The 57,671-nt window shown below is 61.6% G+C and carries 40 protein-coding genes and 1 pseudogene (1 of these 41 running past the window's edge); 29 read left to right on the top strand and 12 right to left on the bottom strand.

Features of this window, described 5'->3' with window-relative positions:
* Window positions 1-628: the 3' portion of a lactaldehyde reductase gene (fucO, locus tag I4W09_RS04625; RefSeq protein ID WP_195234670.1), read on the top strand. Its footprint begins 539 nt before the window's first position; only the last 628 of its 1,167 coding nucleotides appear in the window; the start codon falls outside the window, past its left edge; its stop codon occupies window positions 626-628.
* A 263-nt stretch (window positions 629-891) separates the two neighbouring features.
* Window positions 892-1,911 carry a M42 family metallopeptidase gene (locus I4W09_RS04620; RefSeq protein ID WP_196032355.1) on the top strand — a complete coding sequence of 340 codons (1,020 nt, stop codon included), beginning with the start codon at window positions 892-894 and terminating at the stop codon, window positions 1,909-1,911.
* A 136-nt stretch (window positions 1,912-2,047) separates the two neighbouring features.
* Here the strand turns inward: I4W09_RS04620 and mnmA are convergent.
* Together mnmA and cysK are read right to left on the bottom strand one after the other, a co-directional pair.
* Window positions 2,048-3,151: pseudogene (gene mnmA / locus I4W09_RS04615) on the bottom strand (tRNA 2-thiouridine(34) synthase MnmA); the annotation flags it as partial.
* A 178-nt stretch (window positions 3,152-3,329) separates the two neighbouring features.
* Window positions 3,330-4,268: a cysteine synthase A gene (cysK, locus tag I4W09_RS04610; protein ID WP_196032330.1), complete on the bottom strand. Its 939-nt coding sequence runs from the start codon at window positions 4,266-4,268 to the stop codon at window positions 3,330-3,332.
* 253 nt (window positions 4,269-4,521) lie between these two features.
* Between cysK and I4W09_RS04605 the strand changes: the two genes are divergently transcribed.
* Entirely contained in the window at window positions 4,522-4,950 is a 429-nt protein-coding gene (locus I4W09_RS04605) for an RrF2 family transcriptional regulator (RefSeq protein WP_022094857.1), read from the top strand.
* Between the two features lie 142 nt (window positions 4,951-5,092).
* Here the strand turns inward: I4W09_RS04605 and I4W09_RS04600 are convergent, their stop codons facing one another.
* Window positions 5,093-5,458, bottom strand: a complete 366-nt coding sequence (locus I4W09_RS04600) for a phage holin family protein (RefSeq protein ID WP_196032327.1) — start codon at window positions 5,456-5,458, stop codon at window positions 5,093-5,095.
* Between the two features lie 324 nt (window positions 5,459-5,782).
* Between I4W09_RS04600 and I4W09_RS04595 the strand changes: the two genes are divergently transcribed.
* The 12 genes from I4W09_RS04595 to I4W09_RS04540 all read left to right on the top strand — a co-directional run bounded on the left by I4W09_RS04595 (window position 5,783) and on the right by I4W09_RS04540 (window position 28,475).
* Window positions 5,783-6,082 carry a YerC/YecD family TrpR-related protein gene (locus I4W09_RS04595; protein ID WP_022094855.1) on the top strand — a complete coding sequence of 100 codons (300 nt, stop codon included), beginning with the start codon at window positions 5,783-5,785 and terminating at the stop codon, window positions 6,080-6,082.
* Between the two features lie 184 nt (window positions 6,083-6,266).
* Complete coding sequence (locus I4W09_RS04590) at window positions 6,267-9,365, top strand: PD-(D/E)XK nuclease family protein (protein WP_196032324.1); 3,099 nt, start codon at window positions 6,267-6,269, stop codon at window positions 9,363-9,365.
* A 3-nt stretch (window positions 9,366-9,368) separates the two neighbouring features.
* Window positions 9,369-13,001 carry a UvrD-helicase domain-containing protein gene (locus I4W09_RS04585; protein ID WP_196032321.1) on the top strand — a complete coding sequence of 1,211 codons (3,633 nt, stop codon included), beginning with the start codon at window positions 9,369-9,371 and terminating at the stop codon, window positions 12,999-13,001.
* 217 nt (window positions 13,002-13,218) lie between these two features.
* Complete coding sequence (gene dnaE, locus I4W09_RS04580; protein WP_117769525.1) at window positions 13,219-17,022, top strand: DNA polymerase III subunit alpha; 3,804 nt, start codon at window positions 13,219-13,221, stop codon at window positions 17,020-17,022.
* Between the two features lie 28 nt (window positions 17,023-17,050).
* Entirely contained in the window at window positions 17,051-20,515 is a 3,465-nt protein-coding gene (locus tag I4W09_RS04575) for a DEAD/DEAH box helicase (RefSeq protein ID WP_196032318.1), read from the top strand.
* Window positions 20,516-20,680: 165 nt separating this feature from the next.
* A complete protein-coding gene (locus I4W09_RS04570) occupies window positions 20,681-21,043 on the top strand; it encodes a desulfoferrodoxin family protein (protein WP_035137352.1) in 363 nt (120 codons plus the stop codon).
* Between the two features lie 117 nt (window positions 21,044-21,160).
* Window positions 21,161-23,146, top strand: coding sequence for an NAD(+) synthetase (locus I4W09_RS04565; protein ID WP_196032315.1), 1,986 nt, complete (start codon window positions 21,161-21,163; stop codon window positions 23,144-23,146).
* Between the two features lie 137 nt (window positions 23,147-23,283).
* Window positions 23,284-23,805 (top strand): crossover junction endodeoxyribonuclease RuvC, encoded by a 522-nt coding sequence (gene ruvC / locus I4W09_RS04560; RefSeq protein WP_196032312.1) that lies wholly within the window; start codon window positions 23,284-23,286, stop codon window positions 23,803-23,805.
* Entirely contained in the window at window positions 23,805-24,425 is a 621-nt protein-coding gene (gene ruvA / locus I4W09_RS04555; RefSeq protein ID WP_117735947.1) for a Holliday junction branch migration protein RuvA, read from the top strand. The genes ruvC and ruvA overlap by 1 nt, the downstream gene beginning before the upstream one ends.
* On the top strand, window positions 24,425-25,492 hold the full coding sequence (ruvB, locus tag I4W09_RS04550; protein WP_196032309.1) for a Holliday junction branch migration DNA helicase RuvB: 1,068 nt from the start codon (window positions 24,425-24,427) through the stop codon (window positions 25,490-25,492). Before ruvA ends, ruvB begins: the two co-directional genes overlap by 1 nt.
* A 145-nt stretch (window positions 25,493-25,637) precedes the next feature.
* Complete coding sequence (locus I4W09_RS04545) at window positions 25,638-27,305, top strand: formate--tetrahydrofolate ligase (protein ID WP_196032306.1); 1,668 nt, start codon at window positions 25,638-25,640, stop codon at window positions 27,303-27,305.
* 180 nt (window positions 27,306-27,485) lie between these two features.
* Window positions 27,486-28,475, top strand: a complete 990-nt coding sequence (locus tag I4W09_RS04540) for a hypothetical protein (protein WP_196032303.1) — start codon at window positions 27,486-27,488, stop codon at window positions 28,473-28,475.
* Between the two features lie 18 nt (window positions 28,476-28,493).
* On the opposite strand, the gene I4W09_RS04535 is transcribed toward I4W09_RS04540, so the two are convergent.
* Window positions 28,494-29,675 (bottom strand): cation diffusion facilitator family transporter, encoded by a 1,182-nt coding sequence (locus I4W09_RS04535; protein ID WP_196032300.1) that lies wholly within the window; start codon window positions 29,673-29,675, stop codon window positions 28,494-28,496.
* 218 nt (window positions 29,676-29,893) lie between these two features.
* On the opposite strand from I4W09_RS04535, the gene I4W09_RS04530 reads away from it, so the two are divergent.
* Window positions 29,894-31,231 carry a TFIIB-type zinc ribbon-containing protein gene (locus I4W09_RS04530; RefSeq protein WP_196032298.1) on the top strand — a complete coding sequence of 446 codons (1,338 nt, stop codon included), beginning with the start codon at window positions 29,894-29,896 and terminating at the stop codon, window positions 31,229-31,231.
* Window positions 31,232-31,459: 228 nt separating this feature from the next.
* Window positions 31,460-31,729 carry a hypothetical protein gene (locus I4W09_RS04525; protein ID WP_138112918.1) on the top strand — a complete coding sequence of 90 codons (270 nt, stop codon included), beginning with the start codon at window positions 31,460-31,462 and terminating at the stop codon, window positions 31,727-31,729.
* A gap of 94 nt (window positions 31,730-31,823) precedes the next feature.
* On the opposite strand, the gene I4W09_RS04520 is transcribed toward I4W09_RS04525, so the two are convergent.
* Both I4W09_RS04520 and I4W09_RS04515 read right to left on the bottom strand, forming a co-directional pair.
* Window positions 31,824-34,301, bottom strand: coding sequence for a phosphatidylinositol-specific phospholipase C (locus I4W09_RS04520; protein ID WP_196032295.1), 2,478 nt, complete (start codon window positions 34,299-34,301; stop codon window positions 31,824-31,826).
* Between the two features lie 305 nt (window positions 34,302-34,606).
* Window positions 34,607-35,200, bottom strand: coding sequence for a hypothetical protein (locus I4W09_RS04515; protein WP_196032292.1), 594 nt, complete (start codon window positions 35,198-35,200; stop codon window positions 34,607-34,609).
* A 467-nt stretch (window positions 35,201-35,667) separates the two neighbouring features.
* Between I4W09_RS04515 and I4W09_RS04510 the strand changes: the two genes are divergently transcribed.
* From I4W09_RS04510 to I4W09_RS04480, 7 genes are all read left to right on the top strand, one after another.
* A complete protein-coding gene (locus I4W09_RS04510; RefSeq protein ID WP_022095130.1) occupies window positions 35,668-36,300 on the top strand; it encodes a cyclodeaminase/cyclohydrolase family protein in 633 nt (210 codons plus the stop codon).
* A gap of 2 nt (window positions 36,301-36,302) precedes the next feature.
* Window positions 36,303-37,157 carry a bifunctional 5,10-methylenetetrahydrofolate dehydrogenase/5,10-methenyltetrahydrofolate cyclohydrolase gene (locus tag I4W09_RS04505; RefSeq protein ID WP_196032289.1) on the top strand — a complete coding sequence of 285 codons (855 nt, stop codon included), beginning with the start codon at window positions 36,303-36,305 and terminating at the stop codon, window positions 37,155-37,157.
* A gap of 354 nt (window positions 37,158-37,511) precedes the next feature.
* Window positions 37,512-39,035: a C69 family dipeptidase gene (locus tag I4W09_RS04500; protein ID WP_196032286.1), complete on the top strand. Its 1,524-nt coding sequence runs from the start codon at window positions 37,512-37,514 to the stop codon at window positions 39,033-39,035.
* Window positions 39,036-39,134: 99 nt separating this feature from the next.
* On the top strand, window positions 39,135-39,551 hold the full coding sequence (locus tag I4W09_RS04495; protein WP_117583986.1) for a hypothetical protein: 417 nt from the start codon (window positions 39,135-39,137) through the stop codon (window positions 39,549-39,551).
* A gap of 8 nt (window positions 39,552-39,559) precedes the next feature.
* A complete protein-coding gene (locus I4W09_RS04490; RefSeq protein ID WP_196032283.1) occupies window positions 39,560-41,323 on the top strand; it encodes an ABC1 kinase family protein in 1,764 nt (587 codons plus the stop codon).
* Window positions 41,324-41,754: 431 nt separating this feature from the next.
* A complete protein-coding gene (locus I4W09_RS04485) occupies window positions 41,755-44,829 on the top strand; it encodes an InlB B-repeat-containing protein (protein ID WP_196032280.1) in 3,075 nt (1,024 codons plus the stop codon).
* A gap of 9 nt (window positions 44,830-44,838) precedes the next feature.
* Window positions 44,839-45,741, top strand: a complete 903-nt coding sequence (locus tag I4W09_RS04480) for a DUF4430 domain-containing protein (protein WP_271756758.1) — start codon at window positions 44,839-44,841, stop codon at window positions 45,739-45,741.
* A 161-nt stretch (window positions 45,742-45,902) separates the two neighbouring features.
* Here the strand turns inward: I4W09_RS04480 and I4W09_RS04475 are convergent, their stop codons facing one another.
* The 3 genes from I4W09_RS04475 to I4W09_RS04465 all read right to left on the bottom strand — a co-directional run bounded on the left by I4W09_RS04475 (window position 45,903) and on the right by I4W09_RS04465 (window position 48,919).
* The gene (locus I4W09_RS04475; RefSeq protein WP_035137329.1) at window positions 45,903-46,310 is read right to left on the bottom strand and encodes a GtrA family protein; all 408 of its coding nucleotides are present in this window, start codon (window positions 46,308-46,310) and stop codon (window positions 45,903-45,905) included.
* 218 nt (window positions 46,311-46,528) lie between these two features.
* Window positions 46,529-46,924, bottom strand: a complete 396-nt coding sequence (locus I4W09_RS04470; protein ID WP_022095122.1) for a GtrA family protein — start codon at window positions 46,922-46,924, stop codon at window positions 46,529-46,531.
* A gap of 78 nt (window positions 46,925-47,002) precedes the next feature.
* Window positions 47,003-48,919 carry a fructose-1,6-bisphosphatase gene (locus I4W09_RS04465; RefSeq protein ID WP_055285767.1) on the bottom strand — a complete coding sequence of 639 codons (1,917 nt, stop codon included), beginning with the start codon at window positions 48,917-48,919 and terminating at the stop codon, window positions 47,003-47,005.
* Window positions 48,920-49,239: 320 nt separating this feature from the next.
* Here I4W09_RS04465 and I4W09_RS04460 point away from each other — a divergent pair, with 320 nt between their 5' ends.
* Window positions 49,240-50,130: a DegV family protein gene (locus I4W09_RS04460; RefSeq protein ID WP_196032277.1), complete on the top strand. Its 891-nt coding sequence runs from the start codon at window positions 49,240-49,242 to the stop codon at window positions 50,128-50,130.
* An 81-nt stretch (window positions 50,131-50,211) separates the two neighbouring features.
* Here I4W09_RS04460 and I4W09_RS04455 read toward each other — a convergent pair whose 3' ends face one another.
* Window positions 50,212-51,303, bottom strand: coding sequence for a beta/alpha barrel domain-containing protein (locus I4W09_RS04455; protein WP_148332085.1), 1,092 nt, complete (start codon window positions 51,301-51,303; stop codon window positions 50,212-50,214).
* A gap of 191 nt (window positions 51,304-51,494) precedes the next feature.
* On the opposite strand from I4W09_RS04455, the gene I4W09_RS04450 reads away from it, so the two are divergent.
* Window positions 51,495-51,665, top strand: coding sequence for a hypothetical protein (locus I4W09_RS04450; protein ID WP_196032274.1), 171 nt, complete (start codon window positions 51,495-51,497; stop codon window positions 51,663-51,665).
* A gap of 24 nt (window positions 51,666-51,689) precedes the next feature.
* On the opposite strand, the gene I4W09_RS04445 is transcribed toward I4W09_RS04450, so the two are convergent.
* Together I4W09_RS04445 and I4W09_RS04440 are read right to left on the bottom strand one after the other, a co-directional pair.
* On the bottom strand, window positions 51,690-52,793 hold the full coding sequence (locus I4W09_RS04445; protein WP_196032271.1) for an RsmB/NOP family class I SAM-dependent RNA methyltransferase: 1,104 nt from the start codon (window positions 52,791-52,793) through the stop codon (window positions 51,690-51,692).
* Between the two features lie 38 nt (window positions 52,794-52,831).
* Window positions 52,832-54,982 carry a class I tRNA ligase family protein gene (locus tag I4W09_RS04440; RefSeq protein WP_196032268.1) on the bottom strand — a complete coding sequence of 717 codons (2,151 nt, stop codon included), beginning with the start codon at window positions 54,980-54,982 and terminating at the stop codon, window positions 52,832-52,834.
* 132 nt (window positions 54,983-55,114) lie between these two features.
* Here I4W09_RS04440 and I4W09_RS04435 point away from each other — a divergent pair, with 132 nt between their 5' ends.
* The 3 genes from I4W09_RS04435 (at window position 55,115) to queA (ending at window position 57,549) form a co-directional block, all read left to right on the top strand.
* The gene (locus I4W09_RS04435) at window positions 55,115-55,681 is read left to right on the top strand and encodes a DUF3267 domain-containing protein (RefSeq protein ID WP_196032266.1); all 567 of its coding nucleotides are present in this window, start codon (window positions 55,115-55,117) and stop codon (window positions 55,679-55,681) included.
* A gap of 10 nt (window positions 55,682-55,691) precedes the next feature.
* On the top strand, window positions 55,692-56,267 hold the full coding sequence (locus tag I4W09_RS04430; RefSeq protein ID WP_196032263.1) for an epoxyqueuosine reductase QueH: 576 nt from the start codon (window positions 55,692-55,694) through the stop codon (window positions 56,265-56,267).
* A gap of 70 nt (window positions 56,268-56,337) precedes the next feature.
* The gene (gene queA / locus I4W09_RS04425) at window positions 56,338-57,549 is read left to right on the top strand and encodes a tRNA preQ1(34) S-adenosylmethionine ribosyltransferase-isomerase QueA (RefSeq protein WP_196032349.1); all 1,212 of its coding nucleotides are present in this window, start codon (window positions 56,338-56,340) and stop codon (window positions 57,547-57,549) included.
* Window positions 57,550-57,671: the final 122 nt, after the last annotated feature.

The raw sequence follows: 57,671 nt of genomic DNA, 5'->3' as shown, positions 1-57,671 counted from the left end.
GATGGCTTCCATGCCCGCCGGCCTGACCGCTTCCACTGGTATGGACGCTCTGACCCACGCCATCGAGGGCTACACCACCAAGGGTGCTTGGGAGCTCTCTGACATGTTCCACTTTGAGGCTATTAAGCTGATCAGCGAGAACCTGCGTGACTCCGTCGCCGAGGCCAAGTCCGGCCAGCCCGGCTCCGGCCGCGAGGGCATGGCCCTTGGCCAGTATGTCGCCGGCATGGGCTTCTCCAACGTTGGCCTGGGCATCGACCACGCAATGGCTCACACCCTGTCTGCTCACTACGACACCCCGCACGGCGTCGCTTGCGCCATGCTGCTGCCGATCGCCATGGAGTTCAACAAGCCGGTTTGCGCTGAGCGCCTGGCCAAGGTTGCCCTTGCCATGGGTGTTGACACCACGGGCATGAGCACCGACGAGGCTGCCGACGCCGCTATCGCCGCCGTCAAGCAGCTTTCCGCCGACGTGAATATCCCGCACGTCTGCGAGGCTATGAAGGCCGACGAGATCGAGGTTCTGGCCAAGGACGCCATGGCCGACGCCTGCTTCCCGGGTAACCCGCGCGAGGCAACGCTCGACGACGTCATCGAGCTCTTCAAGAAGATCTGCCCGGCTGCCTAACTTGGTTCGGCGGGCCCCGCCCGTTAGCCCCAGAATCGTCCTCGGACATGTCGGAGGCCCCGCTGCGCACTTCGTGCGGCGGGGCCTCCTTCTGTCCTGCGGAAAGATTCTGGGGCTAACGGGCAGGGGCCCGCCGGCTCGTTATCGTGGCGGGCGCTGCTCTGGGAAGCTCGACGGGTTGTCTCGCTAGGTAAATAACTGTGCGTGGTGGTATTGTTGCTGTGGGTTTAATTCGATATGAAAGGGTGACTTTGGTGTCCAAGATGGATTCTACGCTCTCCTATATTACTGACCAGCTGAAGGCGCTTACCTCGATTGCTTCGCCGACGGGCTATACCCGTGCGGCGACTGATTATCTGATGGAGACCCTGCGCGATATGGGGTTTGGGCCTGAGCGTTCTAATAAGGGTAACGTGCTCGTTGAACTTGGTGGCGAGGGTGAGCCGCTCGTACTGGCGAGCCATGTCGATACCCTGGGCGCCATGGTGCGCTCCATTAAGGACAATGGCCGCCTGCGTCCCACGACGCTTGGTGGGCATCAGTGGTCTACGGCCGATGGCGAGAACTGCACCGTTTATACGCGCGACGGCAATGTCTACACGGGCGTGGTCCTCAACACCGAGCCTTCGGCGCACGTGGCCGACGAGCCGGTCAAGACCATCGAGAAGAACATGGAGATCCTGCTCGACGAGAACGTCGACAGCAAGGACGACGTGCTTGAGCTGGGTATTCAGACCGGCGACATCATCGCTATGGATCCGCGTACCACGGTGACGGAGAGCGGCTACATTAAGAGCCGCTTCCTGGATGACAAGCTTTCGGCCGCCATTTTGCTGGGCTTGGCGCGTGCCGTCGCCGCTGGCGAGGTGACGCTTTCGCGTAAGGTTTCGCTGCTCTTTACCGTGTACGAGGAGGTCGGCCATGGCGGTGCCTTCGTGCCGGCCGACACGCGCGAGATGATCAGCGTTGACATGGGCTGCGTGGGCGACGACCTGGGCTGCACCGAGCGCATGGTGTCGATTTGCGCCAAGGATTCGGGTGGTCCGTACAACTACGACCTGGTGACCACGCTGTCCAATATCGCGCGCGAGCTTGAACTTGACTACGCCATCGACGTGTACCCGCACTACGGCTCGGACGTTGAGGCCACGCTCTCTGCCGGCTACGACATCCGTCACGGCCTGATCGGCCCCGGCGTGTATGCGAGCCACAACTACGAGCGCAGCCACATGGACGGCGTGCGCAACACCTACGAGCTCGTCCGCGCCTACGTACAGCGCTAGCGATGCAGCGGCCTCGGCTGATACGGCAGTACCGACCGAGGCCGTCCTCTCTAAGTTGCGGTGAAATAGGGACTGTTTGGCGGTTTTAAACGCTTAAACAGTCCCTATTTCACCGCAATTTATGAAGGGGATGGGGCTACTTAAGTGCGCCGGTCACCGTGCCGCCGCCGAGGACGATGTCGCCGTGGTAGACTACAACGGCCTGGCCGGGGGCGATGGCTCGCTGCGGCTCGTCAAAAGTCAGCAGCATTTGCCCGTCTTCGCCGCGCGTAAGGGTCGCTGCTTGGTCTTTCTGACGGTAACGGTACTTGACGCCCACGCGAATGCCGCCGGCATCGAGTTCTGCCTCCATGCGGTCGGCAGGGGCACTCCAGATCCAGTCGTTGGCCGTGAGCGCTGTGGCCGTTAGGTCCTCGGCCTCGCCCAGATGCACGGTGCTGCTGTCGGCGTCGACGCCCGTTACGTACACGGGATGCGCCATCGCGACGCCCAGGCCCTTGCGCTGGCCGATGGTGTAGCGCAGCGCACCGTTGTGGCGCCCGACCACGCTGCCGTCGCGCCACACAATGTCGCCCGGTGCAGCGGGATGTCCGCAGCGGCGCTCGATATAGCCCGCGTAGTCACCGTCTGGAATAAAGCAGATGTCCTCGCTTTCGGCCTTCTTGGCGTTGGTAAAGCCCTGCTCGGCGGCAATGCGGCGCACGTCGCGCTCTTTGTCCAGCCCAGCCAGCGGAAAGATCGTGTGCGCCAGGCGTTCCTGCGTAAGCGAATACAAAAAGTAACTCTGGTCCTTTTTGGGGTCCTCGCCGCGGTACAGCTGCCAGGTTCCGTCGGACGCCTGGCTCGTTTTGGCGTAGTGGCCCGTGGCGATGTAGTCGCAGCCCATATCCAGCGCCGCATCCAGCAATGCGCCAAACTTAATGTGGCGGTTGCAGATGATGCATGGGTTGGGCGTCAGCCCCTCCTGATAGGCGGTCACGAAGCGCTCGATAACGTTGCGGTCGAAGGCCTGCTGCAGGTCGAGCACATGGTGGGGCATCCCCAGGCACTCGGCGACAGCCTTTGCATCGGCGATGTCGCGGTCGACCTTACTCATGCCCGTGACGGGATCGGGCGCGGGGCAGGTGAGGCGCATGGTGGCGCCGACGCATTCGTAGCCCTGGCTTTTGAGCAGGTACGCGGTCACGCTAGAATCGACGCCGCCGCTCATGGCGACGAGCACGCGCTTGTTGTGCATGGGGAGGTTCTCCTTGGTGGCATGTGGCCAAAAAAGAAAAGCGGCGCGGGAGGCTGGTTCCGCGCCGCAGACATTGTAGCAAGTTCGGACGTCTCGTGGGACACCCTAACGAGATGGGCTCAGGCAGCCAGAAGAGAGGATAGGCCGGCATGCCATGGGCCTATCGACAAGTGACGGGCCCTTAGTCCTGGAACAGTGCCGTGGACAGGTAGCGCTCGCCGGTGTCGGCAAGCAGGGCCACGATGGTCTTGCCCTCGTTTTCGGGGCGCTTGGCCAGCTGCAGCGCGGCCCACACGGCGGCACCGGACGAAATGCCCACGAGCACACCCTCCTTGTGGCCCACGGCGCGGCCGGTGGCAAAGGCGTCGTCGTTCTCGACGGGGATGATCTCGTCGTAGACCCGGGTGTCGAGGACGTCGGGCACAAAGCCGGCGCCGATGCCCTGGATCTTGTGCGGGCCGGCCTGGCCCTTGGAGAGCACCGGGGAGGTGGCGGGCTCGACGGCGACGACCTTAATCTCGGGGTTCTGCTCCTTGAGGAACTCGCCCACGCCGGTCACGGTACCACCGGTGCCGACGCCGGCGACGAAGATGTCGACCTTGCCGTCGGTGTCGTCCCAGATCTCGGGGCCGGTCGTGGCCTTGTGGATGGCGGGGTTGGCGGGGTTCACAAACTGGCCGGCGATGATGCTGTTGGGAGTCTCCTTCTGCAGTTCCTCTGCCTTGGCGATAGCGCCCTTCATGCCCTTGGAGCCGTCGGTGAGCACGAGCTGCGCACCGTATGCCTGCATCAGCTTGCGGCGCTCGACGGACATGGTCTCGGGCATGGTGATGATCACCTTGTAGCCGCGGGCGGCCGCCACCGAGGCGATGCCGACGCCGGTGTTGCCGCTCGTGGGCTCGATGATGGTGTAGTCGCCGCCGCGCACGAGCTTGCCTGCCTTCTCGGCCTCGTCAATCATGTTCTTGGCGACGCGGTCTTTAACTGACCCGGCGGGGTTGAAGTATTCGAGTTTGACGAGCACACGAGCCTTGAGGTCCTCGTCGGCCTCAAAATGAGTGAGCTCCAGGAGCGGGGTGTGGCCGATAAGCTGATCGATGGACGTGTAAACCTTGCTCATGGTGAACCTCCAAAGTGTTCAAGTTGCTGGTTGCCGTGTGGTTTCACGGTGCGTGTAGCAGCTAAACCCATAAACCTTATAGGTTGTTCGTTTAGCTGTTGGGAAGCATACTAGACACTAAAGCCTAGTAATGCAATAGGAAATAGAAGATTATTACGAGCTGATTAACCATCTTGACCGGAACGGGTATTTTCAAAACCAATTTTTCGGCTAGAATTTCTACGGACTAAATGACCGAAAGGCAGCACTATACATGTTGGTTTCTACAAAGGGCAGATATGCCCTGCGCGTTATGGTCGATCTGGCCGAGCACCAGGCGGCCGGTCGCATCCCGCTCAAAGAGATCGCGGCGCGACAGGGGATTTCCGAGAAATATCTCGAGAACATCTTGGCTACGCTCGTGCGCGCCAACATGCTTTCGGGCATGCGCGGCAAGGGCGGCGGCTACGTGCTCACGCGCCCGCCCGAGCAGTACACGGTGGGCGAGATCCTGCGCCTGACCGAGGGCAGTCTGGCACCGGTTGCATGCCTGGATGGCGACTGCAAGGGCTGCTCACGCTCGGATGAGTGCCCCACGCTCGACGTGTGGAAGAACCTGGACAAGCTCATCAACGACTACCTCGACGGTGTGACACTCGATCAACTTGTCGCTCCCAACCATGGCTACGACTACGTCATCTAACCCACACCTGCCATTTGGGGACGGGGTAGAAATGGTAGATTCTCTCGCCCTTTGAGACTTGACAAATAAGAAGGCCGCCCATTTTTGCGATGGGCGGCCTTCGTTTTGGGCTGTTGAGACGGGCACGGCCGGAATGGCCGTTTTAGTCCTCGGCGATGCTGTCGAGGATGCTGCGCGTGATGGATACCAGGATACTGCCCATAAAGGCCGATCCAAAGCTGGCGATGGAGATGCCCGCGCCCAGCAGATTGACCGACAGGTAGCTGGCCAGCTCGAGCATAAAGCTGTTGACTACGAGCTGAAAAACACCAAGCGTAATAATAGTGAGCGGCAGTGAGATGACGGTCAGGAACGGTTTGACGAACGAATCGACAATGTTCAGGAACAGTCCCACAAAGGCAAAGCAGACCCAGGTCTCGGCAAAGCCGAAGGGTTGGATACCGGGGACGAGGAACGTGGCGATCGCGATGGCGATCGAGGTGAAGAGCCAGTTAAGCATAAAGCGCATGGCGTGAATCCTTTCTTGCGCCGGGATTGCTGGCGTCGCGTGAAGTGGCTTACGGCGGCGACCTGGATGGTTGCGCGGGCGCGCCGCGGTGTTTGGGCGCCCATTGTCTCAAATATTCGTGGAGCTTACGTGCGCATATGGTTTCTAAACGGCGTTCGTCCTGAAAAACGCGCCGCTGGCAGAGAGTCTTGTCGCTTTAGTTTGGTGGTGTGCTACACTGCTACGGGCAAAAGCCACAGGCGTTGCCCTATTGCATAGAACGGGTGAACGATGCCCGATGTCAGTATCAACTTCGATGCCTTTTGGCGGGTTTGGCGGTGATCGATGAATATCGAGAACATGTTTGACAAGCCTGATGTCAAGCAGCTGGTCCACGCATTTAGCCTTTTGGACGACGAGAAGGATATCCAAGCGTTTTTGACCGATATCTGCACGCCGCGCGAGATTTGCGACCTTTCTCAGCGTTTGCAGGTTGCGCGCTATTTGGACGAGGGCGAGCCTTATGTTGAGGTTCAGGCCCGTACCGGCGCTTCGTCCACCACGGTGAGCCGCGTTTCAAAGGCGCTGAACGGCGAGTACGGTGGCTACCGCAAGATCCTCATTAAGTTGGAGGATGGCGAGTAGGCCAGCGACAACATTGAATTACGAAGAACCGTCCCTCCGGGGGCGGTTTTTATATGCCTGCAATCGGCTGGTGCGTTGGGTTCAGGTTGCTTTGTACCAAAAGATGGAACTGCGGTGGCAATGTGTCCGCTTGGGCGGGTAGGATGGATGCATTGATTATTGCGAACGGTTTGAGCGGAGGACCATGCCTGTTCGAATCTATACCACCAATGCCGGCACGGATTTGAGCGATGCCGAGTCGGCGCTGCTTGCCGACCTTATTGCCCGTCACGGGCGTGCCGTGTTGCTGGCACCAACGTTTGCCGAGCTCGATCTGTGCCGTCATGATGCGGCGGAAGCCGGCATTTCGCTGGGTATCGACTACAAGACACCCGCATCGTGGCTTCGCTCGCTTTGGGAGCTTTTGGGCGACGGGCGCGGTTTCGTCGACAACCTGCAACGTCAGATGCTGTTTTCGGATATGATTGCCCGCCGCGACGATGCCGACCTGCAGCCGCTTTCGCGTAGCCAGGGCACGGTGCGCATGCTCGCGCGCATGGCCCGCGATGTGCTGCCGGGTGTGGCGGGGACGACGGCCGAGCGATGCGGTGGCAACAATTGCCAGCCTGAGCCAAAAAGCGATGCCGAGGCTCGTGTGTTTGAGCTTTTGCGTGCCTACGCGGGCGGTTTGGACCGTCGAGATATGGTCGAGCCCTGCGAGGCAGCCGACATTATGGCCGGTGCCCTGGCCGATAGCCTGCCGGCGTGCGCCCGCGCCGTATGCGTGCGCGGTACCACGTCGTTTACGCACGGTCTACTCGAGCTGCTGTCTGCCGTGGCGAACAATGGGGGAGAGGTCGTCGTGCTGCTTGCCCGCGAGCAGGCGGCGATGCGCGAGGAGCTTGCCACGGCATTTGATGCCCGCGGTGTGCTGTTTGAGATCGCGCCGCTGGGGGAGGACGCCGTCGCGTCTGATGTCGCTTGCGGGGCCGCCGCTCAGCCTGCCTTTATTGAGGTCGCCGGCCCCCATGCCCGTGCTCATGTCTATGCGGACGCCATCGATAAGTTGGTGAAAGCGCACAAGGAGTCCAAGGCCGATAAAGCTACTGCAACGCCCGCCGACCCCGTGCGCGTGCTCGTCGTTTCTGCCCGGGCACCCCAGCTGTTCGGCGAGCTCGCCGCCCGTTTGGCGGCGCGTCACATTGCGGCCGAGACGACTGAGTTCACGGCGTTTTCCCAGTCCATCGCGGGCAGGCAGTTTACGGCGCTCGCCAACCTGATCGAGCGTATGAAAGCCGCCGACGAGGGCACCGCTTCCAAGACTGAGTGGTGGCCCGCGCCGGAGCTTACCGACTGGATCTACAGTCCGCTTTCGGGCGCTGATGCCGTCAATGCCCGTACCTTCGATAAGAATATGCGTCTCTCGCGCAGCAAGACTACCGCGGGCGTCAAGAGCCTGCTGCAGAGCGTTCAGGGCCAGGTGAGGGGCGCGCACAAGGCGACGAGCGACGATAACTGGTTTAAGAACGTACCGTGTGTGGTCTCGGACGTGTTCCAGGCGCTGTGGCGTGACAAGCCCGTGACGGCGCTTAAGGCCATGCTTGCCGTTGCAGAGGCGCTGCCCGATCGCGCTCTAGGCGGTCTTGACGGCCAGGCCCGTCGTCAGGCAGAGACGGCTTTGCTGCGCCATGCCATCGACATCCTTATGAACGATGCTCGCGCGCTCGACGTGTCGCAGGCCGCGACCGTGCCGGTTCTCGACGGCGTTCGAACTAAGGTGGACAAGCGCAGCACCGCTTACGATTACGAGACCTACGAGGTCGATCGCACGCCACGGGCGCAAGTGCGCTTCGTGTCGCTTGCCGATGCGTCGGTTTTGCGTCCTGGCGGCTACGATGCCGTGCTGTTTGCCGATGTCGACCTGGACAGCTATCCGCTTTCGCACGAAGAGGGCCCGCTTGCCACATTGACGGCCGAGCTGCGCCGCGACGGCGTGTCTTTGGAGCCCGCCGCCCTGTTGCGCGTGCGCTTTGGCCGTGCGATGCAGGCGGCGAGCGGTCCGGTCGCGCTTGCCCGCGTGACACACGATCGCCAGGCGCGCGAGTGCTACCCGGCAGCCGTATGGACCGAGCTGCGGGCACATGCCGAGGCCGCTGGCGCTGCCAAGCCCACGTGCGTGGGCGAGGGCGATATCATCGCCGACTTTGATCCCGCGGCAGGTGAAGGCCTCAAGCGCGAGCGCGTGACCTGTGAAGCCCCTCAGCATCTGAGTGCCGAGGCCGTGCCGTATTTGGTCCTGCGCCGTCGCGATGGCGAGGGTGAGGACGCGCCGCTCGTGCCGCGTCTGACGTCCGCCTCGCAGATCGAGGCCTATTCTACCTGCCCACTGTGCTGGTTCGTGTCGTATCGCGTCAAGCCCCAGTCGATCGACGCGGGCTTTGGCAACATGGAGAAGGGCAACTTTGTCCACGACGTGCTGGAGCATCTGCATGCCCGTCTGCCCCAAGAGGGCATGGAGCGCGTGACGCCCGAGAATCTGCCGCGTGCACAGGAGCTGCTGCACGAGGTCTTTGACGAGACGTTGGCCGAGCACGCCGGCAAGCGCGGCACGGAGGGCCCGCTGGTGCCGCTCTCTGCGGTGGAGGAACGCCAGGTGGCCGAGATCTTGCCGCAGCTGGAGGGTGTGCTTGCCTACGAGTCCGAGGCACTTGCCCCCTTTGCCCCGCGCTACCTGGAGTTCGCCTTCAACGAGCTCAAGGTCGAGTATGCCGGTTGGCCGCTTGGCGGGCGCATCGACCGCGTGGACGTGGACGCCGAGAATCGTGCCGTGGTGATCGACTACAAGCATCGCACGGGCGTTGAGGAGTTTAAGCTCGCCGACCCCACGGTGCGTGACGAGGAATCGGGCACGGCGCCCATCGACGATCCGCGCTGGTTGCCACCACATACCCAGACGCTCATCTACGCCCAGGCCATGCGCCGAGCGCTGGATTTGGACACCCGCGCGGCGCTCTACTTTTCGACCAAGGGCGGCAAACCGGCGTTGCGAGGCGCAGCGAGTGCCGAGCTGCTCGAGGAGGAGCGTGGTGACGGTCGCATCCCGGGCCTTAAGAAAGGTTTCCCCGGCGAGGGTGGCAGCATGGACTTCGACGCCCTGCTCGATCGCGTGGAGACCGGCATCGCCGAGCGTCTGCGCGAGCTCGAGGCGGGCAACGTTGCCGCCGTCGACCCGACGTCGGCTCAGGCCGCGCATGCGCGCTGCTCGTATAACCACGAAGGAACGTTTGTAAGGAGGGACGTGTAGACCATGGATCTTTCGACTTTGATGCCGCAACAGCTGCAGATCGTCAAAACGCTCGACCGTCCGCTGTTTGTCTCGGCGGGCGCCGGTTCGGGCAAGACCTTTACCCTCACGCGCCGCATCGTCTACGCACTCTCTCCCGAATCCGGTCCGTTCGTTGAGCATCTGGACCAGGTGCTCGCTATTACCTTTACCAAAGATGCCGCGGCCGAGATTCGTGACCGCGTGCGCCGCGCGCTCATCGACGAGGGCATGGACGAGGAAGCACTGACCGTCGACGACGCGTGGATCTCGACCATTCACGGCATGTGCTCGCGTATCCTGCGCGCGCACGCGCTGGAGCTGGGCATCGATCCCGAGTTCACAGTGCTCACCGATACCGACGAGCTCATGGATCAGGCTGTCGAGCATGTGCTGGGTCGCGCAACGGCGCCCGATGCCGCCCCCGAGCTCGCGGCATCGCTCAAGGCCCTCTACGCCTGGTATCCCATGGCGGGCGAGGGCGGTTCCTTTGGCGCCGGTACGACCATCAAGGGTCTGGTGCGCGACCTGCTGGAGCTGTCGAGTCAGTTGCCGGGCGGTATGGACGACGTGCGCGTGGCGCGCGGCCAGGCCGATACCTCTGCACTCGCCGATGCCTATCGCGCGGCGCTGGGCGCAAGCAAGGCCGCGACCGAGAAGGCGCAGGTGGCGCTCGATGCCATCGACGCGTTCGAGGCGAGCGGCAAGACCATGGTCGATGCGGCGCGACTCATGATGTCGTGCACCATGCCGCGCGCGAGCAAGGCATTCCCCAAGGAGCAGGTCGAGCTGCTCAAGGCCGAGGCCGCCGATGCGTTTATCAATATCGTGCTTGCCTGCGGTGGCCCGGCGCTCGATGCGCTGGTGGGTCTGGCCCGTTCCGTCGAGGCCGAGTATCGCGCATTGAAGGCTGCCCAGTCCGCCCTCGATAATAACGACCTGCTGCGTATGGCCTACGAGGCCCTGCGCGATTACCCTGCCATCCGTGCTGCGTACGAGGGCCGCTTTAAGATGGTCATGATCGACGAGTTCCAGGACACCGACCAGATGCAGGTCGATTTGATTCGCTATCTGACGGGCGCGGGGGAGCGCGCGTTGTGCACCGTGGGCGATGCGCAGCAGTCGATCTACCGCTTCCGTGGCGCCGAGGTCGAGGTGTTCCGTCGTCAGGAGCGCAAGGTGGGCTCGTCTGCCGCGCCCGAGGCGACTGCCGTGGCCGATGCCCCTGCCGGCGAGCTCGTCAAACTCGTGCGCAACTTCCGCAGCCATGACGAGGTGCTGCGTTACGTGGCACGCGTCTTCGACGGCGATGACGGCGGCCTGATGCAGGGCTTTTTGGATCTTGAGGCGAGCGACGGCCGCAAGGACACGCTGGTGGCAGACGCTTCGCGTCGCCAGGCCCTCTTTGTTGCCGGCGGCAGTACGCAGGAACGCACGCAGGCCAAGGCCCGCGCGATCGCCGAGCGATTCCGCGCGCTTGCCGATGCCGGCCAGCCCCAGGGCGGCATGGTACTGCTACTGGGCCGCATGACCAACGCCGACGTCTACGCCCAGGCCTTCCGCGATCAGGGGCTCGACTGCGTGATCGCAGGCGGCTCGGTCTTTGCCCAGGCAGCCGAGGTGCAGACGGTGCGTGCCCTGGTCTGCGCGCTCGCCAATCCGGCCGATACGGCGCAGGGCCTTATGCCACTGCTCGCCTCGCCGATGTTTGCGCTCGGTGCCCAGGAGTTCCTGGCGCTGGCGACCAAGCTCGATAGCGAGACAGGGGAGACCTCGCGCCGGAATATCGACATGGGCATCATGAGCGATTTCGACGTGCCGGGTTTGCAAGACTTGCCGCTTGTGACGCGCGCCCGCGAGGTGCTGCGGTATGCGCTTCGTCGCGTGGGCCGCGATTCGTTCGCCGCCATCGCGCGCGACGTGGTCAACGCCTCCGGCTGGTTTGTGCGTCTGGGACAGCGCGGTCCCGAGGGCAAGGCCATTGCCGCCAACGTGCTCAAGGCGCTCGACGCCGTGGCTGAGGCTGAGGCCGAGTTCGGCAACTCGCCGCGTTCCATCGCGCTGGCCTTCGACCGCTTCTTGGCGGGCAAGGAAGCCCCGGGTGCCCTCAACGAGGAAGGCGACGGCGCGGTGCGCATCATGACGGTGCATGCCTCCAAGGGTCTGGAATATCCGGTCGTGGCGGTTGCCGAGTGCTTTGGCGTGCGTAAGTCCTCGGGTGCGGCACAGATGGGCCGCGTCGAGGGCGGAGCACAGGTCGTGGCACTGCCGGCACGCTTCGACGGCGTTAAGCTCGCCGACGGTACCTTTGTGAAGGGCGACGACGTCAAAAAGCAGTTTGAGCATGCGTTTAAGGGCAAGGGCACGTCGCTGTGGTTGCCGCCGGAGCTCATGGAGGATGTCTGCGCGACGGGTTCTCCCGCCGAGGCATTCGTTCGCCTGCGCAACGACGACCTGCAGCTTTCGCTCGAGGAGCGGGCTCGTCTGCTCTATGTCGCCATGACGCGTGCGCGCGAGCTGGTGATCTTGGCGATGGATACCGGCGTGAGCCGTGGCAAGCTGTGTGCGCCGACCTTCGATGTCGAGACGGATCTGACCTACGACGTGCTGCGCCGCATCCTGCCGACCGACAGTCTGGACATGCCGCAGCTCGATAGCGACCGTTTGGTGTTCGACAACTCCAAACCGGGCGACTACGAGCTCATTTCGCTCGCGGGCTTTACCTTTGGCGAGCAGGCGTTTGAGGCCAACGCTTCGTTGGATGCCGAAGGCAGGCTTGTTCGTGGCGATGCCGATACAGATGCTGCCGACGATTCGGCCAGTACAATCGTCCCCGGTCCTGCCGACCCCAAGCCCGATTCGTTTGAGCTTGTGTATCCCCGGGCAGTGGGCGTGCGCATGGGCATCTGTCCGTTTCCGGTGCGTGACTCGTATAGCTACTCGTCAATCGCCGCGGCGCTCCATGCCGAGACAGAAGACCGTGCCGCCGAGGCGCGTGTGCCCATGGACGAGTCCGGTGATGATGCGGAGTCGGATGGTTCCGAGATGACGGATGCAGACGTGGCCGCTGTTGAGCCCGCCGGCAACCCTATGGCGCTGGGCTCGGCGTTCCATGCCGCCTGCCAGTGGCTGATCGAGATGGGTTCCGATGCACTGCCCGCTGAGCGTGCCGATGCGCTGGCGCGCCTGTGGCGCCTGACGCCGGAGCAGCGCGAACGCTTCGACGTTGCCCTGGACCGCTGGCTCGAGTCGGCTGTTCGTGCCGACCTGCTCGCGTGGCCGTGCGTTCGTGCCGAAGTGCCGTTCTTCTCGCTGGGCTGCGAGGACGAGGACATCGCCCGCTACGGTGCATATGCCGAAGGCGCCATCGACGCTTTGGCGACCGACCCGGCCGATCCGTCACGCGCACTGGTCATCGATTACAAGACGGGTGGCACGTCGGATGAGACGCCGGACCAGCTGCTCGAGAAGCACGCCCTGCAGGCGCGCGTCTACGCCGACGTGTTGCACAAGGCGGGCTTTGAGACGGTGACGGTCAAGTTCGTTCGCGTGGAGCAGGCGAATCCAGCCATCTTCGTCGAACCCGCCGAACCTCAAGTAGTCACCTACAATCTCTAGCCCTCAGATAACTTGCGGTGGAATACGGACTGTTTTGGCCAGAAAATCCGCCAATCAGTCCGTATTTCACCGCAACTGAGAGAGGGGAGGGGTGGGTAGTGCTGCCTGATCGTTCTGATCGCTAAAACCCGTGTTGGTTTGGCTAGGTTCGGGTGCTGTCCGTGCCGTGGGGTAAAATCGTTCAGTCAGAACACGAACCCGCATCGGAGCTCATCACATGGCATTCGTCCATCTGCACAACCACACTGTCTTTTCCATGCTCGACGGCGCAACCCGTATCCAGGATATGGTCAACCGTGCCGTTGAGCTGGGCATGCCCGCCGTGGCCATTACCGACCACGGCTACATGTATGGCGTGCCCGACCTGGCGCTGGCCTGCGACGCCGTCAACCACAACACGCCCGAGTACAAAACCTGGAGCCACGACAAGGCCTTCCTGGAAAAGGACCGCCGCGACGAGCTGGTGGAGCCCGATCCCGAGGAAAACCCGCGCGAGCATGCCCAGTATGTGAAGGACATGGCCATGTGGGACGAGAAGGGCAACATCGACGAGCTCAAGCCGCCCCTGGTCATCAAGCCCATCTTTGGCTGCGAGGTCTACTTTACGCCGGACGAGACCCTTGCTCGCGACCACAAGCCCGAGCTCTACCACATGATCCTTCTGGCCAAGGACCAGGAGGGCTACGTCAACCTGATGCAGACGGTTTCCGAGGCCGCCGTGCAGGGCTTTTACTACAAGCCGCGCGTGACGCTCGACAACCTGCGCCGCCACGCCAAGGGCATGATCTGCACGAGCGCCTGCATCGCGGGCATCATCCCCAAGTACATCGACCGCGGTGACATGGAGGGCGCCATCAAGTGGGCCGAGACCTTCCGTGACACCTTCGAGCCCGGCGACTTCTACATCGAGATCCAGGAACACGGCATCACCACCGACAACGGCCTGACCGACGAGCAGATGGACCGCACGCTCATCGACATCGCCAAGCAGGTGGGCGTCAAGGTCATCGCCACCAACGACTTCCACTACCTGCGCCGCGAGGACGCGCCCGTGCAGGACGTCATCATGTGCATTGGCATGAACGCCAAGGTCGACGACCCTAACCGCATGCGCATGACCGGCTCGGAGTTTTACATGAAGACCGAGGAGGAGATGCGGGCGATGTTCCCGTATTGCCCCGAGGCCTGCGACAACACGCTCGAGATCGCCGACAAGTGCTACGTTGAGCTGGACTGGGACTCCATCATCCTGCCGCGCTTCCCGTTGCTCGATCCCGGCGAGACGCACGAGAGCCAGTTCCGCCGCGAGTGCGAGAAGGGCCTGCGCCAGCACTACGGTGACGACTGGGCCACGCGCGAGATCGGCGGCGTCAACATCAAAGAGCGCTTTGAGTACGAATACAAGGTCATCTGCGACAAGGGCTTTGCCGCCTACTTTTTGATCGTTGCCGAGTACGTGCAATGGGCCAAGGACAACGGCATCGGCGTCGGCCCCGGCCGTGGCTCGGCCGCCGGCGCTATCGTCGCCTACGCCATGAACATCACCGCGTTCGACCCGCTCGAGAACGGCCTGATGTTCGAGAGGTTCCTGTCCCCGCAGCGTACCGAGATGCCCGATATCGATATGGACTTCGACGATGAGCGGCGCCTCGAGGTCGTGGAGCACGTTCGCCAGCTCTACGGCCCCGAGAAGGTTACCCACGTCATCACCTACTCGACCATTAAGGCCAAGCAGGCCATCAACGACGCCGCGCGCGTCCTGGACTACCCGGTCTACATGGGCCAGCGCCTGTCCAAGATGGTCTCGAGCGACCCCAAGGTCAAGCTCAAGCAGGTGCTCGAAAAGCAACCCGGCAAAGAGGATCTGTTTAACCCCGACTTTGCCGAGGCCTATAAAAAGGACGACGACGCCCGCCGCATCATCGACACGGCGCTCTCGATCGAGGGCCTTACCCGTGGCGAGGGCGTGCACGCGTGCGCCGTTCTGATTTGCCGCGACCCCGTCAACGAGCACGTGCCCACCAAGCTCGATACCAAGGGCGGCGTCGAGATTACCCAGTACGAGGGCCATACCGTTGCCGACATGGGCCTGCTCAAGATGGACTTCCTGGGTCTGCGTACGCTGACGGTTATCTCCAAGGCCAAGGCCAACATCAAAAAGAACTTCGGCATCGACATCAAAGAGGAAGAGATTCCCTTTGACGACCCCGAGATCTTTAAGCTCATGGGCTCCGGCCACACCGCCGGCGTCTTCCAGGTCGAGTCCGCCGGCATGACGGCCACGATCAAGAACATGAAGCCCACCGAGTACAAGCACGTCGTGGCATTGATCGCTCTGTACCGCCCGGGACCGCTGGGCGCCGGCATGGTTTCGTCCTATATCAACCGTATGAACGGCAAGGAACCGGCTGTCTCCTACGACGACCGTCTGGACGACATCCTGGGCGAAACCTACGGCACCATGGTCTATCAGGAGCAGGTTATGCTCATCTCCGTCGAGATGTGCGGCTTCTCCAAGGGCGAATCGGACTCGCGTATCCGTAAGCCCGTGGCTAAGAAAAAGATCAAGCTGCTCACGTCGACGGTGCTCCACTGGGAGGATGGCTCGGACGAGACCACCTACGACCACTGGATGAACGGCGCTATCAAGAACAACTACACGCGCGAGGTCGCCCAGAAGATTTGGGACGATGTTCTTGAGTTCGCGTCCTACGCCTTTAACAAGTCGCACTCCGCCGGCTACGCCATCCTGGTTATGCAGACGGCGTGGCTCAAGGCGCACTATCCGCACGAGTACATGGCGGCCGTTCTGACGTCCTATACGGGCAAGACCGACAAGATCGTTCACTACGTCTCGGCGTGCCGTCACGACGGCATCCCCGTGCTGTCGCCAGATGTCAACGAGTCCGGTACTGAGTTCACGGCTACCAAGGAGGGCGTGCGCTTTGGTCTGGCCGGCATCCGCGGCGTGGGCACCGGCGTGGCGCAGGCGATTATCGCCGAGCGCGAGGCGGGCGGTCCGTTTAAGACGCTGCACGACTTTGTCGAGCGCGTGGACTCGAGCCAGGCCAACCGCCGTGTGATCGAATCGCTCATCAAGGCAGGCGCCTTCGACTCCACGGGGTATCCGCGTCGCCAGATGATGCACTTTGTGGATAAGAACAACCCTGAGAACATCATCGATGCCGCGGTGAAGCGCCAGAAGGATCGTGCGAGCGGCCAGACGTCGTTCTTCGACATGTTTGGTGATGTTGAGGGCTCGGGCTTTGAGGTGAGCGTGCCCGATCCGGATGGCCAGGAGTGGGACCGCCACCTTAAGTTGAGCCAGGAGAAGGAGGTTCTGGGCATCTATGTCTCGGACCACCCGCTGCGCCCGTTTGAGTATGCGCTGGCCAAGGCACGCGACTTCTCGTTCTCGCAGATCGACACTGGCTACGAAGTTCAGAATCCTACGGGCGGTACCATCAACCAGGAGATTCCCGAGGGCAAGGCGCTGTGGTGGGCCGGCATGGTCTCGAGCGTGTCCAAGCGCGTGACCAAAAACGGCGACCCCATGGGCATCGTGCAGCTCGAAGACATGGAAGGCGAGGCCACGGTCGTGGTGTTCCCCAAGACCTACAAGGAGGCCGAGGGGTATCTGTATGGCGAGGTCGATCCCGAGACCGGCGCGCAGCTGTCCGACGCGTTTGTGCGCATTAAGGGCAAGCTCGAGCGCTCGGACCGCGGCGACCAGATCATCGCGCAGGAGATTGTGCCGCTGGAGCTTAGCGAGGAGAAAAACAAGCCCAAGGTCTTTGAGGTCATGGTGCCCAACAGCCGATTTAGCCAGGGCAATATGGCGCGCCTGGCCACGGTGCTCACCACCAACCCGGGCGGCGACCGCGTGGAGATCTTTATTGAGCAAGTCGACGGGCGCGTGCTGCGTGCTGAGGTGCCGGCCAAGGTCAATGCACGCTCGATTCCGCTGCTGGCAGAGGCAAAGGCCATCGTCGGCAACCAAGGCCGCGTGACGGTTATCTAAGCTACCCCGGGTGAGATTGGAGGAAGTGATGGCGCAGGGGACGTTTGTGCAGGCGCTCCGGAAAGAGGCGGCGCTGAGTGGCACCTTTATGAAGGGGCGTTCGCTCATGCTCAACGGCGCCGTGCTGTCGATCGAGGACAGCGGCTCGCGCTTCTCCAAAAACGTGACGGTTGAGGGCTCGGTGCGCGGTTCGCGTGGCGACCTGTACAAGACGCACGTGGCGCTCGACATGGACGAGCACGAGGTGATCGACTACGACTGCGATTGCCCCGCTGCCTATCGCTACCCCGGCATGTGCAAGCACGCTATTGCCACGGCTCTGGCGTATTTGGATGCCAGCGGCGCCGAGCCCGTCGAAGGTTTGCGCACGCCGGTCCGCACGTTTGCGGCGCAGCCGAAACAGCCCGCGCGCAACGCGCCCAAAGCGCCGGCCGTCAATCCCAACTTTCCCTTTCCGGCGCCCGTCCCCACGAGTCCCAGCCTCATGGCGGCGCTCTCCGATCTTTCGGACGCGCGCATGGATGAGCTGGCGAGCATGCGCCGCAAGCTCGCCGGCAGTGTGGATCCCGATGCCCCCAAGGCGGTGTTGGAGCCCTCGCTGGTGCCGTATTACAATCCACTGTTTGCCGAGCGCTTTAGCTGGGCGCTCGAGCTTCGCATTCGCTGTGGATCGGTCTCCTACGTGGTCAAGGACATCGACGGCATGGCCGATGCCTACGTGCGCGGCGGCACCTTCTCGTACGGCAAGAAGCTCACGTTTGTCCATACGCCCGAAGCCTTCGAAGACGTGTCGACAAAGCTGCTCAACCTTGTCGTGACGACAGTTGCCTATCTCGATGACATCACAAGCTCGCGTTCGGCGTCGTACGACTTTGCCCGCAGCGGTTTTGTCGCCGAGCGTCAGTTGCCGCTGTCCGAGCATAGCATCGTATATGTGCTGGACCTGTTGCGCGGCCAGACCATCTCTTTTGAGCCCGCCTGGTCGCGGGGGACGACGATGCATCGCACCTATGACGTGGCGGTTGAGATGCCTCCGGAAGGGGAGGACGAGGCGCTGTCTGAGCGCCCACCGCTCCTTGCCGCCAAAATCGCGCCGGCGGCTGGTGGCAGCTACGATCTACGCCTGCCGGCCGATGCATACTGCTTTGCTTCGGGCGACGTTGCCTATCTGGTCGACACCCGCCGTGCGCGCCGCGCCGATGTAGCGTTTGCCCAGCATGCGGCGCCGTTCCTATCGCGCTTACTGCCCTGTCGCACGCCGATCCATATCGCTGTCGACCAGGTGGGGGAGTTCTGTCGTATGGCGCTGCCCATTTTGCGCGACTATACCGACCTTACCGCGCCCGCCGCGCTCGATACCGTGGCGCCCGAGCCGAGCTTTGCTATGGCGATCGGCGTCGACGATGGGCTTGTGACCTGCAAAATTACGGTTGCCTACGGCGACTGGTCGGCAGATCTCTTTAGCCTGGGCGCTCCGGGCAGCCCCTTCGAAGAGCAACGCCCCGGCGTGCCGCCCCGCGACGAGGTGGCAGAGTTTCGTGTTATGGACACGGCGGCCCTGTACTTCGATTTCTACGAGGGCGGTCTGGCGTTTGAGGAGCGCGATGACGAGAGCTTGTTCTGCCTGCTGACCGAGGGCCTGTCCGCCCTGTCCGAGCTGGGTGAGGTCATGCTCAGCGACCGTCTGCGCCAGATTTCGGTGCGACCCGCGCCCAAGCTCTCGGTTCGTGCGACCGTCAAGAGCAATCTGCTCGACGTCGAACTGGGCGCGAGCGGCCTTTCGGCGTCAGACCTTGCCATCTACCTCGACTCCTACAAGCGTCACCAGACGTTTGCGCGCCTTACGTCCGGCGACATCATTCGTTTGGACGAGGGTGCCCGAGCCGCGTTTGGCCTTGCCGAGGATCTGGGGGTCGATGCTGTTGACCTGCTCGACGGCGTGTCGCTTCCCGCGTCGAGCACCCTGTTCGTCGATAGCATGCTCGCGCGCACGCCCGCGCTCGAGGCCGATCGCGACGCTGCGTTCCGCCGTACCGTCGAGCGTCTGGACACGCTCGGCAAGATGGACTTTACGGTGCCGGCATCGCTCAAGGCAACGATGCGCGGCTACCAGGTCGACGGATACCAGTGGCTCGGCTCGCTCGAACACCTGGGCCTTGGCGGCATCTTGGCCGACGACATGGGCCTGGGCAAAACGCTGCAGATGATCGCGCATATCCTGGCGCGCGTGGAAGCGGGGGACATTAAGCCCACGCTTGTGGTGTGCCCTGCGTCGCTCGTGTACAACTGGACTGCCGAGCTGGAGCGCTTCGCCCCGTCGCTCGATGTGTGCGCCATCGTGGGCGCCAAGGCCCAGCGTCGCGTGCAAATCGCCGGCGTGGCCGAGCATAACGTGGTCGTGACGTCGTATGACCTTATGCGGCGCGATATCGACGAGTACGTCGAGCAGGACTTTGCCCGCGTGGTACTCGATGAGGCCCAGTACATTAAAAACCCGCTCACCCAGGTGGCGCGTGCCACCAAGCGCCTGCCGGCCGGCGTGCGCTTTGCCCTGACGGGCACGCCCATCGAAAACCGCCTATCCGAGCTCTGGAGCATCTTCGACTTTTTGATGCCGGGCCTACTTGGCACGCGCGAGTCGTTTGCCAAGCGCTTCGAAAGCCCGGTCGAGCATGCCGAGGGCGACAGTGCCGCTCGCCTGCAAGCGCTCGTGTCGCCGTTTGTGCTGCGCCGTGTCAAGGAAGACGTGGTGGCCGACCTGCCCGAGAAGATCGAGGATACGGTCATGGCGCAGCTCACCGGCGAGCAGCGCAAGCTCTACCTGGCCAACCAGGACCGTATCGCCCAACAGGTGCAGCACCGCGAGTCATCCGAGTTTAAGAAAGACAAGCTCAAGGTGCTCGCCGAGCTCACCAAGCTGCGCCAGATCTGCTGCGACCCGCGTCTACACTACGAGGATTACAAGGCGGGGAGCGCCAAGCTCGATACGTGCATGGAGCTCGTGCACGGCGCACTCGACGGCGGACATCGCATCCTATTGTTCAGCCAGTTTACGGGTATGCTCGATATTATCGGTAAGCGCTTGGCCAAGGAGGACATCGCCTTCCTTAAGCTCACGGGCGCTTCGTCTAAGGAGAGCCGCGCCAAGATGGTCGCGCAGTTCCAAGCGGGCGAGGTTCCGGTCTTTTTGATTTCGCTCAAGGCGGGCGGCGTGGGCCTTAACCTGACGGCGGCCGATGTGGTCATTCACTACGACCCGTGGTGGAACGTGGCCGCGCAGGACCAGGCGACCGACCGCGCGCATCGTATTGGTCAGCAGCATACCGTGACCGTGTACAAGCTCATCGCCAAGGACACGATCGAGGAGCGCATTATGCAGATGCAGGAGTCCAAGCGCGACCTGGTCAACAGCGTGCTCGGCGGCGACGGCATCTCGTCGGCGTTGTTTACCCGCGAAGATGTTCTGGCGCTGCTGGGCGGCGACGGGCGCTAGCCGCGCGCGGGGTGGGACTGCTGGAGTGGGCAGGACGGTCGACGCATTTTGGCCCGACCGCTTGCCTGATCCGTTATGTGTTCATTTGCAATGCCGTGGATGGTTTGTCTGCCTTTGGGCATAAGAACCATCGAGAACATTGGCACATCAGCAAAGGAGAACATCATGGCGAAATTCTTTAAGGACCCCGACGGCAAGCTCATCGCTGCCCTTGGCGACGGCGTTGCGACCCCTGCCGGTTGCACGGAGCTGACTGCAAACACTGAGGACGCGGCGCACGAGAAGCACGTGCCTGTTGTCGAGACCGAGCGTGACGGTCACGTGATTCGCGCACGCGTTGGCTCGGTCGAGCACCCCAGCCTGCCCGAGCACTACATTGAGTGGATCGCCCTTGAGGCCGAGGGCCGCTTAGAGGTCCATTACCTTGAGCCCGGCATGAAACCCGCGACGTTTTTCGCGGGCGGCTCCAAGACCGGTACCGTCTATGCCTATTGCAACCTGCACGGGCTGTGGTCCGCGACGTTCTAGGAGCGCGCTCCCGCTCGGGGTATCATAGCTAGCATATGCACATGCAAGCGCCGACTGCATCTTGCGGCCGGCGCTTTTACTGCGATAGCGACGGTTTACGACGGAAAGGGCTGAGCCATGAAGCTCGCACTTGCACAGATCGATATGCGCCTGGGTGATATTGAGGGTATCTGCGGTCGCATCGAGGACCAGGCGCGCCTGGCCCACGAGCGCGGTGCGCGCGTGCTGTGCGTGCCGGCTCCGCTCTTTATGGGAGCCCTACCCGGCGGCCTGGTGGGCGCTGCCGATTTTGAGCACGACATGCTTGCCGGTTTGACCGGCGTAGCCGAGCGTATCCAAGAGCTCGATATGATTTGCATCGTGCCCGCAGCGGTTTCGTTTGAGGGCCAACCTCTGCTCGACTATATGATGCTCAAGGACGGTCGCGTGGTACCCGCGCGTGCGAGCATTGCCCTGCAGCGTGGCGAGAGCAACGACGCGCGTTGGGCTCCGCCGGTGTTCGACGTGGACGGCGTGCGCATCGCGGTGATCTTCGACCTGGACCGCGAGCTCGAGATGCTGCCGACCGGCGTCGACCTCATTGCCTATTTCCAGTTCAACGCATTCGATATGACCGACCGCGAGACCGCCGCGATCGCCGCCGTGCGCAGCGGAGCCTACCGCAAGATCGCATCCAAGCGCAGCGTGTGGTTTGCCTGCATGGCGCCGGTCGGTGCGTACGACGAATCGGTGTATACCGGCGGCTCGTTTGTGCTCGACGACTGCGGCCGCGTGGTGGCCCAAGCGCCGTGTTTTGAGGAGAGCCTACTGGTTCAGGAGATCCAGCGCGGTGTGATGCTCGATGCTTTGGAGGACCACGAGCTGCCCGAGTTTCGCTCCGAGGAATGGCTGTGGCAGGCGCTGGTGCTCGCTATGCGCGATAACGCCCGTGCCCATGGTACGTCGCACGCCGTGGTAGCGCTCGAGGGCGACTTGCCGTCGTCCCTGCTGGCGGCGCTTGCCGTTGACGCTCTGGGTCCGCGCAATGTGGTCGGCCTGGTGCTGGGACGCAACCGCATCTTTACGCCGGCGCAGGAAGAAGCCGAGGCTGCCCGCTGCGCCGCCGTCCGCGCCATTGCCGAGCGCCTGCATATTCGTACGGTTGAGCGCGATGCGCCGGATGCCGCGCGTGTGCTCGACCGCGATGTGTCGGCGGGCGACGCCGAGCGTCTGCGCTCGCGCACGCTGGGCCTCATGCTGGAGGACACGGCGCTCGAGCTGGGCGCGATGGCTCTGAGCCCGCTGTCCAAAACTGAGTACGCGCTGGCGGCGCCCGCGCTTTGCGGTGGCTACCAGGGCGATTATGCGCCCTTTGGTGACGTATACCTGTCGACGCTCGAGTTTGTGGCGCGCGTACGCAACCGTACGTCTGCCGTGGTGCCGCAGGAGCTCGTGACGCTCAACGCGGTGGAGGATTGCATGGAGCGCGTGCTGGCGCAAGCGCTCTCGACGCTTGACGGACCAGTCGACATGCTCGACCGCGCGGCGCAGCTACTCGGTGGGCTCGAGCCGGGCGAGGTCGACGGCACACTCGAGTCACACGTCGACCGCAACCGACCCTTCGACGACATTCCGATGGCCGCTGGCAAGCCCGAGGCATGTTCGTTGCTGCTGATGCTCGTGCGCCAGGGAGAGGCGGCTCGCCGCCAGCTGCCGACGGCGCCGATCGTCTCGGCCCGTTCGTTTGCCGAGCGTGCCTGGCCGTATATGCTCGCGTGGTCCGACCTGGGGCTGAGCGGCAAGGAGCGCATGACGGTCGATTCTCTGGCGCGCGCCGAGGTGCGTCGTTTTGCCGACGACGATACGAGTGACCGTATGCGTGGTGAGATGATGGGCATTTTGGGCGAGCTGCTGGGTATTTCGCCCGAGCAGATGGAGGAGTTGCGCTCCGAGGATGGCCAGCGCCGCCTGCACGAGGGCATGAAGAAGTTTGAGGGCGAGGTCCAGGACGCCATCGAAAAGATGATGGGCGGCCAGGGCGGACCGCAGGGTGGGCCCCAGGGCGGACCGATGCCGCACCCGCCGGTGGACCCGAGGCAGTTCCCATTCTTCAGCCAAAACTAACTATGGGATGGGATTCGCTCCCAACCCCGATACTTCAACTAAGCGTCTTGGCCCCGTTGTGTTATTCTAGAACAGACGTTCGTGAATAGTGCACGGGGCCTTGCCTTGTGCTGCGCTTGTGGCGAGGGGAGGTTGGCTTGGTCATTTTGGGTATCGACCCCGGTTTGGCCCATACGGGTTGGGGGGTTATCGAGGAGCGACGTGGCGAGGTTCGCTGTCGTGCCTACGGCTGTATTGAGACCAGTGCCGGAAGCCCGCTCGCGGTGCGCCTGTCGCATATCGCCCGCGACCTCAAGGGTGTCGTGGAGCGTTATCGACCCGATACCGCTGCTATCGAGAGCATTTACTTTGGCGCCAACGTTCGCTCGGCAATCCCGACGGCGCATGCCCGCGGTGCCGCGCTCGTGGCGCTTTCGGAGTGCGCGCTCGAGATTGGCGAGTACACGCCCATGCAGATCAAGCAGGCTGTGGTGGGCACCGGTGCCGCAGATAAGCGGCAGGTCGCCTACATGGTGCGCACGCTCACGCAGCTCGACCACGACCCGCATCCCGACCATGCCGCCGATGCCCTGGCTTGCGCCATCTGCCACGTTAACCTCAGCCGCACCCGGGCGCTTACCGGCGGCGAGTTCTATCAACAGAGAGGAACCGGATACTGATGATTTCCCAGCTCCATGGAACGCTCGTCGAGGCCACGATGAGCTCGGCCGTCGTCGATGTGTCGGGCGTGGGCTTTGAGCTCGGCATCTCGGGCAGCACCGCCGCTACGCTGCCTACGCCCGGCGGCGAGGTTCGCCTCTACACGCGCATGCAGGTGCGTGAGGACGCCATGACGCTCTTTGGTTTTGCCTCCAAGGACGAGCGCACGATGTTCGATCGGCTCGTGTCCGTCTCGGGCGTCGGTCCGCGCCTGGCGCTCGCCGTGCTCTCCACCTATACCGTGGGGCAGCTGTATTCCCTGGTAATGGCCGAGGATGACAAGGGCATGGCCAAGGTACCCGGTGTGGGCAAAAAGACAGCTCAGCGCCTGATCCTGGAACTCAAGAGCACCTTTGCCAAGGATAAGGGCTTTGTGCCGGTCGACGTGATTCCCGGACAGGTTGCGATGCCGGTTCCCGCCGCCGCTCCCTCGGCAATCGATGACGCTCGTGCGGCGCTCCTTTCCATGGGCTTTAGCCCGCAGGAGACCGATGTTGCCCTGAGCGGGTATGATGGGCAGAATATGCGTGTCGAGGATCTGCTCGGCGCGGCGCTTAAGCGACTTGGAATGGATGCGTGATGTGGGAAGCCGATGACTCTCAGGACCTGTGGGCGACGCCCGGCAGCTCGCCGGCGGCATCCATGGCGCACGGTGAGCGCATGGTGGGCTCGGAGCTGACGCCCGAGGACCTCGATGTCGACCGTACCCTGCGTCCCCAGCGCCTGGACGACTACTGCGGTCAGGAGCACATCAAGCAGAGCCTGCGCGTGTTGATCGAGGCGGCGCAGAGCCGTGGCGAGACGCTCGACCACGTGATCTTCTCGGGCCCTCCGGGTCTGGGAAAGACCACGCTGGCTACGGTTATCGCCAACGAGCTGGGCGCTCAGATCAAGACCACGAGTGGCCCTGCCATCGCGCGCACGGGCGACCTGGCGGCCATCCTGACTAACTTGCAACCGGGTGACGTGCTGTTTATCGACGAGATCCACCGCCTCAACCGCTCGGTCGAGGAGGTCCTGTATCCTGCGATGGAGGACTTTGCCCTCGATATTGTGATCGGCAAGGGTCCGGCTGCACGCTCGATTCGCCTGGATATCCCCAAGTTCACGCTGGTGGCGGCAACGACTCGCTCGGGCATGTTGACCGGCCCGCTACGCGACCGCTTTGGCATTTCATATCGCCTGGATTACTACACCGTTGAGGAGCTCGCCCAGATTGTGACACGCTCGGCGACCATTCTGGGTGTGACGATCGACCATCCCAGCGCACTCGAGATCGGCTCGCGCTCGCGTGGTACGCCGCGCTTGGCCAACCGTCTGCTCAAGCGCGTGCGCGACTACGCGCAGGTGCGCGGCAACGGTCCCATCGAGCTCGATATCTGCCGCCAGGCGCTCGAGTTCTTTGAGATCGATGAGCTTGGTCTGGACTGGATGGACATTCGAATCTTGGAGACGCTTGCCAAGACGTTCTCCGGCCGTGCCGTCGGCCTGACCACGCTTGCCAGCGCGGTGGGCGAGGACCCGGGCACGCTCGAGGATGTCTACGAGCCCTATCTGCTGCAGTGCGGATTGATGATCCGCACACCCCAGGGCCGCCAGGCAACCCTTCGCACATTCGAGCATTTGGGTATTGAGCCAACCCTGTAGGAATGGGCTTGTTTAGCGCATCTGTAGGCTATCGCTGGGCATCGGGTAAACATATCACCGTTCGTCGGTTACGGGCGTTTTACTATTGCGCGCGCGTGCTATGCTGGATTGGTCTTTTTCTCATCCGGTAACGAAAGGACCGCCCATGCCTACTGACATCGAAATCGCACGTTCTGTTACGCCGCTGCCTATTACCGAGGTGGCCAAGAACGCCGGCGTCGACGTTAAGCATCTGATTCCGTACGGCTTTGACAAGGCAAAGGTCGACTATTCCCTGCTCAACGAGCCAACTGATCACCAGGCCAAGCTTGTCCTCGTGACCGCTATCAATCCCACGCCCGCAGGCGAGGGCAAGACCACCACGACCATCGGCCTGGCCGACGGTCTGCGTCGTCGCGGCGTCAAGAGCGCCGTGGCCCTGCGCGAGCCTTCGCTCGGCCCCGTCTTTGGCGTCAAGGGCGGTGCCGCCGGCGGCGGCTGGGCCCAGGTCATCCCCATGGAGGACATCAACCTGCACTTTACCGGTGACTTCCACGCTATCGGTGCCGCCAACAACCTGCTGGCCGCCATGCTCGACAACCATATTCAGCAGGGCAACCAGCTCGGCATCGACGTTAAGCGCATCACCTGGAAGCGCGTTGTCGACATGAACGATCGTCAGCTGCGCCATGTTATCGACGGCATTGGCGGCAAAGCCCAGGGCGTGCCGCGCGAGGATGGCTTCGACATCACTGTTGCCTCCGAGGTCATGGCAATCCTGTGCCTGTCCACGAGCATCAACGATCTTAAGGAGCGCCTGGGCGAGATTGTTGTCGGCTATAGCTTTGCCGGCGAGCCCGTCCGCGCTCGTGACCTTAAGGCTCAGGGTGCCATGGCGGCCCTGCTCAAGGACGCGCTCAAACCCAACCTGGTTCAGACGCTCGAGGGCACGCCTGCGTTTGTCCACGGCGGTCCCTTCGCCAATATCGCCCACGGCTGCAACTCCATCATGGCCACGCGTATGGCCATGCGTTTTGGCGACGTCGCCATTACCGAGGCCGGTTTTGGCGCCGACCTGGGTGCCGAGAAGTTCCTCGACATCAAGTGCCGCATGACGGGCGTTCGTCCCAACGCCGTCGTGATCGTCGCCACCGCTCGCGCGCTTAAGTACAACGGCGGTGTCGCCAAGGCCGACCTCAACGAGGAGAACCTCGAGGCCCTCAAGGCCGGCATGCCCAACCTGCTGCGCCACGTCGACAACATTCAGAATGTCTACGGTCTGCCCTGCGTGGTCGCCATCAACCGCTTCCCGACGGACACCGAGGCCGAACTCGAGCTCATCGAGTCCGAGTGCCAGAAGCTCGGTGTCAACGTTAAGCTGTCCGAGGTTTGGGCTAAGGGCGGCGAGGGCGCGCTCGACCTGGCCGATGAGGTCATGCGCCTGATCGAGCAGCCGAGCGAGCTCAAGTTTGCCTACGAGGACGGTGCCGATGTGGCCGACGCCCTCGAGGCCGTTGCCACCAAGATCTACCGCGCCGACGGTGTCGACTTTACGCCGGCTGCCAAGCGCCAGCTCGCCGAGCTGCGCGAGAACGGCTTTGGCAACCTGCCGGTATGCGTGGCCAAGACGCAGTACAGCTTTAGCGACAACGCCAAGGCGCTGGGCGCTCCCGAGGGCTTCCGCATCACCGTGCGCGAGCTCAAGGTTTCCGCCGGTGCCCACTTTGTGGTCGCGCTGACCGGCAGCGTTCTGACCATGCCTGGCCTGCCCAAGGTTCCCGCGGCCGAGAACATCGACGTCGACAACGACGGCAATATCACCGGCCTGTTCTAAGCTCGCTGCTCATAGCCGCTTGCCCGCCCCGTCGCGCCTACCAAGGCCCGGCGGGGCTTTTTGATCCTTAGGCCCGCGCATGTCTTGTAGATACCGACGGACTCTGCCCATCATAGGCTTTTGCGCTGGTAGAATGCATGGATAACTTGATGCTTACAGGCGACGGAAAGGAATCGTTGCATGGATCAGGACAAGACAACCGTGATGGGCGGCTGCGGTTCCGCGCAGGCTGGCGATAGCGCCGATGCGACCCGCGTTGTTCCCAACCCCGGTTATGTCGACCCCGCCGCGACGCAGCCTTCTGCCGAGCCCACACGAGTTATGGGCTATGGCGACGCGGCGCAGGACCCTTACGCTGCATCTTTGCAAAGCCCCTATGGCAACGCGGCGGCAGACCCGTTTGATTACGCGCCGCAGGATTCTTATGCCGCCTCGACGCCGAATCCCTATGATGACCTGCCGCAGAATCCCATTCCGCAGCCTCAGCAGACGACGTATATGCCTCGCACGGCGCAGCCTCGCTACGAGTCGCGCGAGCCGTATCGCGAGTACCCCAAGTCGATTCCGCAATATGGCGAGGACGAGGAAGAGACGCCGTCGCGTTCGTCGAGCGTGATTAAGAAGATCCTCATCGTGCTGGCGATCTTCTTTGCGCTGTCGGTTGTGTTTGCCATCGTGTCGGGCATGCTCAACAAGCGAGGGAGTTCAACGGCCGATACCACTGCCGAGCAAACCGAGTCCGCCTCGTCTAGCACCGTCGATTTGAGTGATATCCCGGGGCAGTACTGGTCCAACGCCAAGAAGATCCTCAAGTCGCGCGGCGTCGATCTTTCGAATGCCGTGGTCCTGACTGATGATGGCTCAACGCCCGTCGTCGATGCCAACTGGGTCGTTACTTCTGCCTACTATAACGACAACGGCAACCTCGAAATTCAACTCACGCACAAGAACAGTTCGGGCAACTCGTCCGACGGCCAAAGCGGTACCGACAGCTCGAGCTCCAATACGCTGGAGGACTTGAGCAACAAGGCGCAGGAGTTGGGAGACAAGGCGCAAGAGCTGGGCGACACCGCTCAGAACCTGGGCGATACCGCGCAGAACTTGGGCGGCATGGCGACGGATGCCTGGAACGCCCTGCAAAACGGCATCTCGGGCGCGCAGGGAAACTAGCGGACGAGCGGAGCGGGGCTACAGCTGCTCGGCCGGACGCTCGGGCGAGCTGAAGCCCGAATCAAACGTGACGACGCATGAGACATCGGGCCGGCGCTCGTGCACGATGCGCGTGACGAGCTCCAGCAGCTCCTCGTCGGATATGTCAAAGCCGTCGGGACGCACCAGGTCAAACGAAACGAACCCGTCGTGCTCGTGCAGATCGTGGATGGAGAGCGCGGGATCGATCTGCATGACGCCGCGCTTGACCCAGCCGCGCAAGTCATCGCCGGTTGTCGCGATGGGGTCGCAGTGCAGCGTGATACCAATGCCCATCTGGCGCTTGATGTCGTGCTCGATGGTGTCCAGAATCTCGTGGTGCTCAAACGCGTCGCCCTCGCCGGGCATCTCCACGTGGGCGCTGGCAAACTGACGACCGGGGCCGTAGTCGTGCACCATGAGGTCGTGTGTGCCCAGGACCTGCGGATAGGACATGATCTTGTCGCGGATTGCCTGGACGAGCTTGGGGTCGGGCGCTTGCCCCAGCAACGGGCTGATGGCGTCGCGCACCAGGCCCAGACCGCTGATGCAGATGAAGATGCCCACACCCAGGCCTGCCCAGCCGTCGAGATCAAAGCCGGTCGTCTGCGAAATAAGCGCCGCCACCAAGACCGAGCCCGAGGTGATGACGTCGTTTTTGGAGTCCTGCGCCGTGGCGATGAGCGTTTCGGAGTCGATGCGATCGCCCAGCGTGCGGTTGAACGCTGCCATCCAGAGCTTAACGAGCATGGACGTAGCCAGTGCCGCAAGGGAAATAAACGTGTAAGCGGTGGGCGAGGGCTTGATGATCTTGGTGACCGACTCGAGAATCAGGTTGATGCCGACGGCGCAAACCAGGACGGCGACGAACAGGCCGGCTAGGTACTCGTAGCGGCCGTGACCATAGGGGTGGCCTTCGTCTGCCGGGCGGCTGGCAAGGCGGAAACCGAGCAGGCTCACAATGTTGCTCGAGGCATCGGAGAGGTTGTTGAAAGCGTCGGCGATGAGGGAGACGGAGCCGGCGAGCAGACCCGCGATGCCCTTGGCCAGGCACAGGGTGATGTTGAGGCCAATGCAGACGAGGCTTGCGGAAAAGCCCGCGTTGGTGCGGCAAGATGCATCGACCGGCTCGCTCTCGCTGCCGGGAACAAGCGTATGTACCAGCCGATTTACAAATAGCATAGCGGTCGTCCTCACAATCATGTTTAAGGGGATAGTGTAGCTCGCACGGGGGCGCCGTGCGCCGATGCTCAGAAAATGCAGCAATAGTCTGCCGGTGCTAACGAGCGAGCCTTCTCGTCTGCCTGGGTGGTCCATTTTGGGCCACATGGGTATGGGCATGTGCCTGCTTGCTCGACATACTTAATGTCGACAGCCCCTGTGCAAAGGAGGACGTTTCCATGGACGAGATGTTTGCCATTAAATGTCAAAACTGCGGCGGCCCTATGTACTCGCACCAGGCTAAGCGCAGCTTTGAGTGCGCCTATTGCGGCACGGTGGTTCCGTGGCAGGCGGACGCCGGAGAGCCCAAGAGCGCTTTGGGTATTCGCCATACGCCGTTGACGGTGGTGGATGGACTGCTCAAACTCACGCATGTGTCGCAACTCGAGCGCCCGCAGGACCCGGACTGGTATTTCTTCAATGCGCACTGGCGCAATCAGTCGGTCCTGGAACATCTGCTGTGGGAGGATCGCGGCACGGCGCAGGAGTTCCAAGAGGCCACGCATGTGAGCATTCCTTGCCCCTTCTGCGGAGCGTCCTTTGAGGGCGAGTCAACGCAGCGTGTGTTTGAGTGCCCGTCCTGCGGCAATAAGATTGGCATTGCGGACCTGCTCAAGCCGGGGACGTTTAGCAAGCGCCTGACCATGGGCGTTGGTGCGGAGTATGTGCCCGAGCAGGGTATTCCCTGCGAAATCTCGCCGCAGCAGGCACGTGCCAACGCGCTGCAGCTGGTGCGCCAGTATCCGGATGCCTTTGCCGGGCACGACGTGGAAGACGCGATCCAAAACGACATGATGCTCTTCTATTTCCCCATGGCGCTGGCGGACTTGCGCATGATGGCGAGCTTCCCGGGCAAGGGCCTGAGCAAGGAGGCCTTGGTGTACTACGAGGTGCTCGACTGGGCATACCCCAGGGCAAACTACCTGGACGTTCGCCTCATGGGCATTTTGGAGCCGTGGGACTTTGCCAAGGTCGGTCCGTTCGATCCCGCCATGCAGGAAGGTGACTTTCGCGTTGTCTCAGTCGATGCGTCTACCAAGGACCAGGTGGTCATTGATAAGTTGGCGCTCGACGTTGCGGGCAACGACGCCGAGGCTGTACTGGGGCTCAATAAAAAGAGCATCCGCACGTGGGCGCGCAAGGCCCGCAAGCACAAGGACGGCTTGGTTATGGTGCCGGTGTACTTTGTCGATCGTCCTGCCTCGGATAGTCGCGATGGCGAACAGGTGCGCATCGCCGTGAACGGCCAGACGGGCCGCGCGGCTGCGGTGGTGTTTAGTGACAAGCGCGAGACGCATGTGGTGGCACCGCTCAATCCCAACGTGATGCTGTCGAGCGAAAGCACCGTGCACGCCACGCCCATCGAGGTCAAATACGTTAAATCGCCGTTCCTATACCAGATCGTACGCCGTGGAGGCTGCGAGCAACCGCGCCAGGTTGCAGCGGTTGCCGAGGGTTCCTACCGAGAAGAAAAGCCCAAACGCCGCGGTCTGCTGGGTGCGCTATTTGGGAAGTAAGGAAGCGCAGCCGGTTGGCGCTGCGATGCGATAGTTAGAGGAACGGGGCAGTCCGCAGAAGTGCGGGCTGCCCCGTTTTTGTGTTGCGGGGAAGTGCTGGGCACTTCATTAAAGGTCTTCGCGCGGACTCGAATTCCAATGTCGCCGAGCGCTTTCGTGCAGGATTCCCGAAGTGACTAAAATGTGGCCATAGAGACAGTTTTAGCGAACCCCACGGGAGTGACGCGTATGGACAACAACACCTTGCTGTTTCAGGACAAGGGTTCGGGTAGGTATAAAGACGTCAAGATCTACCCCAACCGTATTGAGGTGCTCAAGAAGGGCACTTTTGGTGGCAAGCACACCGAGATTGTCTACCTTAAGGACATCACGGGGGTTAACAGGATCAAGGGCCGCGACGTTTTCCTACGTAACAGGCTGTTGACCGCTTGCGTCTTTAGCCTGAGTAGCCGTGCGAAGGCCCAGGAATTTGTGAACGCGCTGAACATGGTGATGTAGCCGATAGCGGCGTTCGGGCCAAGGTAAAAATCGGGGGCACAGAACGGTGCTCTGCGCCCCCGATTGAGTCGATGTGTCTAAAAGGCCGGCTTGCCTATTCGCTAGCGCCTTCACTGTCTTCGCGGTCATTGGCAAGCATTGCCGCGCCGGCGACCGTTGTCGCCACGGCGGCGGCAGCGAGCCCGGCGGCAACGCCAGATCCGTCGCCCGTGTCGGCGAGTTTTCCGGTCGAGCCCTTGCTCTTGTTGCCGCCGCCGTTCTTGTCGGCGCCGTCTGCGTTGGAACCCGTGCCGCTGCCGGTGCCGCCTGCACTGCCCGAGGCCGCTACGGTAAAGCTTGCGGCTCCGTCGCTGGCGAGCGTGTAGTTCTGCGCCGCGCCGCCCAAGAGACCGTTCACGCGCACCCAGTACGTTCCTGCGGCAAATGTTTCGCCCTCGGCCATTGCTGTGCCCGGAGCGCCGTTCGCGCCGTGCATAAACTCGAGCTGGGCCGTGCAGGCATCGGTTTCGAGCTTGCCCTCGAGTGATGCCGCAATCTTGGCGCGCACGTCTTCGCCGGCCTTAAGGCCTTCGAGTCCCTCAAAATGGGGCGTCAGCGCGCGTGGATCGATATCGATGGGCACGGAGCCCCGCAGCTCCGTAACGGTCTCGTTGCCCAAGGCGTCGACATCCACATATTCGATGGCAAACGCATGGCCCGAAGCCGCCACGTTGAGTACGTTGCTGCTGTCGACGAGGCGGAAATGACCCTCGCCAACGGTCTTGCCGTCCTGGAGCGAGGCGTCGCTCAGCGAGTCGCCATATGTCATGTGCATGCGGGCTGGGAGGTAGCACGAAGCCGTCTGCTTGTGCTCCGTATCGTAATTGCGCTGATAGATGCTCCGGGCCAGCGCCGCATCAACAAAGTCGGATGCGATGATGCCAATGTGCTTGAGGTAATCTGACTTTGTATCCTCGATGCCGCTGGGATTGATGTACGGGCTCTTATACAGATGCTCGTTGACTACTCGTGCCGAGGTAAAAGGATTGCCTCCGTGCGACAAGCCCGTGCAGCTGGTGTAGTTGATAGACCAGCAACGCTCCAGGACTTTCTCCTTGGCCCCGTTATCGTCCTCGACATCTACCTCGTTGCGCGTGCGCCCGGTCGTTTCCTTCAGCGCATTATCGACCCAGCTGAGCTTGTCGGTTCCCGAGAGTTTGTACTTGTCCTGGGCGTATACCTTGGTGCAATAGGGCTCTTTGTCGCCTGTTTCCCCCGCGGCTTCAAAGCCCCGCGCGTCTTGGACGAGACACATAGTGGCGCTGTCGGAGTGAGCCTTGATCTTGTCATCCCATTCGGTAAGGTCGAGGCCCCACGTGTGGCCGCTTACACTGTTGCCGGCGAGCCTAAATCGACGCAGCAGAACGATCTTTCCGCGAACCTCGCCCAGCGTGGGGACATGGCTCGACGTGTAGAACAGATCGGGATTATCGCCCATAACCTTGGCGAAAGCCGTCGTAACACTGTCATCGGTAGCCTCGTCGTTGCCGCGCGATGCGAGCATGATAAGCGCTTCTCTCGGGTTTTCGCTCAAAAACGTTTTAAAGTACCCGATGACATCGGAGAGATGCAGATAGTCCCCGTCTTTTTTGAATAGGTAGAAATCCCCGTGGCAGATGCCAGGGTTGTCGCCCTTTCCGAGACGGATATCAAAATAGCGAATGCCTTCGAGCAGCTGCGTGGGAATGTAATCCTGCTGGCATTTTACTTGCGAGGATTGGGGCTCAGTGTCGTTGTCCACGCTGCAGGTGCCCGAATCGTGCGTACCCGGGATGCTCAGCTCGTCGAGGAACTTGTTGTCGTCGACGTATTTCATCCAACATGGTCCGTCGACGTAGCTGCTATACGTGATCCAGTCGAGGCTGCTAACCGTGGCATCGTTCTTTTTCATGTCGTAACCGATAAGTTCGAGCTCCCACGGAATGCTCTCACTCTTATGGCAGATCTTATTGTTGTCCTGGTCTTTGCCGTTCGATTCTATTGCCAGGTACTTAATGTCTTTTTTCTCGGTTTCTTTCTCGACCGTGCGGTCTCGGATGATGTAGGTTCCGTTTAGCTGGCGGTCGAACGCAAAAGAGCGGCTGGGCTTGCCGTCATGTTCGCCACTCCATACGTGGATAACCTTTCCATCTTTGTCCGAGTCGCCATCGACCGACCAAATGCTGTAGCCCGTCTTCTTGTGCTCTTCGAAATTGAGCAGGGTGCGGATGGCATACCAGTTTGTATCGTCATTCTTGGTCGTTACGTCCTCAAGGATGAGCTTGCTGGACGTGCCGTCATTAAACAGATGGCAGACGTTGCCGATGACGTTGCCGTCTTCGTTGACGCTCGCGGTACGAAAATAGCCCGCGGGGCGAAGGCGAATGACGAAATTGTCGAGGCTGACCGACGCTGTGGCAGCGTCGTCTGCAAATGCCGCTCGTGGGCCAATGCCCAATGCCGCGGTTTCGGACAGGCTTGCAAGTGGCGACAACGCCGCGAGTCCAAGGCCCAACGTAAATGCTCGGCGGCTGATGGCGTGGTGTTCGGTCATAACTTCTCCATTCGTAGAGTGCGGTTATGCGATAGTTTTGGTCACTATACTGCTCAGATGTTTAAAGATGCTGGTTTAATTGTCTGCGCGGCGCAATAAATCGGCGGGCGGACGTGTTGGGGTGTTTGTCGTTTTCGTACTGTTGCTACATTTGGAGCGGTTCCGGCGTCCGGCATCCTCGCGTTCGTTGGCTACCGGCATAATAAAGGGAGGGTCGGTTTACCGGCCCTCCCTGGGTACGAAGCGCTGGGGTACCGCCGCTTGTTAGCACTGCGCCCGTGTTTCCCGCTGCGCTCGCCAGTTACTTAGCGCTTGATCTCGATATCGTCGAGCTTGACGTCCATGGCCTCGGTCTTGGCCTCGGCGATGTCGTCGGCAAATTCCAGAGACTTCATCATGGTCTCGACGGCGTCCTTGTGCTCCTCGACGTTGTCGATGCGCACATACACGCTGCCACCGTCAACGTCGGTGAAGTACTCGGTCGTCACGCCGCCCGAGTGTGTGTAGGAAGCGTTGCGCCAGGTCTTGCCGTTGTACTTGACGGGGTCATTCTCGGTCCACTCAAAGCTGGCATTCCACTTTGCCTCGTAGTCGAACAGCTCGTCGGCGTTCTTGTCAGAGTCGAAGACGGGGATGAAGCGATCACTGGCGTGCTCGCTCTCGGTGAACTTAAACTGGGCCCTGTCGGCGGTGTCGCCGGCAACGTCGGTAATCTCGACGCCCTCGGGAACCTCGACCTTAAACCAAATGAAGTCGGTCCTCATATCCACGGCTGGCTTTTCTGCCCCGCCGCCACCGCCACTTCCGGTAGCGTCGCCGCTGCCACCGCAGCCCACCAGGGCAAATGCGGCAAAGAGGCTTATGCAGAGGGTGAGAATCGCAAAGGCCTTCTTTTTCATGGTCGTGTCCTCCTCGATCTGTAACCGCCCATGGATTACCTGCCTTTACTGTACGCGTGGACGGCTCGCTCGGGTGGGCCATGTGTCCCATTCTGAGGGCCGGATTTGCGCCGTTAAGTGGCAATATGCACGGGTCCAAAAGAGGGGAGGGCCGGTGCTGTCGGCTCTCCCCGGGGTGAGGTGTCCGTTGTTTTAAAGGGGCAAGGGGCGCGTGTACGCGGGCGTTGCCCCAACAGGTTCCTTGTTTATAGATATGCCCCAGTTTGTGACGTCCGGAAGTCCCGAAAGGCGGGCCATGTTTCCCATGTTTGCGGTGCCGACGCCTATCGTTCGTCATAGAAATCCGCGATGACCAGGTGCGCTGACGCTTATGTACTTATGGGCTAGACTATGCACCATTATGTGATCGATGCGGTCGGTCGGTGGTTGCCGCCCGACCGATGTATATGACTTGAAGGTGCATGCGTATGAGCCAAGAGATGATGGACAAGACCTGCCGCGGGTTTGCCGAGGCGCTGGCCGCGCGCGAGCCGGTTCCCGGTGGTGGCAGCGCGAGCGCTTTTGTGGGCGCGCTGGGCGCCTCGCTGTGCGGAATGGTTGCCCGCTACGGTGCGACCAATCCCGCGCTTGCTGATCGTGCGGATGACCTGACGCGCGCGTTTACCCAGGCTGATGAGCTGGCCCAGGAGCTTGTCGAGTTGGTTGCCGAGGACGTTCGTGCCTACGGACAGGTGTCCGCGGCGTACGGTATTCCGCGTGAGGACCCGGCCCGACCGGCTGCGATTCAGGATGCGCTGCACGTGGCCGCCATGCCGCCGTATCGCATTATGGATGCCTGCGGGCGCGCACTGGCGCTGCTCGAGGACATGGCGGACAAGGGCTCCCGACAGCTGCTGTCCGACGTGGCGTGCGGTGCCGTGTTCTGCCGTGCCGCTATGCAGGGCGCGAGCTTGACGCTCTTTGCAAACACCACGTCTATGAAGGATCGTGCACGCGCCGAGGAGCTCGAGACGGCGTGTGATGAGTTGCTCGACACATGGTTGCCGCGCGCCGATGCGCTGGCGCGCCGCGCCTCCGACGCTGCAAGAAAGAGGGGATAGCCATGGCTGAGCTACTGAAGGGTGCTCCCGTCGCCCGCGCTTTGACTGAGGAGCTCGCTGCCCGCTGCGCTGCGCTGCGCGAACGCGGTGTTGTTCCGACGCTTGCTATCGTGCGTGTGGGTGAACGCGAGGACGACCTATCCTACGAGCGCGGCGCCCTTAAACGCTGCGAAAAGGTTGGCATCGAGGCGCGTCGCGTGTTGCTTCCTGCCGGTGTTTCGCAAGACGAGCTGTTGACGGCCATCGAGGACATCAATGCCGACTCGGCTGTTCATGGCTGTCTGATGTTTCGCCCGCTGCCCGCCGGCCTTGACGAGAACGCCGTCGCCGCAACGCTCGATCCCGCCAAGGACGTTGACTCCATGACGCCGGCTTCACTGCTCACCACGCTTTCGGGGCGCGGCGAGGGTTTTGCCCCCTGCACAGCCGAAGCCGTGCTTGCTTTGCTGGATCATTACGGCGTTGAGCTGGATGGGGCCAAGGTTGCTGTGGTCGGACGCTCACTGGTAATTGGCCGCCCCGTTGCCGCTATGCTTACGGCGCGCAATGCGACCGTGACGACGTGCCATACGCATACGCGCGACCTTGCTGCCGAGTGCCGTGCGGCTGATATTGTGGTTGCGGCCGTTGGACGCGCGCACACGATTGGTGTGGACGCGGTTCGCGAGGGCCAGACGATCATCGATGTGGGCATTAACTGGGATGAGGACGCTGGCAAGCTGGTGGGTGACGTCGATTTTGTTGCCGCGGCGCCGGTTGTTGGTGCCATCACCCCCGTGCCGGGCGGCGTGGGGGCTGTGACCACCGCGATTCTCGCCAAACACGTGATTGAGGCGGCGGAGCGCGCATCGAAATAGGCGTTTTGGGCTGTTTGAGGGGGTTAGCTATATACCACGTGGTCAAACAATGCCAAATATGAGTACTATTGCCAAGATAGTCACATATGTCTTACGTCTTTTTGGCTTCCTAACGGTATCCATTATCGTTAGGAAGCCTATTTTATTGAACTTATGGGGAATAACGTTGTCTTGCTTTTGGGCAAATGGGGATTTTCGGCACTCGTTACAGGGAAATTTGCTGCCACTAAATTGGTGACAGTACTCATATTTGGCATTTTTTGACCACGGGGCTGCCGAGGCGGTGGTTTCGCCCTTTCTGCGCCGAAGCGATACACTGTTGCCGTTTGATTTCTTCGCTCAAGGAGGATGCGCATGCCGTGCACAACGATTCTGGTCGGTAAGAACGCAAGCTACGACGGGTCGACCCTGGTCGCCCGCAACGAGGACTCGTCCAACGGGGTGTTTGAGCCCAAGCGTATGCGCGTGGTGCATCCCGACGAGCAGCCGCGCGTCTACACGAGCGTCCTGAGTCACCTGACCGTTGAACTGCCCGATAACCCCATGCGCTACACGAGCGTCCCCGATGTTGTCCCGGGCCACGGCATCTGGGCCGAGGCCGGTTTCAACGAGCTCAATGTGGGCATGTCCGCAACCGAGACGCTCACCACCAACGAGCGCGTCCGCGGTGCCGATCCACTTGTGGACTACGTACCCGCCAAGGGTAACGAGGGCGAGGACGGCTATGTGCCTGCGCAGCCTGGTGGCCTGGGCGAGGAGGACATGGTGACCCTGGTGCTGCCGTATGCCAAGTCCGCCCGCGACGGCGTGCGTATCTTGGGCGACCTGCTCGAGCGCTACGGCACTTACGAGAACAACGGCATCGCCTTTAGCGACGTGGACGAGATCTGGTGGCTCGAGACCATCGGCGGTCACCACTGGATCGCCAAGCGCGTGCCTGACGACGCCTATGTGACCATGCCCAACCAGCTGGGCATCGACAGCTTTGACCTGGATGACGCCGAGGGCGCCCAGGCCGACCATATGTGCTCCGCCGACCTGCGCGTCTGGATGGCCGAGTGGCATCTGGACCTGACGCTGGGCGTTGAGGGCGACGGCCCGGCTGCCGTCTTTAACCCGCGCGAGGCCTTTGGCTCGCACAGCGACAGCGACCATGTCTACAACACGCCGCGCGCCTGGTACATGCAGCGCTGCCTCAACCCCAGCGACGTGTGGGATGGCCCCGACGCCGACTTCACGCCCGAGAGCGACGACATCCCTTGGAGCCGCGTGCCCGAGCGCAAGGTGACCATCGAGGACATTAAGTACGTGCTTTCGAGCCACTACCAGGGCACGGAGTACGACTGCTACGGCAGCAAGGGCACGCCCGCCACGCGCGGCGCCTATCGCCCCATCGGCATCAACCGCAACAGCCAGCTTGCCGTGTTGCAGCTGCGCCCCTATGCGCAGCCGGCCTACCGCGCCGTGCAGTGGATGGCCTTTGGTTCCAACTCGTTTAACGCGCTGGTTCCGCTGTACGCCAACGTCGAGACTATGCCCGAGTACTATGCCGACACGCAGGCTCGCGTGACGTCCGAAAACTTCTACTGGGCCAACCGCCTGATCGGCGCGCTGGCTGACGTCCGCTTCCATGAGTGCGGCCGCGCGGTCGAGGATTATCAGGAGAAGATCGGTGGCATGGGCCACAAGCAGATCCATGACGTCGACGCTGCCGTAGCCGCTCTGCCCGAGGTCGAGGTGCCTGCCGAGCTTGCACGCGCCAACGAGGCCTTTGCCGAGCGTGTTCGCGTGGAGACCGATGCCCTGCTGGGCAAGGTGCTTTACACCACGAGCTGCGCCATGAAGAACTCTTTCGCGATGAATGACAACGTGAGGTAGGGATTTCCCGTCGATCGAATAGCGCTAAAACGCTTTGTCGCTTTCGCTCAATCTTGGGTACAAGAACGCCAATGCAGTTGTTTGTGATTGGAGATAACCATGGTTATGAAACTCGATCAGCTTGTTAACGGCGCCATTAACGTGGGCTTTGGCGCTGCCGCCGTTGCTGTCGAAGGCGGCAAGAAGGTCCTCGACGACCTTAACACCAAGGGCGAGCAGGTCCGCAAGGACACCGCCACCCCCGATATCGCCCGCAGTGTGTCCGACATGTTCGAGCAGGCCGGCGGTACCATCTCCGATCTGACCGAGCGCTTGGGCATGCAGGGCGAGACCGCGGCCCAGCGCGTGCTTGACGAGCTCATCCTTGCCCGGGTCCGCGTCATGACCGCCCCCGAGCGCACGGCCTTCCTGGCCCATGTGCGCGACATCGTCGATTCGGTCGAGGACAACGTGACCTCGGTGCCCGTCGAGTCCGTTGAGCCCGACGATGCGAAGGATACCGAAGAGGCCGAGTAGCAGCGCAGATGGCAGATTCCACCACCGATTACAACAATCTAGATCCTTTGGGTGACGAGGCGGCGGTTGTCGATGAGGTCGATGCCGCCGTCTCGGGCGCTCGCAAAAAGCCGCGCGCTGTCGATATGGTCCCCGAGGAGCCCGACGCGATGGCACCGGACGAGGAATACCAGCTCACGCCGGCGGGTCGTCGCGAACGCATTGGGCAGATTGTTCGCCTGGTCAAAAAGTACCGCGTGTGGGATAACCTCACGCCGGTTCGTTTGCGCCGCCTGCTCGAGGAACTCGGCCCCATGTTCGTCAAGATGGGGCAGATTCTGGCCAACCGGTCCGAGATTCTGCCGCAACGCTTTTGCGACGAGCTGCGTCGTCTGCGCTCCGACGTGGAGCCGGTGCCGTACGAGGTAGTGCTTCGCTGTCTGGAGGAAGAATACGGCCTGCGCCTGGGGGAGATGTTCGATGCGATCGATCCCAATCCGCTTGGTAGCGCATCGCTCGCGCAGGTGCACCGCGCTCGTCTGGTGACGGGCGAGGACGTGGCCGTCAAGGTGCAGCGCCCCGGTGCGCAGCAGGTTATGGCGCAGGACATCGATATCATCCGCTCGGTGGTGCGTATCGTTTCCAAGTTCGTCAACACCGATCAATTCGTTGACCTGCACGGCGTGGTCGAGGAGCTGTGGACCTCGTTTCGCGAGGAGACCAACTTTTTGGCCGAGGCCAAAAACCTCAACGACTTCTACGAGTTCCATAAGAGCGTTCATGGCGTGACGTGCCCTAAATCCTATCTGGACCTGTGCACCGAACACGTGGTGGTTATGGACTACGTCGACGGCATTTCGATCGCCGATCCTGAACGCTTGGTGGCCGAGGGCTATGACTTGGAAAAGATCGGTGCCGCAATCGTCGAGGACTACTCGACGCAGGTGCTCGATGACGGCTTTTTCCATGCTGACCCGCATGCGGGAAACATCATCCTCAAGGACGGCATCGTTTACTTTATCGACTTGGGTATGGTCGGACGCATGTCGAGCCACGACCGCGGTATCGTCAAGGACATTATTTTCGCCGTGGCCGAGGGCGACGTGCCCAAGCTCAAGGATTCGCTCATGCGCTTCGTCGTGACGCGTGGCGACTCGGCCGAGCTCGATCATTCAGCGTTTTTGTCCGATTTGGACTTTATCGTGGCTGACTTTGCGGGCCTTGACCTTAAGGACCTAGATATCGGCGAGTTTTTGACCTCGCTGTTAAACCTCGCGCGCAAAAATGACGTTGAGCTGCCGAGCGTGGTGACGATGTTCGCGCGCGGCATGGTGACGCTCGAGGGCCTGCTGACCGAGTACATGCCCGACGTCAACATGATCCAGATCATTCAGGCACACATCAAAAACGAGAAGAGCACCTATGCGCGCGTGCGCGATATGAGTCGCGACTTTGCGGCGAGCAGTTATCGCGCGGCGAAGGGCTCACTCGAGGCGGCTGAGTATCTGGGCCTGGCTTCGCGTATGCTCACACGCGGCCAGCTTAAGGTGAACACGCAGATCATGAGCAGCGATAAGGCGCTGCGACAGCTGGGTGGGATTATCGACCGCATGTCGATGGCTATCGTTATCGCCGGTCTGTTTATCGGTTCGTCGGTGGTGTACTACGCGCGCATCGAGCCGGTTGTGTTTGGTATCCCGGTCATTGGCTTTATGGGCTACGTGAGCGCGCTGGTGCTGGCACTTATGCTGGGCCGCAATATCTGGCTCAACAGCCACGGCGGCAAGCACTAGAGTCTGCGACCGTCACCGCATTTTCCTATCGCAAACAATAGCTTTTACCTTGGGCTTCGCCTGCGTGCAAGGCCCTTTTGCGTGATAGCATATTGACGGTATTAATCGATGGCCTAGATGGTGGTGCGGAGACGCACGAATGCGCGGTTTTCCTGCGCGTTTGGGAGAATCGGGGTGCAAGTCCCCGGCTGTACCAGTAACCGTAATTCCTCTTGGCTCGGGATGCTCGCGTCGCAGATCGGACGACGTGCCCGAGTCGTTAAGGTTAAGTCGGATCGCCTCCCGTCTTGCATGCGGCTGCGGCTTTTGCCGCCGGTGTGCATAGGGCTCTGGAGGGAAGGGGGACCCCGATGGGGGAACTCGAGCGCAACATGCGCGATGACGTGGGGCAGTCTCAAGGCAACGCTCCAAGTACAGACAGTAGGAGACAAATGGATATGTTTGTGGACGAGCGCCAGCGCGTCTCGCATCGCCGTGGCGCAATTGCGCGCGGCGTAGCCAAGCGCGGCCTGGTGGCATTCCTGGCCTTCGCGATGGCCTTTAGCACCACGCCGTCTCAGCTGTGGGCCGAGGGCGCCGAGGGCATTGCCGAGGCTGTGGTTCAGGCGGCACCGCCTGCCGAGAATGGCTCTGGTGAGTCCACGACAAGCCCTGCTGCCGACCTCAATGCGAGCGGCATGGTGGCGAATGGGGGCACTGCCGAGCAAGATGCCGTCGCGACAGCTTCGGGCCCTACCGACAAGACTGAGGACGATAGCGCTGCCGGCAATGAGGCGCCGGCTGCATCGACGTCCGATGCCTCGAAGCAGGACGCCGCCGTTGTCTCTGCCGCTGGAGAGGCCAAGGCTCAGCCTGCCAAGGCCGAGAGCCAGGATGTCTCTGCCATGTGCTCCGTCGTCGGCACCGACGCCGAGGGCGCCCAGCAGACCTGGGCCGCCGCCCAGCAGATCACGCTGAAGGAGGGCTCGACCGCGGCCGACCTCTCCGAGCAGCTCTTCAAGCAGGCCGGCCTCAAGGCCGACTACGACCCCAACGGCTCCTGGGGCTGGGCGCTCAACACGATCACGTCGCCCTTCGATAAGGACCGCAAGCTCGGCTACGACCCGGCGACCGGCGCGTACTGGCAGCTGTTCGTCAACGGCAAGGCCTCCGACGCCGGCGCGGGCGGCTACACGCTCAAGGACGGCGACTCCGTCGTCTGGTGCTACTCGAAGTACGGCGACCCCGCGCCCGAGCAGGTTTCCGTCACAATGGAGATTATTGGCAAAAAGGCCGAGATAGCTCAGCGTTGGACGAGCCCTTCGACCCAGGTGTTTGCTAAGGGCACGTCGATTAAGGATGCCTCTGCTGCTTACTTCGATGCCCTTGGCATAAAGTCAAAAATGTACGACCAATTTGGCTATTGGGGCGTCTATAGTCTCGTATCTCCGCTTGATGGCACCGAGCTGTCGGGTGCATGGTCGTTCTTTGTCAACGGCGTTCCTGGGTCTCAGCTCGATAGCGATTACGTGCTCAAGTCTGGCGACAAAATCGTCTGGGCTTTTGCTCCCGGCGATACTGTGCCTGGCGTCGACAGTGTTGTTGTTGACCCGGGTGCCGCACGTCCTAACTGGGATAGCGATTGGCCTGGTTATACGAGCGCCGACAAAGTAACCGACGCTCCTGTGCCCACGAAGGACGCTGAGGCAAAATGGGTGAGCGAGCTCAAGGGCTCGAACGAATGGAGCAAGGGTATTTCCGACCCGTTGCTGGTCGGTGACTACCTCTACGTGGCCATTGGTTCCAAGCTGCTCAAGAAAAATGTCGACACGGGTGAGACCGTTGCCGAATCGCCTTTGGCGGCAAAGATCGATTCGACCTCGCGTATGGTATACACCGGTGGCGTGATACTCGTGCCGCTTTCGAGCGGTCGCCTGCAGGCGCTGACGGTTGATGCTCTGGCGACAGTTTGGGTAACCGATGAGTTGCCTGCTGGCCCCGATGGCGCTCAGCAGTCCCTTGCGTCCATTACGGTTCGTGACGGCTTTGCCTACTTTGGGACGGCATCGGCTAGCTGGTCCGACTCGAGCGACGGCTACCTGCTCTGCGTGCGCATCTCCGATGGCAAGGTTATGTGGCAGCATAAGAACGAGAACAGCAAGGGCTATTACTGGGCCGGCTTGGCGTTCTCGGGCAATTATGGCGTCATCGCAGATGATTCCGGTACGGTGAGCACGGTCGACTCCGAAACTGGAAAGACCGTTGCGTCGCTCAAGATTGCCGAGCGCGTGCGTACGACGGTGCTGGTCGATGGATCGATCGCTTATGTCGTGAGCGCCGATGGCGTTTTGCATAAGCTATCGGTTGGAACGGACGGAACGCTTTCCGAGCTTGGCAAGGTGACGTTTGGTTGCAGCTCGACCTCGACGCCGGTGCTGGCCAACGGCAAGATTGTGGTCGGAGGCGCATCGACCGAATCCTTTATGGACGGCTACACGAATAAGAACACGTATCACTACGGTCAGCTTGCAGTGATTGATGCAGAGACGCTTGCTGTGGACTATTCCATTTGCAAGGCGGACGGCAGCTATATTCGCCAGGGGACTTCGGGCGGCGGTGACGTAAAGTCGCAGCCGGTTGTTTCTGTCCAGAATGGCGAGACGTACGTCTACTTTACGTCTAACAACAACCCGGGCGGCATCTATCGCTACCGTATTGGCGACGACGAGGCCGAGCTGCTTTATACGCCCGCGGCGGGCGACCAGCAGTACTGCATGGCTTCCATTTCGGTCGGATCCGATGGCTCATTCTACTATGTCAATGACTCGGGCAAGTTGTTTGCTGTCAAGGGTAATGGCCAAAGGGTCGAACGCTATACCGTGACGTTCGACGCCAACGGTAAGGATGCGGCGATGCCCGATTCTCAACGCGTGAAGGAAGGTAAAGCGGCGACGGAGCCCTCGACTAAGCCGCGGTGCAAGGGCTACACCTTTGCCGGTTGGTACACCGATGTTGCCTGCACAAAGGCGTATGACTTTAGCGCTGCGGTGACGGCCGACCTGACGCTGTATGCCAAGTGGACCAAGAATGCCGTTAACCCTGGCGGTAATGGCGGCGCTGGTTCGAATGGCGGCGGCGGTTCTGGTACCGGTACTGGTTCCGGCACTGGCGCTGGCGCGGGTTCTGGCTCCGGCTCGAAGGGCGGCGCTATTGCCCCGGGCAAGAAGCCGGTGACCAAGACGACGGTGTCGACCAAGACCGAGACCAAGGACAACAAGTCCGACAAGAAGGACTCCGATAAGTCCGATAAGAAGGACGAGAAGAAGTCTGACAAGAAGTCTGACAAGAAGGACAGCAAGTCCGACAAGAAGTCCGATACGGGCGCTGCTTCCACGACCACTGCTAAGAAGCCCTCTGGTGCTTCCGAGCAGGAGACTGGCACCAATCCGCTCGCCATTGTTGGCGTTGCCGCCGGCGTCATCGGACTCGCCATCGTCGGCGTGTTCGTGTTCACCAAACGTCGGTAGGTGAGGGCTGTGTCCAATAAATCCAAGGACGCTGACCCCAAGCAACCAGATTCCTCGTTCATTCAGTTCGACGATGCAAAGCAACAGGGCGCCGCTTCGGCGGCGCCCGCCCCACGGCACAAAGCGCTCCTTGGCGTTCTGACTGCCGCGTGCACCATTCTGATCGTCGTCTCGCTGGGTTTCGTCCATCCTTCCACAAGCGGTGCCTGGTCCATCGACTGGATCATTCAGACCGTGACGGGGGAGAGCGTCGTCGCCAAGGACACCAAGGGGTCTGGCTCGTCTGCCGCTTCGGGCGAGGCCAGTTCCAAGGATTCCAAGTCATCGAATGACGCAAAAGACGAGTCCAAGGGTTCGAACGACGGCAAGGACGATTCCGAGTCTTCGGACAAGGAATCGGACAAAAATTCGGATAGCAAGAAGTCCGAGGACCGGGGCGGCAAGAAGTCTGGCGATAAATCCGCTGCCCAAAATACGGGAGCCGGTGATACTTCCAATGCGTCTGGCGGTGCTTCTTCGGGCGGTGGCCAGTCGTCTGATGGAGCCTCATCCTCTAATGGTGGAAACGCCTCCTCGGGCAGCCAAAGCGGCTCACAGGAGTCCAACTACGTTACGGTGACGGTTTCGGTCACATCGAGCGTTGTGGGCAATCCTGTGTCCTCTGGCGGCACCTTTACCTTTAACGAAGGCGCTACCGTTTACGATGCCCTGTGCGCGCTGGGCCTTTCTGTCAACGCACATGGCTCGTCGTACGGTACGTATGTCTCCGCGATTGGTGGTTTGGCCGAGAAACAGTACGGCGGCACGAGCGGCTGGATGTACTCCGTCAACGGCACAACGCCCATGACGGCCTGCAGTAACTACGTTCTCTCCAATGGCGACAACGTTGTTTGGTATTACGTAACGGGCTAGAGGCCCCGACATAGCGCGCCAGACGGGCGGTTCGGACCAACATCCGGACCGCCCGTTTTTCATGCGAATGGGACTGGGTCGCCGGGTCTCTCTGCAAACAAAAAAAACCGGTTGGAACGGGAATTCCAACCGGTTATACATTCAAGCAAATAGTGAATCGACTACGACCGTGCGCCCTCGAGGAAGAAGCGGCGGCTGAAGTAGTTGTACCAGGTGACGAGGAACGTGGCGATGGCCTTCATGGCCTGGTAGCCGATGCTCAAAAACGTGACGCCCACAAACATATACAGGTCGTTGAGGCCCAGGCCGATCACCGACAGGATGGTGAAGATCGTGAACTCGCGCTTGCGGCTCATGCCTTCGCGGTGGTCGAACACGTACTTCATGCTGAGCCAGTAGTTGACCACGACGGACGTGATAAACGAGATCGTGGTGCTCATCAAAAAGTCGAGGTGGAACAGCTCGACGAGCGCAATGAGCATGCCCCAGTCGATGCCAAAGGAGATAAGACCCACGACGGCAAACTTGAGGAACTGCTTGGTATGAGGTTGTGCCAGCGCCTTGCGCACGTAATCACATCCAATGCGTTGATGAATCGAGCAGAGGATACTTTAGAGCTTTTACAAGGGAAACGTAAGGTCTTTGCCAAGAACTATATGAACTCGCCAAATTTTCAAGAGCTAATCCGCAAACGTTGAAATTTTCCCGTAAACGAGCGACACCTACGGACGATACTGCGCTGAGTGCGCGTCGTCCGTGGGCGCCGTAATGCTGCAGGGGTTTCGAGCTATTTTGTCTCGTCGCCCTCCAGGAAGATTTTTCGGGTCACAAAGTTGTAGACCATGACAAGCGCGGTGGCGCAGATCTTGGCGATATTGGCCTCGAGTCCCAGGCCGGCGTTGAGCGCCAGCACGATGCCGTCGTTGAGCACCAAACCGATCACGGACAGCACGACAAAGATGATGAACTCGCGGCGGCGGCTCATGCCTTCCTTGTGCGCAAACACGTACTTCATGCTTGCGAGGTAGTTAAAGATGAGTGAGATGATAAAGCCGCTGGTGTTGGCGATTAGGATGTTGAGGCCCAGACCGTAGTGGAGCAGATTCATAATGCCAAAGTCGATAACCGTGGCAATGACACCGACGACGCCAAATTTCATGATCTGCGCAAGGAGCTTTTGCATGGTACCTGCCTTAGGGTGGCGCGGGGACGCCGTGGGGATGACAAACTCAGCAAGTTTAGCCAATCCCCGCGGGTGGGGCTAGACGCGCTCTTCGATAGCACCGTTTCTATATGCATCGAGCAGCTGGCGCAGATCCTGGATCTGGCTGCGAATCTTGGCGCCAGTATCGGTGTCGCTCACCATGCGGCGACGGTCTGCTTGGTCAAAACGGTTGGTCTCGCTTTCGATGTCCACGTTGCGCGTGAGTGCCTCGGCAACCGTCGTAAAGGCCCGGTGCGACTTGAGGCGGCAGCCGCGCGAGCTCGAGATGAGCGTATAGCCGGCGATGCCCGTCTTGGGATGGTAAGCGCGGCAGAAGCCGCCATCGATGACCAGCAGCTTGCCCTCGGCGCGGATGGGCTGCTCGCCCTTGGTGGTTTTAACGGGCGTGTGGCCGTTGATGATGTGGCCGGTCGGCGAGCATGCCATGGGCGCGACGCCAAACTCGCGCATGATATCATCGCAGACCGAGGGCGACTTGGTAAGCGTAAAGTACGGGTCCATCGGCTCGACCCAGGTGCTCTTATCGGCGATATAGGCGCGCTCAAAGGTACGCACCAGGCGTCCGCTGGCGGGTGAATTGAAGCCAATCCACAGGTACCACATCCAGTCGAGGGCATCGCGGTCGCCCACGCGCCACGCGCGGCGGGCGATGTGGTCGCAAAAATCGAGATAATCGCGGCCAGCGTGCCAGGTGCCCAGGCAGTTCATGCTGCTAAAGGTGCCGTCTTCGTTGAGCGGAACGCAGCCGTGGAAGAGCAGGTTGCCGTTGGCGACCTTGTACATCGAGCCGTGGGTGTAGAGGAAATCGATATGGCGATGCAGGTGATCGGCGGTTACAAACTCGGACACGAGCTTGTCGATGATGTGCTGCTCCTGAGACGTGAGCGTGTAGGGGTCCGCCGGGTCGACGGTGGGGAAGTCGTTGGTCGTGAGCGGCCACACGCTGCCGTCGGCGAGCGTGACCGTGCCGGTGTCGTGGTCGATCTTGTCGAGTAACAGGCGGTCGGTCATATCGAACTCGGGGTGGCGCTGGATAATCTGGCCCTCGAGCTTAAAGAGCAGCACGTTGATGGCCTTGATCAGCGGGGTGATGGACTCACCGGCGGTGTAGGTGGCATCGGCAAAGGCGACAAGCTCACGCAGCGAGATGCCGTAGTCGTTCTCCAGGATCTCGTAGTTGTCGTAGCGTAGGTTGTTGCGCAACACCGTGGCGATGCAGGCGGGCTCACCGGCCGCAGCGCCCATCCACAGCAGGTCGTGGTTGCCCCACTGGATGTCGAGTGAATGGTAGGTGAGCAGACGGTCCATAATTTTGGCCGCGCCGCCGCCGCGGTCGAAGATGTCGCCCACCAGGTGCAAGTGGTCGACGGCCAGGCGCTTGATGAGCGAGGCGAGCGACTCGATAAAGTCGTCGGCGCTGGCGGTCTCTAGGATGGACTCCACGATGCGCTCGTGATAGCGCACGCGATAGTTGTTCTCGTCCGGGTGCGTGTGCAACAACTCGTCGATGATGTAGGCGTAGTCGCGCGGGATGGCCTTACGCACCTTGGAGCGCGTGTAGCGGCTTGAAAGTGAGCGAGCGACCATGATGAGCTGGTCAAGCATCGTCTTGTACCAGGTTGGCGAGTCCTCGCGCCGGCTGCGGACCAGGTCGATCTTCTCGCGCGGGTAGTAGATGAGCGTACACAGCTCGCCCTTTTCGTCAAAGGAGAGCGTGTCGCCAAAGATCTCGTCGACATGTTCGCGCACGACGCCCGAGCAGTTGTTGAGGATGTGCATAAAGGCTTCGTACTCACCATGCACGTCGCTCATAAAATGCTCGGTGCCCTTGGGTAGGTTGAGGATGGCCGAGAGGTTGATAATTTCGGTAAATGCGGATTGTTCGGTGGGGAACTGTCTCGACAGCAGGCGCAGATACTTGAAGTCTTGCGGGTTGCGATCGAATGCGACCATGAAACACCTTCCGATGGGGCTGGTAAAACTGATAAACAGCGTCAAACGTTTACCAGTATGCGCCGCTTTTGTTTCGATTTTGCGCCAGCGGCTGAATTGTCGGCTGAACGGTTTGGTAAATCGATTTAGTGAAGGTAGATGTGTCGGTTGGGTGGAGACGACAGAGGGTGTTTTCTCAGATATTTATGCATGGGGCCGGTGGAGACGATGGTGGTAAAGATGTTCACTATATTTGGTTCGATTTGGTAAATAGTGGACATATGTACCGCATGTAGGCTCACTGTGCGATAATTTGCGCAGCAATGAGTAAGGAGCCTCATATGAGTGATTTTGTCCTGACCTGTGAATCCGCCGCCGACCGAACCCGTGAGTTCTTTGCGGCGCGCAATATCCCTGTCGTGTGTTTTCATTACGAGATCGACGATGTTGTCTATACGGACGATCTGTATCAGTCGATTACGCCGGACAAGTTTTTTGCCCAGATTGCCGCGGGCGCCATGCCCAAGACGTCTCAGGTGAGCGTGGGTGAGTACGAGGAGTTTTGGGAGCCGTTTGTTGCCGAGGGTAAAGACGTGCTGCACCTGACGTTGTCGTCGGGTATTTCGGGCACGTATGGATCGGCCTGCGTCGCGGCGCAGATGCTCGCGGATCGCTATCCCCAGGGCGGCAAGGTGCGCGTCATCGATTCGCTGGGGGCGTCTTCGGGCTTTGGTCTGTTGCTGGAATATGCCGCCGACGTGCGCGATAGCGGGGCTTCACTCGACGAGACGGCCGCTTGGATTGAGGAGCATAAACTCAACCTGCACCACTGGTTCTTCTCGACCGATCTGTCGAGCTACCTGCGCGGCGGTCGCATTTCGGCCGCGAGCGCGATCATTGGCACGGCGCTTAAGATTTGCCCGCTTATGACGGTCGATTGCGAAGGTAAGCTGTCGCCACGTGAGAAAATTCGCACTAAGAAGCGCGCGATTTCCGAGATGGCTAAGACCATGATGGCACACGTGCAGGGCGGTACGGATTATTCGGGTAAGTGCATCATGTCGCACTCGGCGTGCCGCGAGGATGCCGAGGCAGTTGCGGCGCTGATTGAGGAACAGGTTCCGCAGCTTAAAGGCAAGATTGAGATCAATGACATCGGTACTCTGATTGGCTCGCATACCGGACCTGGTACGGTGGCGCTCTTCTTTATGGGCGACAAGCGCGTGGATTAATTTGCCCCATCACGTTGCTGCATGATTGCTCAAACGAAAACGGCCCGTCTCACGTTTGTGGGGCGGGCCTTGCTGTTGCGGCTAGCGTTTCTTTCCGCGGAAGAAAAAGCCGTGCAGTGACGGCTTGAGGCCGCGATTGGCGCGATGCTCCTCGACGCGCTCGTGGATCGAAGCGACGCGCTCGATGACTTCGTCGGGAATCGGCACGTCGGGATTCATGTTCTCGACCTGGCTGACTTCGGCGGCGGCGACCTGGTCGATAATGGGCACATCGTCGCGCGAGATGACAGGTGTGGCGTCTTCCTTCATCTTGCGATAACGCTGCATCATGTCGGCCTGTAGCTGCTGGGCCGAAGGCGGCGTCCAGATGATGGCGTTGGCGCCGGCGGCGATGGTCTCGCGAATGCTCTCGGGCGTCTTGCCGCCCGGTGCGATGAGCGGCAGGTTGGGATAGTGCTCGCGCAGTTCACGCAGGACCTGGGGTGTGTTTTTGCCGGCGGCGATGTTGAGAATCTTGGCTCCGGCGCGCACTTTGGCATGCGCATCATCGTCGCAACGTACGACCGTGGCGATGACGGGGATGTCGGCGATGTTGGTGATGTGCTCGACCATCTCGGCAGTGGCGGGGGAGTTGACCACGCAGCCCGCCGCGCCCTGCATCTCGGAGACAGCTGCCATCTGCACGGAGCGCTTGCCGGTCGTAGTTCCGCCGCCCACGCCTACAAAGACCGGGCACTCGGCGACGGTCAACAGTGCCTGCGTAATGGCGGGCTGCGGCGTGAAAGGGTAGACCGCAAAGACGGCGTCGGCGTTGGAGTTGCGGATAACCGCGACATCGGTGGTGTAAATGAGCGACTTGATGCGTCGGCCAAAGAGCGTGAAGCCGCTGGCCTCCTCGATCTCGTCGGGCATGCGGAGGGCCGCCTTGCGCAAACGCCCGTCGATGGGCAGCGGCTCCATGGGGAGCAGTCCGTTGGGAGTCACGGCTACCTGGGGCTCGGTGAACTCGTCTGCGAGCTCGACCTCGGAGAAATCGACCGAGGCGACGATGTCCTCGTGAACCTCGGCGGGCACATCGATGGGAGCTTGGTCGTTTGCCGCGGCAGGCGTGTCGAAGGAGCTGGTGCCGACAAAGGCGTCGACGCGCTCGTTTAGGTCGTTGAGGGTGTCCATGGAGACTCGATTCTGTGTGACGACGGCCGGCACGATGCAGCCGGAATTGCGAATGCTAAATCGTTTGACGAGTTGATTTTTCCCCGCTGCGCCATCTGTTAGACCGAACGCCCGGCGAACGTGAAGGAGCTGTGGTGGCGGGTTTTGAGGTGCTATCTTAAATGTCCCGTTTAAAAGAGAGGTGGCGCGGTATGGATTTCACAGCAATGTTGGGCTCGATTGGCCTATGCGTGGGCGCAATCGTAGCCGCCGCGGTCATCTACTTTGTGGTTACGGCCATTAAGGGCAAAAGGGCCGAGCGCAAGGAACGCGAGGCACTTAAGCAACACCGTGACCAGCAGGACAAGCGCGCACGGGAATAGCTTGTTGAGTTTTGAATCCGTGCGCTAGCTGCGTTTTCGGACCAGGGCGATGTAGAAGCCCTCAAAGTCGCGGCTGGGCGGGATAGTGAGCGTGCCGGGCATGCCGTTGGTGACGGCCGATACCTGGCCCGCGGTGATTGCCTCGGTGAGAGCGTTGGACTCGACGCGCGGTTCCTCACCGGCTTCCTGGGCGCGGCGTGCTTCGCTTTCGCTCGGCGTGCCGTCGAGGGGGATAAGCTCGCAGTCCATATGCTTGTCGAGGGCCTCTTGCAGGGCGTCCTCGTTTTCCTGCGGCAAGATCGAACAAGTCGAATAGACGAGCGTGCCGCCCGGTTTGAGGGCCCCCATGGCGCGGTCCAGAAGTGCTCGCTGCGAGCGGGCGCACTTGCTCAGCAACTGCTCGGTGAGGCCGCGCAGGCTTTTCTCGTTGCCACTGATGACGGTGCCCGTGCCGGTGCAGGGAGCGTCGAGCAGGATGCGGTCAAAGCGGAAGAACTCGTCGAGCTCGCGTGCGTCGACGCGCATGACGGGCACGTTTTTGGCACCCTGGCGATGGAGGTTCGACTCGAGCTTTTCGGCGCGGGGAATGCTCATCTCACAGGCGGTGAGGTGCGCCTGTCCCTGGGTGAGGGAGGCGATCTGCGTCGTCTTGCCGCCGGGGGCTGCGCACATGTCCAGGATGTCCTCGCCTGCCTGGGCGCCCAGGACCAACGGCGGCATCATGGATGACAGGCTCTGCAGGTAGATTTTGCCGTCGCGGTAGATGTCGAGATCCCACAGATCTGAAACCTGGGCCTCGGGCAGGATAAAGGCGTCTGGGTACCAAGCGACGGGGTTGTGGGCGATGCCGGCGGCATCGAGCGCCGCAGCGATGTCCTCGGCGGTCGCCTTGAGCGTGTTGGCGCGCAGCGTGACCGGGCGTGTGGCCGCGGCGCCGAAGCCCTCGATCATGAGCTCGGCATCGGCGGGCGCATAGGCGCCGGCGACCGTGTCGACCATAAAGCGCGGTAGGTCGGCGGCGGAGTGTTGGGCGGCAAGCTGGTCGGAAAGCTCGGTAGCGGCAAACTGCCTAAGCTTGAGCTCAGCCTTGACCTGCTTTTTCTGCTTACGACGACGCGGCTTGGACATCCGTCTTTCCTTCCCATTCCATTACATGTCGAGTGTTATTAGTACTGGCTCTCGTGCTTGCTGAAGAAGTCGAAGCGCGGGGGCAGCGGCTTCACGCGGTGGTCTCCGGGCTTCTCGCCCAGGCTCTCTACGAACTCGTCCGTGGAGGCAAAGATGTTATCCCAGCTAAAGAAAGCGACCGGATCGACGTCGAAGTACTCGCAGATGAGTTCGCAGCCGGCCGGGACGATACCGTGCATCAGGACGGTCGCCACGCGCAGCTCGGTAAAGGCATCAACCAGGGCCTGCGTCATCGCTGCGTTTGCTTCGTCGCCCTCGAGCTTGTTGGCGGCCTTGGAGGCGTCGCTCCAGCGCTTGTTGGCGGCGCGCAGGTAGTCGTCGCACACGGCAAGCGCGCGGTGCGTCTCGAACTTGTACATGGCCTGCTCAAAGGCAAGAGCTGCCTGCTCGGCAGCCTCGACCACGGCGGCAGAGGCGGCACCGGCGGGGATGCAGCCGTTGCGATAGGGGCTCTCGTCGCCTTCCTTGACGGCGACGCCGTAGAAGCAGCTGCGGGCCAGACGGTTGAATACGCCGGTCAAAAGGGCGCTCTCCTTAAGGGCCGGATCGATAACGCGCTTGTCGTCGCAGGCGCGCACCTCGTTGCCGTCCTTGTCCTTGCCGGTCACACGCGTGTCGTATGCCTTGGGGCTAAAGCTCACCGGCTTTTCGGACAGGCCGAGCGACAGCCAGTGCGCGCGCATCTGCTCGCAGGTGTAGTGGTTGAGTAGGTCGTCTGCCGGCGGGGGAGGCGTCTGCGAGGACGAGCTGGCCTTTTTGCCCATGTAGAGCAGGTGGTAGCAGGCGCTGACGGTGCTCTGCGTGAGGTCCCAGCCCAGGGCCTCCCACATGGCGGTCTGCGCGATGCAGTAGAAGTAGATGTTGTCCTGACCGATGAACTGGTAGATCTGTGCGTCGTCAGAGCACCACCAGTCGCGCCAGTCGAGTGAGCTGTGCTGGTAGGTGGGCGCGGGGACCTGCGTGGAATCGGCGGCAGGCTCGCCCATGAGGGCGGCATCCTGGGCGGCGACGCCCTCGGTCACGCCGGCGGCCTTGGCATCGCGGGCGAGCACGGTGCGGGTGTAGCTGATGGGCGCCCACAGGCTCTCGGGCCAGCACCAGCAGGTGACGTCGGTCACGCCGTCGACCTCGGGCACCGGAACGCCCCAGTCGATGTTGCCGGTGATGCGGAAGGGCACGAGCGCCTTGCCGCTGCGGAAGCGCACGCCGCCGTTGGCGAGCACCGCGTGGGCGTCGTCGCGCTCCTTCCAGCTGGGGAAGGTGACGGTAAAGCTGCTCTTGTTGCCTTCGGGCTCCAGCACGGTGTGCTCGGGCAGCTGGTCCTCGACGGCGTCGAAGGCCTCGCGGAACTTGTTCTGGATGTAGAGCTGAGCCGGCAGCAGCCACTCCTCCATGGTCTTGGAGACCACGGAGCGAACCTGCGGGTTCTTGGCGAGCTTGGCGGTATAGGTCTTCATAAAGTCGAGGTAGGCCGGCAGGTCGAAGTAGAGGTTGTCGACCGGGCGCAGCTCGGGCACCTCGCCGGTGAGCTGGCTCTTGGGCGCGATGAGCTCCTCGGGCTCAAACTGGTGTCCCAGGTCACACTCGTCGGCGTAAGCCTTCTCGGACTTGCAACCTTGGATGGGGCAGCGGCCGATGACCTGGCGACCGTTGAGGAACGTGCCGGCCTTGGCATCGTAGAACTGCAGCGTGGAGCGCTTGGAGATGGTGCCCTGCTCGTGCAGACGCTCGATAATCTCGGCGGTCACCTCGTTGTGGATCTGGGCCGCCGGCTCAAGGCCCGAGCCGCCATAGATATCGCAGCTGATGTTGTAGTTGTTGAGGGTCGCGGCCTGGCGGGAGTGGTTGGACTCGACGTACTCGCTAATGGACTTGTCGTAGCCCTCGTTCTCCTTGAGCTTGCGGTAGCTCTCCATGATGGGCGAGCCGTAGCAGTCGGTGCCCGAGGTGAAGATGACGTTCTCGCGGCCCAGACGGTCGCGCAGGAAGCGGGCGAAGAAGTCGGCCGGGACAAAGACGCCGCCAACGTGGCCAAAGTGAAGGCCCTTGTTACCGTAGGGCTCGCCGGCGGTAACGATGGCGCGGCGAGGCCAGCTGGGACGGTCGTTCTTGGAGTATTTGGATGCCATGGGACTCCTTCGCATATGGTGAGAGCACGGCCGGGCGCGAGGCTCGGCGGCGCGGTGATCAATTCGTGCATATCGTTCGACATTATCGCACATGCGGACGGGTACGTGGCAGGGGCGCTATCCTAAGATGCTATGAATGAGATTTCCAACATACATGCGTTTGAGGACGAGGATTTTCTGCACGCCTGCTTTGTGTGGGGGATGGCCGTGCTTGGCGCATTTGCCGTGTGCCTGGTGCCGGTGTTTATGCTGCTGGGTGGCCCCGCGGACCTGGATGCGGCTGACGCGGGCGGCTGGACCACGGTCTTGGGCTGGATAGTCGGCTTGGCTGCGGTTTCGGCGGCGTCATTTGCCGTGCATGAGCTGGTGCATGCGGTGTTCTTTAAGCTGTTTGCGCCCGCCGGTGCTCGGGTGACCTTTGGGGCAAATCTCGAAACCTGCATGATTTACGCCTGCGCCGAGGGCGTGGTGTATTCGCGCCGGCGGTACGTGGCAGTTTGCCTGGCGCCGACGGTTGTTGTGACGGCGGCGTTTGCCCTAGGGTTTGCGCTCTCGGGCTATCCGCTGCTGTGCTACTTGGCGGCTGGTCTGCACTTGTCGGGCTGTGTGGGCGACTGGTATTACGTGCGGACCATTCTGCGCGACCGCCGCATTGTCGCCTGCGAGGACACGTCCTTTGGCGTGCGCTTTTTTGGGTGAGGAGATGTCGATGAAGTCGTTGTTGCTGCATGCGTGCTGTGCACCATGCTCGCTTGAGCCGGTTCGCCTGCTGCGCGAGGAGGGGTTTGAGCCCACAATCTGCTGGACCAACCCCAATATTCAACCGCGCGATGAATGGCAGCGCCGCTTGGACGAGCTGCGCCGGTGGTGTGTCGATGGCGACATCGAGCTCATCGAGGCAGGGGAGGACCGCGATCACTGGGAGACCGGCGTGGCACTGCTGGGTGCCGATCGGCCTCGTCGCTGTCGCGCGTGCTATGCCCTGCGCTTGGCCGAGGCGTGCCGCGTGGCCCAGGAGCGCGGGTTTGAGTTTGTGGGCACGACGCTCGCCGTCTCGCCGTATCAGCTGTTCGATACCTGCAATGACGTGCTCAAGCGCCTGGCGGCGGCACGTGGGCTCACTCCGGTGATTCGCGATTTTCGCCCGTATTACCCCGAAGCGACACGCCGTTCGCGCGAGCTTGGAATGTATCGGCAGAACTACTGCGGCTGCCGCTTCTCGGCTGTCGAGGCGGCCATGGACCGCGCCCGCATCCGCGACGAGCGCAAAGCCGCCAAAAAGTAGTTCATTTGGGACGTCAGCCTGCTAGGATGTAGAGCGGACTTTAGCTATATAAGGAGTATCCGACGTGTCTATGCGTACTGATGATTTTGACTACAACCTTCCCGAGGAACTGATTGCACAGGCTCCTGCCGAGCCGCGCGACTCCTGCCGCCTGTTGGTGGTGGATCGCAAGGGCTCCCGGGCGGGAACGCCGTTGGAGCACGGCGGTACCGTTGAGCACCGCATCTTCCGCGACATCATCGACTATATCGAGCCGGGCGACGTGCTCGTCATCAACAAGACGCGCGTGATGCCGGCCCGCCTGATCGGTCGCAAGGCCGGCTCGGGCGGCGTGGTCGAGACGCTGCTGCTCAAGCGCCGCGAGGATGTGGATCCGCTGGGTCACGTTTGGGAGTGCCTGGTCAAGCCGGGTAAGCGCCTGAAGCCCGGTGCTCAGATTGAGTATCGTGCGGGCGGCGCCCATGCGCCCGAGGGCGCGCCCGTGGTGCTGACGGCCGAGGTCGTCGACTTTGTTAACGATAGCCGCGGTGGCCGTCTGGTGCGCTTTGAGCCGGCCGGTTGCAATGCCGCCGGCGACCCGCGCACGCTCGACGAGGCCATCCACGCTGCCGGCCACGTGCCGCTGCCGCCCTACATTACCGATTACGAGGGCGATCCCGAGAAGTACCAGACCGTCTACGCCATGAAGGAGGAGCACTCGGCTGCCGCTCCTACGGCGGGTCTGCACTTTACTCCCGAGCTCATGGCCGCTATCGAGGCCAAGGGTGCGAAGTTTGCCGCCGTCGAGCTCGAGGTGGGTATCGATACCTTCCGTCTGGTGGAGGAGGACGACCCTACACAGCACGTGATGCACACCGAGCGCTACCACGTGTCGCAGGAGGTTGTCGACGCTGTGCATAAGGCGAAGGCCGAGGGCCATCGTGTGATCGCCGTCGGCACTACCGCAGTGCGCTCGCTCGAGAGCGCGTTTGACGCGGACGCGCCGGTGTCCGATCCGGCTGTGACGGCGCGCTATTTTGAGGGCCGCGAGGACGGGGCCGACACGCTCGGCCGCGGTGACATCGTGGTGCGCGAGAATGCGACGACGCAGCTCTACCTCATGCCCGGCTCGACCTATCACGTGGTCGACGCGCTGATCACGAACTTCCACGTGCCGCGCTCCACGCTCATGATGCTCGTGAGCGCACTTGCCACCCGCGACCAGATCATGGATGCCTACGCCGCCGCCATCGAGGAGCGCTACCGCTTCTTCAGCTTTGGCGACGCCATGCTCATTCAGTAGGTTACGGCGTTTTACAAACGCCGTAACCGGTCGACGCTGCGCGGGCCGCATTTGGACAATCTGACGTTCAACTTCAAGGGCGCGACCAGAAGGTCAGCGCCCTTTCGTTTCACGTCACCTTG

This window comes from Collinsella aerofaciens (genome assembly GCF_015670795.1).
In the GTDB taxonomy this organism is placed as follows: domain Bacteria; phylum Actinomycetota; class Coriobacteriia; order Coriobacteriales; family Coriobacteriaceae; genus Collinsella; species Collinsella aerofaciens_Q.
The sequence above is the reverse complement of the archived record's forward strand: the minus strand, read 5'-3'. Positions and strand labels throughout refer to the sequence as shown.

What these genes read in the sequence shown, in the direction of transcription:
- I4W09_RS04470 (WP_022095122.1), bottom strand. Translation starts at nt 46,924, where the DNA reads ATGCAAAAGCTCCTTGCGCAGATCATGAAATTTGGCGTCGTCGGTGTC.
- I4W09_RS04590 (WP_196032324.1), top strand. Translation starts at nt 6,267, where the DNA reads ATGCCTGTTCGAATCTATACCACCAATGCCGGCACGGATTTGAGCGAT.
- I4W09_RS04460 (WP_196032277.1), top strand. Translation starts at nt 49,240, where the DNA reads ATGAGTGATTTTGTCCTGACCTGTGAATCCGCCGCCGACCGAACCCGT.
- I4W09_RS04520 (WP_196032295.1), bottom strand. Translation starts at nt 34,301, where the DNA reads ATGACCGAACACCACGCCATCAGCCGCCGAGCATTTACGTTGGGCCTT.
- I4W09_RS04605 (WP_022094857.1), top strand. Translation starts at nt 4,522, where the DNA reads ATGTTGGTTTCTACAAAGGGCAGATATGCCCTGCGCGTTATGGTCGAT.
- I4W09_RS04515 (WP_196032292.1), bottom strand. Translation starts at nt 35,200, where the DNA reads ATGAAAAAGAAGGCCTTTGCGATTCTCACCCTCTGCATAAGCCTCTTT.
- ruvA (WP_117735947.1), top strand. Translation starts at nt 23,805, where the DNA reads ATGATTTCCCAGCTCCATGGAACGCTCGTCGAGGCCACGATGAGCTCG.
- dnaE (WP_117769525.1), top strand. Translation starts at nt 13,219, where the DNA reads ATGGCATTCGTCCATCTGCACAACCACACTGTCTTTTCCATGCTCGAC.
- I4W09_RS04430 (WP_196032263.1), top strand. Translation starts at nt 55,692, where the DNA reads ATGAAGTCGTTGTTGCTGCATGCGTGCTGTGCACCATGCTCGCTTGAG.
- I4W09_RS04465 (WP_055285767.1), bottom strand. Translation starts at nt 48,919, where the DNA reads ATGGTCGCATTCGATCGCAACCCGCAAGACTTCAAGTATCTGCGCCTG.
- I4W09_RS04510 (WP_022095130.1), top strand. Translation starts at nt 35,668, where the DNA reads ATGAGCCAAGAGATGATGGACAAGACCTGCCGCGGGTTTGCCGAGGCG.
- I4W09_RS04450 (WP_196032274.1), top strand. Translation starts at nt 51,495, where the DNA reads ATGGATTTCACAGCAATGTTGGGCTCGATTGGCCTATGCGTGGGCGCA.
- I4W09_RS04505 (WP_196032289.1), top strand. Translation starts at nt 36,303, where the DNA reads ATGGCTGAGCTACTGAAGGGTGCTCCCGTCGCCCGCGCTTTGACTGAG.
- I4W09_RS04620 (WP_196032355.1), top strand. Translation starts at nt 892, where the DNA reads ATGGATTCTACGCTCTCCTATATTACTGACCAGCTGAAGGCGCTTACC.
- I4W09_RS04535 (WP_196032300.1), bottom strand. Translation starts at nt 29,675, where the DNA reads ATGCTATTTGTAAATCGGCTGGTACATACGCTTGTTCCCGGCAGCGAG.
- cysK (WP_196032330.1), bottom strand. Translation starts at nt 4,268, where the DNA reads ATGAGCAAGGTTTACACGTCCATCGATCAGCTTATCGGCCACACCCCG.
- ruvB (WP_196032309.1), top strand. Translation starts at nt 24,425, where the DNA reads ATGTGGGAAGCCGATGACTCTCAGGACCTGTGGGCGACGCCCGGCAGC.
- I4W09_RS04540 (WP_196032303.1), top strand. Translation starts at nt 27,486, where the DNA reads ATGGATCAGGACAAGACAACCGTGATGGGCGGCTGCGGTTCCGCGCAG.
- I4W09_RS04600 (WP_196032327.1), bottom strand. Translation starts at nt 5,458, where the DNA reads ATGCGCTTTATGCTTAACTGGCTCTTCACCTCGATCGCCATCGCGATC.
- I4W09_RS04595 (WP_022094855.1), top strand. Translation starts at nt 5,783, where the DNA reads ATGAATATCGAGAACATGTTTGACAAGCCTGATGTCAAGCAGCTGGTC.
- I4W09_RS04575 (WP_196032318.1), top strand. Translation starts at nt 17,051, where the DNA reads ATGGCGCAGGGGACGTTTGTGCAGGCGCTCCGGAAAGAGGCGGCGCTG.
- I4W09_RS04495 (WP_117583986.1), top strand. Translation starts at nt 39,135, where the DNA reads ATGGTTATGAAACTCGATCAGCTTGTTAACGGCGCCATTAACGTGGGC.
- I4W09_RS04490 (WP_196032283.1), top strand. Translation starts at nt 39,560, where the DNA reads ATGGCAGATTCCACCACCGATTACAACAATCTAGATCCTTTGGGTGAC.
- I4W09_RS04455 (WP_148332085.1), bottom strand. Translation starts at nt 51,303, where the DNA reads ATGGACACCCTCAACGACCTAAACGAGCGCGTCGACGCCTTTGTCGGC.
- I4W09_RS04565 (WP_196032315.1), top strand. Translation starts at nt 21,161, where the DNA reads ATGAAGCTCGCACTTGCACAGATCGATATGCGCCTGGGTGATATTGAG.
- I4W09_RS04585 (WP_196032321.1), top strand. Translation starts at nt 9,369, where the DNA reads ATGGATCTTTCGACTTTGATGCCGCAACAGCTGCAGATCGTCAAAACG.
- I4W09_RS04500 (WP_196032286.1), top strand. Translation starts at nt 37,512, where the DNA reads ATGCCGTGCACAACGATTCTGGTCGGTAAGAACGCAAGCTACGACGGG.
- I4W09_RS04545 (WP_196032306.1), top strand. Translation starts at nt 25,638, where the DNA reads ATGCCTACTGACATCGAAATCGCACGTTCTGTTACGCCGCTGCCTATT.
- I4W09_RS04445 (WP_196032271.1), bottom strand. Translation starts at nt 52,793, where the DNA reads ATGTCCAAGCCGCGTCGTCGTAAGCAGAAAAAGCAGGTCAAGGCTGAG.
- I4W09_RS04570 (WP_035137352.1), top strand. Translation starts at nt 20,681, where the DNA reads ATGGCGAAATTCTTTAAGGACCCCGACGGCAAGCTCATCGCTGCCCTT.
- I4W09_RS04525 (WP_138112918.1), top strand. Translation starts at nt 31,460, where the DNA reads ATGGACAACAACACCTTGCTGTTTCAGGACAAGGGTTCGGGTAGGTAT.
- queA (WP_196032349.1), top strand. Translation starts at nt 56,338, where the DNA reads ATGCGTACTGATGATTTTGACTACAACCTTCCCGAGGAACTGATTGCA.
- I4W09_RS04435 (WP_196032266.1), top strand. Translation starts at nt 55,115, where the DNA reads ATGAATGAGATTTCCAACATACATGCGTTTGAGGACGAGGATTTTCTG.
- I4W09_RS04485 (WP_196032280.1), top strand. Translation starts at nt 41,755, where the DNA reads ATGGATATGTTTGTGGACGAGCGCCAGCGCGTCTCGCATCGCCGTGGC.
- I4W09_RS04530 (WP_196032298.1), top strand. Translation starts at nt 29,894, where the DNA reads ATGGACGAGATGTTTGCCATTAAATGTCAAAACTGCGGCGGCCCTATG.
- I4W09_RS04440 (WP_196032268.1), bottom strand. Translation starts at nt 54,982, where the DNA reads ATGGCATCCAAATACTCCAAGAACGACCGTCCCAGCTGGCCTCGCCGC.